This window comes from Sphingobacterium thalpophilum, from assembly GCF_901482695.1.
Lineage (GTDB): Bacteria > Bacteroidota > Bacteroidia > Sphingobacteriales > Sphingobacteriaceae > Sphingobacterium > Sphingobacterium thalpophilum.
The window spans coordinates 5,473,930-5,531,600 of record NZ_LR590484.1 but is presented as its reverse complement, the minus strand read 5'-3'; the positions used below and the strand labels follow the sequence as shown (position 1 = coordinate 5,531,600).

Sequence of the window (57,671 nt, the reverse complement as noted above, 5' to 3'; positions counted from 1 at the left end):
CGCACTGGGTGGTTGTCCTGTAACCAGGCATTCCGCATCATTGTGTACTTCTTGTCGTCAAAAGAATAAAAAAACTCGACGGCGTCCAGTCTGCGCACTGCTTTGATCCAAATATAAGGGATTTCTTTCTCGATCGGAATGATGCTCCAGTCGCTTGTCCGGTGGGTGACCACTGTGCTTAGATTGTACTTCCCATCAACATACTCAATTCCTGCTTTAATATAGTTCTCATGGTCGATGCGAAGCATGATGCCAGCTTGGTCGAATCGGTTTTGATATTTTGCTGTAATCTTAGCCTTTACTTCAAATTCGCCACCACGTTCGGTGTATAGAAATGGAGCGTCATCTACGGTGAAGCCATAGTGTGACAGGCGCCAGTAATCACTTTTGGGAGTGACCTGCATGGAGAGCGTGTTTGCAGTCACGTTCCATTCGGCAGGTTCATTATACCAGGTCATTTTATCAAGCTGTTGAGCCATTGCAGGAGCAGCCGTTACCTGGAGCAATACTGCGGCAAAAAAGATCTTTATGTTTTTCATGCGAATATTATGTAAGCAGAAGCGCTGTACTTCCGATACAAAGATATCCCGTAAGAAGCGAGATTTTCAATACTGATAAATAACCATTATCGTGAGCATCACAAACAATTGTAATTTATTTGCAATTTAATTGCATTTAATATTATTGCTACATAGTTGCAATAATAAAAAATGATATCTTCGTACTATTATTACGTCAGGGGTTGGCGTACGCTACGTTACGGAGCGGAAATAAAACGCCATTAAAAGGTATTTGTATGGAATTTTGGGAACGTCATTTTATAGAAAAAGGTGAGATGTGGGGGGGAAGCCCTGCCCGCTCTGCCATTATTGCGAAAGATTTCTTTTATAAAAAAAATATAAAGGACATTTTGATTCCCGGATTTGGTTATGGTAGAAATGCCGCTGTTTTTCTGGACAAAGGCATACAGGTGACTGGTATCGAAATATCGCCCACAGCAATTGCACTGGCTCGAAAGCATTTTGGAGATGAAACGACAATTTATCAAGGGTCGGTCACAGCGATGCCGTTTGACAATAAGCAATATGACGGAATCTTTTGCCATGCATTGATTCACTTGCTTGACAGGGATGAAAGGGCGAAGTTTATCCAAGATTGTTTTGGGCAACTGGCCGATGGGGGGTATATGATTTTCTCGGCAGTGTCAAAGGCAGCAGCTATTTACGGGCAGGGGGTACAGCTAAGTGTGGATCGATTCTCATTATTTGATGGCGTTAGCATGTTCTTCTATGATGAAAATTCCATCCGGACAGAGTTTGGTGCCTATGGATTGATGGACATCAGTGAAGTCGAGGAGAATTTTCCATTCCACCTGATCAGCTGCAAAAAATAAAAACGAATATACAAGTATAGTAAGATGAAAGACGATAAAGAATTCGACGTGATTATTATTGGTGGCAGTTATGCAGGTCTTTCTGCGGCCATGGCATTGGGACGTTCCTTGCGGCGCGTATTAGTATTGGACAGCGGCGCGCCCTGCAACCGACAGACGCCTCATTCCCATAATTTTATAACACAAGACGGTGAAAAGCCAGCAGTTATAGCGAACAAGGCGAAGGAACAGGTCAAGCGTTATGCTACTGTGACATTACAGAAGGGATTGGCCGTGGGTGGAAGAAAAACTCTGGCGGGTTTTGAGATACAGACAGAAAATGGCGAACTGTTTAGCGGCCGCAAACTTATTTTCGCTAGCGGTATCGAGGATATCATGCCCAGTATCCAAGGATTTGCGGCTTGCTGGGGCATTTCGGTGATTCACTGTCCTTACTGTCATGGCTACGAGTTCAGGGGCAGGAAAACCGCAATTATTGCCAATGGCGAGAGAGCCATGCACCTCGCCTCTCTCGTTCATAATCTAACGAAAGAGTTGACGATACTGACTACAGGAGAAACGAGTTTTAATGCAGAACAGCTCGAAAAGCTGCGAACAAAAGGCATCACCCTTCTGGAAAAAGAGATCAGCAAAATCCAGCACAAGAGTGGCTGGGTGCAACAGGTGGTTTTTAAAGATGGCGAGTCACAGGCTTTTGATGCGGTGTATGCTGCAGTCTCTTTCAGACAGCATTCAGCTATGCCAGCCACGTTGGGCTGCGAGATGACTGAAATGGGGCACATCGTCGTTGACAATTTTCAAAAGACAACCGTGAAGGGCATCTTTGCCTGTGGTGATAATTCCAGTATGATGCGGTCGGTGGCCAATGCGGTGGCAACAGGCAATGTTGCCGGAGCGATGGCCAATAAGGAGCTGGTAGACGAAATCTTCTAGATCAAATAGCCCATAAACCGATTTTTATGGGGACTGGATCTGGTGAGGGCAGCGGGTGGGCTACCATTATTTTACCTGTCGAACTGCCGCTGTCCGTGCAGCCGTGTCCCGTCCCCACGCCGCTAGGGACTGCAGTAGCGGGATCAATGTTTTCCCAAATTCTGTCAGCTCATAATCTACTTTCAAAGGAGCTTTATCTGTGTGAACCGTCCGTTTGACCAAACCATCGGCCTCCAGTTCCTTCAGCTGCAGACTTAATGTGCGTTCCGTGATTAAACGGCATTCCTTCCTCAATTCATTATAACGTTTTTTTTCGATTAAATGAATTAGAATTACTGCTTTCCATTTTCCGCCTATATATTTCATTGTCAGGCTCGTACTGCAGGGATATTGTTTGTTGTCTATCAAATACATCTGTTACTATCAAAATTGACCGTTATTGCAAATATAGTGCACTATATTTAAGTTTGCAACTATAAAAAATATAGTTAATTAACAAAGTAGGTTATGACATTTTTAGAAACAGCACAACAGCGTTACACAACAAAGAAGTATAATTCAGCAGAAAGGATCTCAGGACAACAGATTGCCGAACTGAAGGAGATACTGCGATTGAGTCCGTCTTCCATCAATAGTCAGCCATGGAAATTTTTCTTTATTTCGGAAGGTGAAACGAAACAGAAACTTGCAGCTGCATCGTATTGGAATGCGCAGAAAATTAATGAAGCCAGTCATCTCGTGGTATTTAGCGCTCTCGAAAATGTACAACGCTTTGAAGAACAGATCGCCAGTACACTGCCCGAAGGCTCTATACATTACTACCATCAGTTTCTAAAATCTCAGGGTGATGCACATGTAAAGTCCTGGATGAAACAGCAGGTGTATCTTTCTTTAGGTTTTTTTCTTGCCGCGTGTGCCGCGAATAAAATCGATGCAACGCCTATGGAGGGGATTGAGAATACTGTATATGACGAGATTTTGGGGCTTCAAGATTATAAAACGATGTTTGCTGTAGCCATAGGTTACCGGCATGCAGCGGACACAAACCAGCCTGCGATCACCGCCAAATCACGTTTGAAAATGGAAGAGGTCATCCAGACATTGTAACGCTTCAAAAAGCTGGGAGTGAAAATATCCCAGCTTTTGAGCAGATAAGGCGACACTTCAGCTACATATAAGCGATGAGGTAGAGCACACCCATCGTCGCGGGTAGAATTAAAAATAATGTGCCCTTTCGATGATAAAATAAGATAAAGTGAGCGACAACATAGTTATAATGAGTATGTTGGGATGATTTTTGTTGCTCATAATATCATGAGGCAGGAATTGGCAGAAAAGATAAAATTGTATAGTAAACGGTACGGATTGTTTATGCACCCCGAGTATATTAGTTTTGCCCGGGATACAACAAGACTGCTGCTTCGCAACGAGTGTCTTCGTGTAGGCGATATTAAAATCTATCAGGATTATATCGCTTCCCACTATCCTGAAGACTTGCCTTGGGAAATGAAACAATATCAGGAGGCGTCCAAGGCGCTGGAAAGGATGGATAGAATGAAGGCGATCTCTTGGGTGGCCACCCATCAAGTCAGTCTTTTTGAATCGGACATCTTTATCGACGATGAAGATGCCATCTTGCGGCCGATTCAGTCGAAGGATGGCGATTTGTTGCGTTACAATTTCAATACACTGGAAGAGCTGATTTACAATCATCAGTTGCCCGAAGAACTTTTTCGTAAAAATCGGTCGTATTTTTGGATTGATACCCGCGTGGAGTTCCGGTAGATAGGTTATCACACGCTGCTGTATCCAATTGGGGCCGAGTGAGGCATAACAGTGCCAGAACGACGGGAAAACCAAAGCCCTTAGCGTGGATCAAGGACTTTGAAAAAAAATATTTTTTTTATAATTTCTTGATTTTCAGATTTCTGAAGGAGACTCCGCGCGACCAGTCCTGAAGGGCCAGCTTACCATTTACATGCTGACCAAATTCCGGATAATCTTTAAAGGTGCTGTGTTTGACCAGATCTTTCCACTTTGCTGAAGTGAAATCCATTTCGGCGGTAACCTTTCCATTGAGATAAAAGGTGATTTTGCCGTTCTTTTGGATGATACTCGATTGGTTCCAGTCGTTTCCGGCCTTTGTATTGACAAAGTTTTGCTGCGGTAAAAACATGTACAGGCAGCCAGCGCGTTTTAGCGGTTTATCAAAGTCGGGGTGTGAATCAGCCAAGAGCTGGTACTCCGGCCCTGAATGATAAGTAGCATTGATATCCGGCCGCTCCTGAACATTGACGAAAACGCCACTATTACCTTCCTTTTCCAGCTTCCATTCAAATTTAAATTCATAATTTTTGTACTCCGCGTCAGAAACGAGGTCATATTTCTGGCTTTCACTACCGGGATCGCAATATATTGTACCATTTTTGACCACCCAGGCATTTGGTGCTTTTTTCTCATTATTGTATGTATGCCAATGATTAAGTGTGGAACCATCAAATAGTAGCTCCCATCCTTCATTCTTTTCTTCGTTTGTCAGGGTGTTGGGAGTACTCGTATCATTTTTGCAGGAGTAAAACAGACAGCCCAGACAAGCTGCAAGCAGAACTTTTTTGAACAGGTTTAAGTTTGTCATTGTATATAGTTGTTTTTTATCATTAACTCTTCTACAGATATTTACGAAAATAATGGTTAAAGTTTGTTTTTCCCAGATAATTGCGGTACATGGTATATTTGTTACATTCCTGATTTTACCCTTTAACTGTCATTTTCCTGACCATACTGCCAAAGGGGGTAAAAAGCCCGGCATTGATTTACTCTAATCCGTTTAGGGAATATCTTTTTGTTCCGTTATTTATCATTTTGATAAAGTCGCATATCATTTTGATAGGACTTTGTTTTCTTCGTTTTAATTGATATGTTTTTAAGTGGTTGATATTTATGGATTTGATGCGTTTGTCAAAATAATGGAATACTGTTTGGCATACAAGAATCAAACAGCGTAATAACATGAGCAGGGGGAAAAGAATATATTTCAGACGGCGGGGAATACTGTACAACAGGTTCCTCGTAATTGGTAAAGACAAATTACTTATAGAATGAAAAAGTTAAACCGTTACCGCGCTGGTATGTATCTGGTTTTCCATTACCGGGAGATTCGTTTAGAGCTTAATCAGCTGATCCGTCAACACAATTTTGCAGGGGCCCTACAGGCAATCATCAATTATCTCAGGTCGTTGACTGCCGACCATCGGGTAGATGAATTGTGCCGCCATATTTACTTCGTAGGTACCTTATATCGCAGAGGCAATCATTATGTCAGATATATCATAGAGAATCTGTTTGTTCGTTCTCTGGCCGGAATGAGACGAATCTGTTCCCCACACGAATGGACGCTGGTTGAAAACCGTCTCCCGCTATCTTTTTTGGAAATCCAGTGGAAACAGCAACACCTATTTATCTAAATTGATATATGACGCTTTATTTTAGTCGTGCTCTTTTTTGGGATCTGGCTGTTATGTCATCCTGAGAGCGAAACAGCGCTACAGCAAGCTCTGCGCTGTAGCGGTACTGTTGTGAGCCGGATCGTCCTAGTTGTTGACCAGGGCCATGGCACCTTCACTATAGCGTGCCCCGATGTTGGGATACTTTTGGAGGATAGCGTCGATGGCTGCCAGATCCGTATTTGATAGTTGTAGCTCTATAGCTCCGACATTCTCTTCCAGGTACTTTCGTTTCTTTGTCCCCGGAATCGGAATGATATCATCTCCCTGAGCCAATACCCAAGCCAGAGCGAGTTGTATAGGTGAGCACCGCTTGTCTTTAGCCAGTAGAGCAAACTCCGAAACTAGCTGTGCATTGTTGACCGCATGCTCTCCTTGATTGCGAGGCAATGTCCGTCTAAAATCGTCGGCCGCGAGGCTGTGCAGATCCAGTGCATTGGAAAATAGACCTCTGGCTAGCGGAGAGTAAGGGACCAGGCTAATACCTAAGTGACGTACTGTTTGTAATATTTCTTTTTCTACATCGCGGGTGAGCAGCGAATACTCGCTCTGGAGCGCTGCAATGGGATGTACGGCGTTTGCTTTGATGATGGACTCTGGCGATGCTTCGCTTAATCCCAGGTATCTCACTTTACCTTCTTTAACCAATTCAGCCATGGCGCCTACCGTATCTTCGACTGGGATATTGGGATCAATGCGGTGCGCATAATATAAATCAATAGTGTCCACACGAAGACGGCGTAGACTATTTTCCACAGCTATTTTTATCCAGGTGGGTGAGCCGTCAAAATAGGTGTTCGCGGTACCGCTAGGCCCGGCTTTTCCATCTTTAAAACGGAAACCAAATTTGGTCGCAATAAATACTTTATCCCGATTAGGAACCAGCACTTTTGCTATGAGCTCTTCATTGGCGCCGTTACCATACATATCTGCAGTATCCCAAAAATTCACACCCAGATCCAGCGCACGCTCCAATGTGGCAATACTTTCCTTTTCGTCGCTGGGACCATATGCAAAACTCATGCCCATACAGCCTAAGCCTATGGCCGATAACTTTTCGTTTGTTGTTCCAAGATTTCTATATTTCATGACTATTCTCTTTGTTCCATACAAAAGTAGTCACGGCTCTGCGGGATTGAATTAAGACAATCAAACAGATTCTTACACTTTTCAAACAGTATTGGTCCGTAGCTGGTTGGGCGATATTCCCGTATGCTTTTTAAAGAAACTAGTGAAATAGGATGGGTATTCAAAACCTAGGCTGTAAGCAATATCGGCGATGTTCCAGTGGGTGTGTAAGAGCAATGACTTGGCTTCTTGTGCGACACGGTGAGCGATATGCGCGCTGGTTGTTTTGCCTGTGGTCTCTTTAACCGCACGGTTGAGGTGATTGATATGTACCGAAAGAGCATGGGCATAGTCAGCCGGACTTTTCAGCTGTAGGCCGGGGGTGGTCGTGTTTACCGGAAATTGGCGTTCCAGCAATTCTAGAAAAAGACTGGATACACGAGAGGACGCATTGGTATAAGTACCATACTCCTGAGCAGGACTTGACTTCATCGCTTCGTGGATCAATAAATGGAGATAGCTGCGTAATACATCATCCTTATGCACGTAGGATGAGCTGACCTCCACCATCATTTTTTTGAAAATTGTCGAAATTTCTACCAGCTGTTCCCTATCTGGGAAATAAACTGGATTGCTCCCAATTTTAAAGAGAGGAGAGTCTTTTAGGCTTTCGATGCGCTCACTATGCTGGATGAACTCTTCGGTAAATACACAGTACCATCCCGATTGCTCTGAAGATTCAGGCTCCCAGGAGTAGGGTACCACCGGGTTGGCAAATAACATTGCCGGCCGGTCTATCTGTATCCATTTATCGGCATAGTACAGCTTTCCTTTCCCAATAATCAGTGAGGTCTTATAAAAATCACGGCGATTGTAGGGAGACGCCACTGTACAGGCGGCCCGGCTAAAGACGTTAAAGTGTCCAAAGCCCATATTGTTTAGAGCGGGGTCGACCTCTACCATTTCCGGATGCCTTTTATAAAAATCGATGACGCTTTCCGCTGATTTCATGATACTAAATTATTAAAAATCATCTACATTCTGGGCTTGTATCCGGATCAAATTACATTGAGAGAGCAAGAGTGTATTGATTTACTCGTATTTTTGCTTGACTTTACAGGTTGTACTTTTGGAAAGACGGCCACAATGACAGTAAATATGATTAAAATATTCCATTATCAACAATGTAGCAAGAGTTGTGCAGCGTTGGATTTTTTGCAAAAAAATGCGCAGGAGATGCAGGTACAGGAATATCTGCACGACACTCCCAGCAAAGCTGAACTAAAGGAAATTCTGGCTATGCTTGGTATGAAGCCCTTGGAATTGATCCGAAAAAACGAATCCCTATTCCGTGAACGATTCCAGCACCTTCAGCTGACCGACGATGAGTGGATCGAGGTGATGGTAAACAACCCCGTATTGATCGAAAGGCCCATTGTCATAAAAGATGACAAAGCCGTGATAGGACGCCCATTGGAAAAGGTAGTCGAGCTTCTACGAGATTGGTAATGGTACAATATTTGTTTGACCAAGAACATGAAACATGTGCTGAATACATTTGTGGCATTGTTTGATTTAATCAGACTGTTTTCTTAAACGTGAAGTGGCTTCATTATAGTGCAAAGGCCTGGACACTTAGCCTGCTTTTGGCTATTGTGGCAATAATCAGTTGAGTTTTCTTTTCAAATATAGAGCCGGATCCAGCAAATATGGGCGGCTATCACACCAATATATATCCGGTTGCCGGCAAGCAAACAATTATTTTCAGATTTACAGTATAAATGGGAACCATGGTGCCTACTGTACAAGGCATGGACCAGGATTGTGTAAACAAGAAATTAATCGTTAACATGATGTTTAAATTTTTTAGAGAACTATGGAGTAGTGCCAGAAAAGGGCTGGATGAAGCAAAAGAAGAGATGGCGCATAATGCTGTACTGGCAGCCCACGATAGTGCGAAAATAGTTGATCAGAAGCTATTAAAAACGGTTCCGTATGCTGAGCAGTTTGGTACAGCATTAGGGGCTCCATTCAGGACTATTGTCTTCGGTGACTGGTTTACGGTATTTGGGAGTAAAAATGACGATGGCACATATCCTGTGCATCTCTATCAGTTTGGAGACTATCCTAAACAGCCAGAATATCAAAGTGAATTTTTGAAGTTATTGAAAAGGGATTTTGGAATAGAGGATGCCGGAAGCTGCCTTGCGGTTTTAGCCTTTTATTTTAACTTGCTGGATATACCTGCGTCTGGCACCGCACTGAAAAGCGCAAGCGAGCAAATCAGTCCTGCCATGTGGGATATTCGTAAGCCCGGAGCGGATGCATTGGCCATTGCTGTTGCCAGCCATCTGATCACAGCTGCAACTGACGCTGGACTTCTTTCGAAATCAGCGGCATTAACGATGTTGGAGAAGCTGTCAGATTGTGCAGGATTGCGCTTTAATAGCTGGGAAACATACTCCCAGTGTTTTCTGGAAGGTGAAAATAATGTGGGCCTGAATAACAAAATCGGAAGGTCTTATCTTAAAAGATATATTGGTTATTTAAGGGGCAAAGTTGGCAGCCCATGGAATAACGTTCGGTGGATTGAGCGCCCCATGTCGGGGTATAGGTAGCGTCCACCAGCAGGATATCCCGCTGTGATGTCTTCGTGGAAAGCAGACGAAATTGTACTCTCTAAAGAGGGTAATAGGCAGGTACCTATATTTTCTCTCGAAGTGGGCAGTCAGGCATTCTGGGTCGGAAGCATCAATAGGAATCAGCCTGTGTACAGTAGTAAAAACTGCTTTTGATCCCGATTGTTCTAAAAAATAAACAGCTATGCATAAATTCCTGTCAATTATCGGGCTCATGACGCTATGCAGTGTTCAGAACGCCTGTCGGCCAACTGCGGATCGCAGAGGCACGCCTGAAGGTACTGGCTCACAAAACGGAGCAGAGAAAATTTATTTTGATAACGGGCAGCTTGTCAAACAGATGAAGTTTAGTTCGGGACATACAGATACCCTCTATATCAACGTGCATGCCGCAGATTCTGTCCGTATCACAATCAAGACAGCATCTGATACAGCCAATATCCGAATCAGTCAGCTCTTTTGTCCCGATGGGTCAGCAGACGGCCCATATGGACGGGAACTCAAGTATCGGTTCAGAGATAGCGGTAGGTATTATATGACCGTCAACGAAAATAAAATGATCGGAAATACATACACTGGATCGTACACAGCGGAAATTGCAGTGATCAATCCCTGAATAGCCAATCCTATGTATTAGCGTACGCGATATTCCCAATGTAAGCAGGTCTATTGGGGATAAAATGGGTGGCTAATTTGTAGGTGATCAGATAAATCCATAGCTACGTTCATGCCTCCGCATGAACGTAGCTATGGATTAGGCTGCAGAAATGCTATTCCACATTTCCTTTATATTTTACTTCGCCATTAACATACAGATCAGCCTTGTTGGCATCATATTTATAGCTGTCTTTTTGGTAGATATTGTTGTCCGTTTTATCCATAATAATGGTATTCTTTGTATTATCGGGCAAGAAAAGCTCCACTTTGGATTGGTCATCATTAGCAACAACAAATGCACTGATGACCGCTTCCCCTTCTTTCATGTCCACAGGATTCAGCCGGAGCCCTACATTAAAGACCTGAATACAGCCCTGTTTGATTTGACTCCATGTCTGACCTGCGCCGACAAGACATCCATGCTCGTCCTTATCGCCGCCTATGCTGTGGGCATCCTCATTGGCTACGCTGTCCGTGTGATCGGAGGAACCTGATTTTTCTGCATTGTTACAAGCTGAGGTAAGAATCATCAGACTCAATGCCACTAGTGCTAATTTTTTCATTCGAAACGGTTTTTTATATGTTTTCTCAACACGTGCAATAAATATACCATACTTATGCTCCCGTAAATACTCGGCTCTGCATGTCGATAGGCGCACGGCATAGATCCTGATTTACGAGACTCAAGCTATTGCTATACTTGCCGGACGAAAATATTGTCATAGGGCAAGTGTTTTCAGCCTGCAGTTTTTTAATATTGTCCGTGAGTTTTTACCATCGCTCGTCGAGATAACCGCATTGCTGAGGTAAATACCTACTGAATATCATGGGATTATGGAGGAGGTAAATCTAAGTACTAAAAAACTTGTTTCGGTCGTTTTGGTGGAGCGGCCTATCGAGGAGGTTTGGGGGCACTGGGGTAAGCCCGAGTCTATCAGGCAATGGAACATTCCCTTTGATGACTGGCATTGTCCGCTGGTCATCAACGACCTTACGGAAGGCGGACTCTTCGATTTCAGAATGGAGCAACGGAATAATCACGAGGGCTTTAATTATCGGGGAATATATCATCGTATTATACCATTGGAATGTATCGAAAGTACAGGCAATGGCAGAAATTGCATTGTTGAGTTTCAGGCCATTGACGACAATACAATCGTACGAGAGACATTTGAGCCGGATACGATGGTGCCTTTTGATTTGCAACAAGCCTTTACTGATGCCGTCCTCATGAATTTTAAAAAATTTGTCGAAAAAACACAGCTATCTTTGGGAGCTGATCAATATTAGAACAAAAGTTATGCATGCATTACAGCCGAAGATGGGCTACGCGCCCATAAATGGAATAAAACTTTACTATGAGATATATGGAAATGGCAGGCCATTGGTACTTATCCATGGAGGTGGCTCTTCTGGTTTTTCTGATTTTGAGGAAACTGTAAGACGCTTGCAGGATCGCTATCAGCTGATTTTACCGGACATGCAAAATCATGGGAGATCAGCCCATAGAACAGTACCAGAAACATTCGAGCAGGACGTCATGGATATAATAAGTCTATTGGACCATTTGTCTATCGGGAAAGCTTCAATTTTTGGTTTCAGCAACGGAGCGACCACGGCATTGAAATTAGCTGCTCTGTTTCCGGACAAAGTCGATAAGCTGATTGCGGCTTCAGGCAATACTAAACGGGACGGACTGATAGATGGCTTCTTTGAGAGCATGGAATCGTCTACCATAGATGCTGTGCCTCAATTTTTGAAGGATAACTTTTTAAAGCTTAATCCAGATCCTGATAAATTTAAAAACATGTATGAAAAGGACAGCCAACGCATGATCCACTTTCAGGATTTTGAACAGGGGGTGCTGGCGGGAATACAGTGCCCGGTCTTTTTGTTGGGCGGGGACCAGGATGTGGTCAGAACGCAGCATCTGGCGTCAATGCATCAAGAGATTCCCAATTGCCGGTTGATGATCCTACCTGCCAATCACGGGAATTATATGATGCGGGACTTCTTTGGTAATGTGGATGAAGTACTGATTGATTTTACCCTGGGACAAATTAAGGCCTTTTTAGATACTGAATGAGCGTACTGTTTGTCCAGCAGATCGTTGATCCGGAGCTGTTGTCCACGGCTAAATGAAAGATTCCGTTTTTAACGGCCCATTCTACGTTCGAGGCTCCTGATACGTTGCTTATTTTTGCCATCGACACGCGAAGCTACCGCCCAAATAGCAGCAGGTAACCATCCCAGAATAGTAAGCTGAAGAATCAGGCAGATTATTCCGCTCAAGATTTTACCACGTAAAAAGAACGATAACCATGGTAGCAGTACGGCGATTAAGATCATATGTATTGATTTATCATGTCTATTGGTGGATTTACACGTTAGCCTTTCGCTTAGGCTCTATGTCATCTCCAATACAAAAGTTAAAAATAATCCGAAATAAAACAAATGTAGAAAGGTCTCATGCAGGGACGTTTAAGTCGATATTGGATTTCCAGGAACCAAAACGTTAAGAAAACTTAAAATTTTTGGTTTCTGTCCATCTTTGAGATTTCTAAAATAGGAGTGGCATCAATGTTGATGTTTCCCTGTCGAATATTTTTTTAGATGCAGTTTACAATTAGCATAAATGACGGAACACATGGAAAACAACAAAAGCATTATTGAGATTTTGGATGACAGCTATAAGGGATATCTGGCAGAGGAAGGCAAATGGCTCAATGAAGGATTTAAAAACATTTTCGTGGATGGTGAACCCAGCAGGGAAAACCTAAAAACCCCCATTTATCTCATGTTGCCAGAGGATATTCGCGAACATGTTGATAAGTTATTGGGTGTTTAATATTGAAGTCTGCCAATAGAATCTTCCGAATGTACTGTCTGGCATAATATATTAGGTGGATCGTATTGGCAGGCTTATCTGTGAATCCCAAGACTCGAAGACAGTTATTTTCCAACTATTTATCTTTTCTTGATTATTTTATAATAATTTATTCGCTGGACTACTTCATATCTTTAATCTGGATGATTAAGGGGAATGACTTGGAACTTACTTTTGTCCGTATAATCAAAAAGTAAGACAATGAAATACGAAATTAAAAAAGCAAGTCTTGACGATTTGGACGCGACAGCCGAACTATTTGATCTTTACCGGATTTTTTACCGCCAGGAACCGGATTTTGAAAAGGGTAAAGCCTTTTTAAAAGAAAGGTTTTTAAGGGATGAATCGCACGTTTTTCTGCTGTTTGTGGATGGTAAAGCAGTAGGGTTTGTACAGCTTTATAAATTATTCCATTACACCAGACTCAAATTACAGTGGCTGTTGAGCGATTTATTTGTGCATGCTGATTATCGGGGGAGAGGCCTTTCAGTCGCGCTTATTGACCGTAGCAAACAATGGTGTGCTGAAACAGGAGCATGCGGTCTTATGCTTGAAACCGAGAAAACAAATGATATTGGGAACAACCTGTACCCGCGTTGTGGCTTTGAATACGACAACATACATAATTATTATCATTGGTGGAACTCGTAAGGCGGAGAATTTGGGGTTAAGATCCTTAATGTCCGGGAGGGTAATCTTTGATTCAGTCCTGGACATTTTTTATTCCAACACATAAGAAATCGTTAAAACGGCCCCATCACGTTTAATAAACACAAACTCCACGGATTGTAAATATTCCTATGGGTTTCTGGCAGCCAGCACAATATTGCATTTAATCTACAATTTGCCTAAGTTTGAAAAACTTTGGTCTTGCTACTAAGATCGAAAATGCAATGGCTATAAATACACATGAAATTAATTGACGCTACCTGTAAAAATATATTTGCCCTGTTATCAGGTTTTACCTTATTTATTTCTTGCCAATCTGAAGGACCAAAAATCATTGCATTGGAGCAGTTGGACAAGACGTTCAATGTTTCAGCATTTTATATCCCTAAGGTAAAAAAAACAGCGGAGATACTCGCCTTAGATGTCAAGAGCCTGGATAAAAGCGAGCTGAAAGAAGTATTTGAGACAGCGACATTCAAAAAGGATACACTGGCGTTTTTTGATACGCAAGGAAGTCTGCCCACCGCTTATTATTTAGAGTCGACGTCGAACTGGGAGACCAGAAATCGTAAACCGCACAAATATTTTGGTTACAGGTATACTACGGTATCATATCATGAAGATAAAGATACTTTAGCTGTACTTAATGGTGTTGCTTTTCCGGCAGTCAGCATGGCGGAGAGCGAGGATGGCCAAATTGCTTATTTACATGCTACAAAGTCTTCAAAGAATCAGACGGATTACGCAAAAATCCGTAGCTTTCTTCAAGAGCAATACAAGCCATTGCCGGTGACCGCAGATGTTAGTACCGGTATAAGTGGCTGGGAAAGCGAAGATTTTTATTATTTTCTGTCAAAAAAAGAGCGGAAAGAGGAGCAGATATTCTCTTTTGGTGAGGAAGCCGGGGAGGAGAATACCAGTGTAAATATTTCTGATATCCTTCTCGAGATTTACAGTAAAACATATATACAGCGCATGCGTGAAGAAAAAGCCTATCTGCGGGATTACATACCGGTGGTTCATTAGCAACTTATACAGCGTTCTGATGGTTTGTTTCATGCTTTGCTGAGCTCTGTTCTCTTGTTTGAATTTGTTATCTTAGCTGCTTGAGATATCAGGTTCGGTCAAACAAATTTTTATGACAAATTCGTCTGTTTCAACCCCTGTTTTTAAAGACAGCAAACCACACTATCCGGTATTGGATGGTCTCCGTGGAATCGCCGCAATCACCGTTGTGTGTTTTCATATCTTCGAAGCTTTTGCGAGCAGCCACTTGGATCAACGGATCAACCATGGCTACTTGGCGGTAGATTTTTTCTTTATACTTTCAGGCTTTGTTGTTGGTTATGCCTATGATGACCGATGGGACAGGATGACGACTAAGGATTTTATCCAGCGCAGACTTATACGTCTTCACCCTATGGTCATAGCGGGTGCGCTTATGGGTGCTGGGCTATTTTATTTCCAGGAATGTTCGGTATGGGACGTGACGCAGGTGACAGTTTCGTCACTTTTTATCGCTACGTTGTTGAATGCGCTGCTGCTTCCCGCACTTCCGGGTCAGGAAGTGCGGGGACTGGGGGAGATGTTTCCATTGAACGGCCCGAGCTGGTCCTTGCTTTTTGAATATATCGGCAATATCCTTTATGCTTTGGTTCTCCGGAGACTTTCCACAGGGCTACTCGGTGGTGTAGTCGCAATGGCCGCATGTGGATTGGCGATTTTCGCCGTATGGGGCCCATTAGGTGATATCTGTGCTGGCTTTTCACTGACATCAACTGAGTTTACCGCTGGATCGTTACGTTTTCTGTTTTCATTTTCTGCGGGCCTATTGTTGTCCCGAGTTTTTAAACCCTTCCGGTTTAAGGGCGCCTTCTGGACTTGTGGTCTTATTCTTGTCGCATTATTAGCCCTTCCGCGTATCGGTGGAGCCGAGAACCTTTGGATGAACGGGCTGTACGATACTTTCTGCTGTGTCATGGTATTTCCATTGCTCGTTGTGCTGGGTGCCAGCGGAACGGCCAGCGATAGGCTGACGAACTGGTTATGCAAATTTCTTGGTGATATTTCATACCCGCTGTATATGGTACATTATCCTTTTATTTATGTCTATTATGCGTGGGTAAAGAATGAACAGCTTACTTTTGAACAGTCTCTTCCGGGAGCTGCCGCTGTGGTATTTGGGAGTATTGTGCTGGCCTATGGCTGCTTGAGATATTATGATATTCCTGTACGAAAATATTTAACCCAGCGTTTCCTGACATACAAACGTAAATAACAATACTGGCTACTATCCATATGAAACTACCCTTTCAGCCTTACCAGCAGATCTGGAAAGATCAATTTGAAGGCATCAAAAAACAATTAAGCGATGTTCTACAACCACTGAAACCACGTATTGAACATATTGGCAGTACAGCTGTAGAAGGACTTTCCGCAAAACCGATCATTGATATACAGCTTGGTCTGCATAGTGAGGCTGATCTGAACCGTGTTCCCGAGCTGCTTCGCTTACCGCACGTGGTTTATTATCAGAAGTATAACAGAGATTGGCCGGGACGTCGCTTTTTTGTATTCCTGAAGCAGCCAGCCCTACAATTTGGTATTCCCAATGTGGTCGAGGTGGATGAGGAGATTCCGGAAATACTGCACGACCACGGTCTCCGGCTGGCACAGGTGCATGCATTTGTAAAAGGTACCGCAGATTGGGTTCGGCATATTGCCTTTCGTGATTATTTAAAAGCACATCCGGAAATACGGTCAGCTTATCAAAAGCTGAAAGAACAGCTAGTCCAGCAGGACTGGAAAGATGGAAATGATTATAATAAAGAAAAGGACCAGTTTCTAAAGACACAACAACAGCTTGCATTGGCCTGGTATGGCGATGAGCTGAACCGAAACGGGCGCATGGAGAAAGTGAAATGAATAAAAACCTTAAAGAAATCGCAAAAGAAATTGCAGGTACGAGAGTGCTGAACGATTTTATTGAATATGGAGGAGTCGCAGCGGCCATAGAAACCGTTGCGGGAAATATTTATACGGGTATCAGCATAGATACCGCCTGTTCTATGGGATTTTGTGCAGAGCATGCTGCAGTTGCCGAAATGCTAAAACATCATGAGTCTGTGATCAGGGCAATTGTAGCTGTCGACAGTGCTGGCAATCCTGTACCGCCATGTGGGCGTTGCAGGGAATTGATCAGCCAATTGTCCAGGCAAAACCTAGAGGCTGTGGTAGAAGTCAAAAAAGGGGTATTTAAGAAGCTTGAAGAATTGTTGCCTTTTGACTGGAAAGAAGATCAGGAGCGAAATTGGTAAAGTTATAATGCTGGAGAAGGAGAGGTATTGCACGAACCGTAGGGGCAGATTTGATCAGTATCGCCTATAGTGACAGGTCAGGAAACTGGCTCAACATAATTCTTCTTTAGTAAGGCAAAGATTTCGCCATCGACGAAACGTCCTTTTTCAAAGAAATAATCACGCAGAACTCCTTCGGAGGTCAGGTTCATTTTTTCCAGCAGCCTACGGGAGGCGAGATTATCAGGATCAATAAAGGCTTCGATGCGATTCAGTCTACAGTTATCAAATCCAAAAGAAATGATCGCACAAATTGCTTCGGTCATGATTCCTTGCTGCCAAAAATCAGGGTGAAGTTCATAGCCGATTTCTGCACGAAAATGCTCGGCGGAAAAGTTATGAAAGCCGCAGGTACCGACCAGTTGTTGTGGATCGGTCTTTAAGCAGATGGCCCATCGAATGGCTGTCCCCTTTTCGAAATTTTGCTGCCAGTTGCTGATCAGTGTATACGCTTCTTCAATAGACTCGAACGTAGGTAAGTCATAGTATACAGTCACCTCGTCTTTTGAAAAATAAGCAAATAACGACTCAGCGTCACTATCCAGAATCTGACGTAAATAGAGTCGGCTCGTTGTTAAAATAGGAAAAGTATCTGCGATCATGGTGTGAAATTAATCTTTTTTGCAATAAGTCGAAAAAATATATGAATTTTCGACATTTTTTGTATGTTTGTCGAGTAATGACAGTGCAGCAAGAAAATATCCGGGAAGAAATTATTCTTTCATCGATGAAAGTCTTCGAGACTTACGGTTATACGCGCGTTTCGATGCAAGATATTTCAAAAGCATGTGGTAAGGGACGTAGTACATTGTACTATTACTTTGACAGTAAGATGGCTGTTTTCGATGCAATAGCGATGTATTTATGCCGCGAGGTATTTACCGTGGCGAAAGCGAGTTATAATAGAAACGCCTCTTTGGAGCACAACCTGACGGGGTTCCTAAGAGCGAAACTGAGGCAGATCAATTTGATTACTAAACGTTTCCATCTGGCGTTTGAGGACCTCAAATCTGATCCCGCACTACTGCTTTCTAAGACACGGTATATGCTGGATGAAGAGATTGCTCTGATTCGTGAAATGATCGAAGTGGCGATAAGCAAAAAGGAGATTCAGTCTTTAGAGAAAAAAGATGTTTTGTTTCTTTCGGAAATGCTTGTCACAACGTCTCGTTGTTTTGAACAGGAAGTTATCCTTTTTGACCGGTTTCCAGATTTCGAAACAAGGCTCGCCTGGTTAACAAGTATCTGTGTGAAAGGCTTGTGCTGACCGAATGAACGGAGTTTCGGAGACGGAATTCTTTTCAATATAAACGAAAATCGCGTTTTTTTTTGCGTGAATATTCGACATAAATACAAAATTTGTCCAGATGATGAGTCGGCTATTCAGATTATTCAATTTCTTTCGATAAAAAATGATGCGTCTCATAAAAGCAAAAGAAATATCATGGGAAAAAATGTTAAAATTGGCTATATGAACGGAGAGAATGGTGCATCACGTGACTTGTTCGTGCTGATGGATACGGATGAAGTTATCGATTCATTATCTTCTGACTTGCTTGAAATAACCGTTGAACGATATATTCTAATTCATGACCAAGTGGAGAGATTGGATGAGTTGGCGCTTGCACTGGAAAATGCAGGCAAAGAGGTATTACTTGCTCGCAACATTAACGAGTTAAATGTCAGAGGTATTGGGGTAGATCAGTTGGAACAAATGGTGATTAAAATTTTGAAATAACCCTGTTGCTGGATGCACGTGAGTTTTTACCTTTTGTCAGGATCATAACCGTTTGGCGTTTTTCAATCCTGAATACCTACCAGCAATGAGGCCTTGCACTCCAATTGGTTCAAGTCGAAGTCGTATGAAGCTATCGGCTGTTAACCTTACCCGTGTAGGGCTGCCATTTGTCGTAATGTAGCCATTGGATGGCAACGAAACCGAAAAGTCGTCTAATATTTGAATTTTATAGGGTTGTAGCAAACTTTTTATGTCGTTAAAGGTTATTTTAACTTGTAATCGGATGGACAATAGCCATTTTGACAATAAAATAGTTTAACACAATTCATCTATCTTTTTTTGATATGAGGACATTTTCAATAAGCGCTTTGAGACAGTGGCTTCCACAGCAGGTCTAAAACAGACCAAAGCAGATACAGGATATCAGCCAGGCCTACGCGCGGTTGTTGAAGAGTGATATGAACTACCGTTTTGTCATTGACAGGCAGATTTGAAAAACTAAGTAACAGAAAAAGAGCTGGCCACAGAGCGAGCGTATAATTGATGGAAAAAGCTACGAGAGTTGTTGTGTTTTGGTTCCGGAGGGATCTTCGTATGGAAGACAATAAGGGGTTGTCGCGAGCCTTGGCCACGGGGCTGCCTGTGTTGCCTATTTTTATTTTTGACACCAATATTTTGGAGCGGCTTGCCAGTAAGACCGACCGGCGCGTAGATTATATCCATCAGGCACTGGAGGGCATCAACCGAAAGTTACAAAAATACGGTGCCAGGTTAAATGTCTTCAGGGGTGATCCGCTAACCGTGTTTGGCACCTTAGCGACGCAATATGATCTGCAGGAAGTCTATTGTAACCGCGACTATGAACCCGAGGCTATTCAAAGAGACCGGGAAATTTTCGAGTTCTTGAAAGCTTCCGGTGTTCCGTTTAGAGGCGTAAAAGATCAGGTCATCTTTGATAGAAACGAGCTTGTGAAAAATGACGGTACAGCCTATACGATCTATACGCCTTATGCCAAAAAATGGCGGGAAGAATTAGAACGGCATACTTATCAGCCGTCATCTGGCCTAGTGGGTCATTTTCTTCAGCAGGAGCATATCCCTTTGATACCCCTAGAGCAGCTGGGATTTAAAAAGACGGATTTGCTATTTCGTCTTCCGCGTTTAGATGCTGAAATTATAGCGAACTACGACAGATATAGAGACTTTCCGGCATTGTCGGCAACGACAAATTTGGGCATGGCACTCCGCTTCGGTACGATCAGTATCCGTCAATGTGTGGCCTTTGCGTTGGAAAAAAATGAAGTTTGGCTTTCAGAGCTTATCTGGCGTGAATTTTTTATGCAAATAATGTATCATTATCCACATGTCGTCAAGGAGTCGTTCAGAAAGAAATATGATGATATTCAATGGCGTAACCATGAGGAGGAATTTGACCGATGGTGCGAAGGACAGACCGGATACCCCTTGGTTGATGCAGGGATGCGACAGTTGAACAAGACGGGGTTTATGCATAACCGCGTTCGGATGATAGCGGCCAGCTTCCTCTGCAAACATCTGTTGATTGACTGGCGCTGGGGCGAAGCCTATTTTGCCGAAAAATTGAACGATTATGATTTGGCCGCCAATAACGGGAACTGGCAGTGGGCGGCAGGAAGCGGATGTGATGCGGCACCCTATTTTAGGGTTTTTAATCCAATACTTCAGGCAGAAAAATATGATAAAAATAGGGTGTATATCTCCCGCTGGATTCCCGAGCTCGTGTCGGGTCGATACCCGGGGGCCATGGTCGACCACGCATTTGCACGGGACCGTGCACTAAAAGCGTATGCTGCTGCTTTGGGAAAAACCAATACATAAGACACTGTCTCGTCCAGCCCCATAATGTTCGTTTATTCATCTGGGGCTGGAAGGCTTGGTTAATTCGTCAGAAAATCTGCTACAAAGGAATCGAAGGCCTGTGGATTTTCTGCTTGCACCCAATGACCAGCATTCGGTACCGTTTCGAATCTGACATTTGGAAACTGTCTTTTGATGTCGTCTTTATCCTCGGGGAGAATATAGCGGGACTTTTCTCCTGCGAGAAATAAAGTAGGCCCGGGGAATAGACCAGACTTTATGCCGACAGTAATAAAATCGGCGTATTTTTTTTGCAAAATATCCAAATTAAACCGCCAGCCTAATGTCCGGTCTTCTTTTATGTAGACGTTTTTGAGCAGGAACTGAATGACACCCGGATCCTGAAGGTACTGTTCCAGTTTGTCCTGGACATCTTTTCTATTGTTTACCTTGTTAAAATCCACGGCGCATAAGGCGTTGAAGATATCTCCGTGATGCGGCGGATATGCTTTAGGCGCAATATCGGCAATAATTAATCTTTCTACTTGGGCAGGATGGTCAAAAGCAAACTGCATGGCGATCTTACCACCCAGTGAATGCCCCAGCAAGACTACTTTTTGTGCACCTATGGACAGAATGTAATTTAGGAGATCCTTTGCCATAACCTCAATGGACATATCATCGCTATGGAAGCTGCGTCCATGGTTGCGAAGATCCAATAGATGTACCTGTCTTTTTTCGCCAAAACTGCGGCCAAAAGACCCCCAGTTATCTGCCATGCCAAAGAGACCATGCAGCACGAGAAGTGGGGTGCCGCCATTTTCCGCTCCATATATTTTACTATGAATAAGTTCTTCCAATGTCGTAAATGATTTAAGTCAGTAATAACCTTTACAGGCGATTGTGGCTACTAAGTTAGCTGTTATAAGGGACTTTTTTAATCTATTTGGTGTAAAACATGTGTGTGTGCCGTAAATTTTCCAATTTTTATGTCCATATGATTTTGGTAACTTTTTTGTTCGAGTATCGGTTGTATCTTTGTAGTATCATCGCAGCGGCTAATTTGCTGCTTGAAGATCAGGCGCAACAAGATATATTATTTGGGGGTTTTCTCGGAAGAGAGGCCCCCTAATATTTTGGTGGTCATTTGTAAAGTTTATTTGCCGTTGCTTTTGCTTCCGTTTGTTTAATGTCAAATTGTAAAGGAAGACGATTCTATGATTTTTAACCTGTTGGTATCCTTTATTTTTGACGATTTCATAATCATATTAAGCTAAATGTATACTGATGAAGAAAAGGGATTATGTCATTTCCCTCACTATGGAGGATATGATAGGCGATTCATTATTTCCGCTTCGTAGCAAAGAATATATGGTCCTTGACGTAAATGGGGAGACCATGCATATCCAACGTGGTTGTTACTACCGCGCATCCTTTTTTGGAATCATATTAATCGAAGAAGGTACTTCTTACTATCGGGTGGGTGACTATGAGTACCAGCTCCAGAAAGGGGATATTCTTTTCTGTGTCCCACAGGAGATCTTTAAAGTTATTTACTTTTCTGCGGATGTTAGACAAAAGCAGATTTTTTTCTCCATCGATATGTTGTCTGACGCTGGGTTCAATTATCGTTCAAATGAGATCTTAAAGAATTTTTCGAGCCATCCATCATATATCATCCGCGACGAGCCGGCGCTTTATCATCGTCTTGCTTTCTATATGAAGGAGCTAGGCAGTCTCAATGATTTAAAAAATATTGTCTACTATGGCAGCGAGATGATATGGCATTTCTTTTCGTTGCTCATGTATGATATTGAAAACTATTCCAAACAGCTTCGCCTGCAGACCAACTTTTCTCCACGTGAGGAAGAGATTACCAGTGCTTTCTTCGCGTTGGTACGTGAGCACTTTGCGGCACATCATGACGTACAGTTTTACGCGGACCGTTTGTACGTTAGTAGAAAATATTTAACGAAAGTGGTAAAAAAAGCAATGTCGCGTACTCCAAAGGAGATTATTAACCAAATTTTACTGATCGAAGCGAAAATCCTGCTGAAGCGTTCGACCAGCAATGTGAGTCAGGTCGCTTGTACCCTGAATTTTTCGGACCAGACGGTCTTCAGCAAGTTTTTTAAAAAACACACCAATCGGAAGCCAAGCGACTATAAAATGGACGATTTTTTCTAAACGATTTGGTCATGCGGACTATGCAGAATCCAATAGCGTTTATACGGCTGGAGTTTTTCCAGCTGGAGCTGCGCGATTTTCTTTTTAGCGTCTTTTGGACAACTTTTAGCGTCTTTGTACCGAGTTCTCACATCGGTTTTTTTGGACTTTTGCTACACATAAAAACAATAAGCAAAAATCCATATGAAGCAAAATGCCATAAAAAAGAAAGCTACAAACCTGTTTATCGCCTTGGCACTGCTCTCCGGCTGTCGGGGGAAGCAACAAGAAGGTTATCAGCAGGGACCTGCGGAAGTGCTTTTTGGTACCGTGACCACAGGAAATGCGGCTGTACAGCATGAGTACGCCAGTGCGATCGAAGGCGTTTCTACGATCGAAATACGACCACAGGTGACAGGTTATCTGCAAAGAATATTTGTTGACGAAGGGGATTACGTACAGGCTGGACAAGCGTTATTCCAAATTGAAGACCGTATTTTTCAGGAACAGTTGACCAATGCCAAAGCGCTGCTGGCAACAGCCGAATCCAATTTATTGACTGCGAAAATAGAATTGGACAGGAAAACAGCATTGGTCAGCAACAAAATTGTTTCAGATATACAGTTACAGGAAGCACAAGCCCGCTACGCGGCGGCCAAGGCTTCGGTGGCGCAGGCTAGGTCAGCAATTGCATCGGCCAAAATCAATCTGGATTTTTCGATAATCAAGTCGCCCGTTAACGGCTATGTTGGTCGGTTCAGATACCGATTGGGAAGTTTACTGTCTCCAGCCAATCAAGAAGCAATGACCGTTATCTCCGATATTCATCAGGTATACGCCTATTTTAGTTTAAGCGAGGCTGATTTTGTGCGGTTTCAGCGGCAACATGCCGGGAACACTGTTGCGGAAAAGCTAAGGAATGCAGCACCGGTGAGCCTATTGCTTGCGGATGGCGAAGAATATCCTATTAAAGGATATATCGACGCGGTCGAGGGGCAGTTCAATAAAAGTACAGGTTCCATTACCTTCCGCGCACGATTTGACAATCCCAAGTCGGAGCTTCGCAGTGGAAATACAGGCAAAATTGTCATGCATCAGCAGCTTAAAGACATTCCTTTGTTGCCCATTGCGTCTACTGTTTCACATCAGGACAAGGTGTTTGCTTATTGCGTGGACAAGGATAATAAAGTGGTACAGATACCTGTTTCTGTTTCGGGAAAGTCTGGGGATCATTTTATTGTGCGGGACGGTCTAAAGCAGGGCGACCGTTATATCGCCCAAGGCTTTGAACGCCTGCAACCGGGGATGGAAGTAACCGCACAGAAGCAAATTAACAACCAAAAATAAGTATTGATTTCATGTTAAAAACGATCATAAAACGACCAGTGTTGGCCACTGTTATCTCTGTTCTGCTGGTCATTCTTGGATTGGTGGGCATGGTCAGCCTGCCCATCACCAAATTTCCCGATATTGCGCCTCCAACCGTGATGGTGACCGCGATTTATCCCGGAGCTAATGCCGAGACCATCGCAAGATCTGTTGCGCCACCATTGGAAAATGCGATAAATGGGGTCGAAAATATGGACTATATCTCATCAACGGCGAGCAATGATGGAACCTTAAATATTACAGTGATCTTTAAGCTGGGAACCGACCCTGACCAGGCTGCGATCAATGTTCAGAACCGCGTTGCCCAGGTGACCAATCAGCTTCCTGCTGAAGTTATCCAGAGCGGTATCACAACGCTGAAACGACAGAACAGCATGATCGCAATGGTCACGTTGACCAGTAAGAACGGTGAACTAGACGATCTATTTTTAGAGAACTACAGTAAAATCAACGTGGTTCCCGAGCTCAAACGAATCAAAGGAGTAGGAGATGCCATGGTATATGGTAACAAAGATTACGCAATGCGCGTGTGGTTGGATCCGAATAAGTTAACGGTTTACAACCTGACACCCCACGATGTATCACGTGCTATCCAGTCCCAGAACCTCGAAGTCGCTCCGGGCCGGTTCGGAGAACAGAGCGCAGAAGTAAAAGAATACGTGATGCGCTACAAGGGAAAGTTTACAGAGCCACAGCAATATGAAAATATTGTCATCAAGGCGCAGAATGATGGTTCGCTACTTCGGCTGAAGGATGTCGCCAAAGTGGAATTTGCAGCATACAGCTATACCGTAGTCTCAAGTTACAACAAGAAGCCAGCAGTTACCATGGCAATATTCCAAATGAGCGGTTCCAATGCCAATGAGGTACAGATCGCGCTGCAGCAGCGGATGGAAGAACTTGCCAGGTCTTTTCCCGGCACAATGGAATATAAAATTCCCTATGCTACCAAGGAATCGCTGGACCAGTCCATTGATCAGGTCATCAAGACACTGATCGAGGCTTTTATTTTGGTGTTTATCGTGGTATTTATCTTTTTGCAGGATTTCCGTTCGACACTGATTCCCGCTATTGCCGTACCCGTATCTATTGTGGGAACGTTTTTCTTCATGAAGGTATTTGGTTTCTCGATTAATATCCTAACACTTTTTGCCCTCGTACTGGCGATCGGTATCGTCGTGGACGATGCTATAGTTGTGGTGGAGGCCGTACATGCTAAGATGGAACGCCGAAGGTTAAATGCCAGAGCGGCGACGATGTCGGCGATGGGCGAAATTTCCGGAGCTATCGTTTCAATTACGCTGGTCATGTCGGCGGTCTTTGTTCCTGTTGCTTTTATGGAGGGTTCTACTGGACTATTCTATCAGCAATTTGCGCTGACACTAGCTATCGCCATTGTGATCTCAGCCGTGAATGCTCTTACCTTAAGTCCGGCTTTATGCGCATTATTGTTAAAACCACATCAGGATCACCAGCATAGCCCTTATAAATCGAATCTCAAAGAGCGTTTTTTCGCTGGCTTCAATGCTGCTTTTGATAAGCTGACCTTTCGGTACGGCAAGGCGACATTGTTGTTGATCAAGCGCAAGTGGATTGCATTTTCATTATTGGCCCTTTTTGGTGGTTTGTTTGCCTGGTATGGTATGCATACCCCCAAGGGATTTATCCCCGATGAGGATCAGTCATTTATAATTATCACGGCAAATCTCGCCGCCGGTACCTCTAAAGACCGGACCACCTCACTGATGTCGGATACAGAAAACAAGCTGATGGCACATCCAGCAGTACGCGAAGTAATGGCGGTAAATGGCTTAAGCCTTTTTACGGGTGCGATGTCTTCTGCTGCAGGAACCTTTTTTATCCGTCTGAAAGCCGGAAAAGACCGGGGTGAGGTCCGTGAGCTTCCCATCATTATGGGGCAATTGCAAGCTATGCTTGCCAGTGATAAACGGGCTAATTTTTTGGTTTTAAACACGCCAACTGTTGATGGATTTGGAAATTCGAGTGGTATGGAGCTGGTGTTGCAGGATAGAACAAATGCTGAGCTGCAAAAATTGGGCAACATTTCCTATGGTATGATGGGAGCATTGATGCAGAGACCAGAAATTGCAGTGGCCTTCACCACATTCGATGTCACCTATCCGCAGTATGAAGTTAAAGTAGACGAGGCGAAAGCAGCGCAGTTTGGCGTAGCTGTGAGTGAGGTTCTCGGTGTTATGCAGGGCTATTATGGCAGCATTCAGGCATCGGACTTTAACCGGTTCGGCAAGTATTACAGGGTTCTGGTACAAGCCAGTCCTGAGAACCGGACCAACGAACAGTCGCTGCAGGGCGTCTTTGTGAAGAATGGTCGCCAGGAGATGATACCGATCAGCAGCCTCGTCAGCATACAGCCGGTTACAGGACCTGAGGTGGTTGAGCGTTTTAATCTGTTTAACGCTTCCAATCTCACTGTTATGCCTGCTCCGGGGTACAGCACAGGGCAGGCGATGTCTGCGATTCAGGAGGTTGCCGGACAGGTTCTTCCTCCTGGCTATACCTTTGATTATAAAGGAATGAGCCGGGAAGAAAGTATGGCAACATCGCAGACAACTCTCATTTTTGTGCTCTGTATTGTTTTTGTGTATTTTTTGCTTTCTGCTCAATACGAAAGCTACATTTTACCTTTTGCTGTTCTGCTTTCGATTCCGATGGGTCTTTCGGGGGTGTTTATGGGGATCGGCATGGCCGGAATAGCCAATAATATCTATGTACAGATTGCGATGGTCATGCTCATTGGTCTATTGGCTAAAAATGGTATCCTTATCGTCGAATTTGCCAGCCAGCGGCGGAAAGCAGGCAAAAGCTTGATTGCCGCTGCCGTAGAAGGAGCAAAGGCCAGGTTGCGGCCTATTTTAATGACTTCGCTGGCATTTATTACCGGCATTGTTCCACTTGTTTTTGTCGTCGGTCCTTCGGCGATGGGCAACCATTCCATTGGCTATGCGGCTATATTCGGCATGCTCGTAGGAACGATATTAGGGGTATTTTTGACACCGGTACTCTTTGTCGTATTCCAATATTTTCATGAAAAGCTAAATGGACAAAAATGCGATGAAACCGAGTGGGAGTATGAACTATAAAGAATATTGGACAATGAGACAAATAAGAAAAAATAGCAGGTGTTATCTAGGTGTACTTGCCATCCTGTTTTCCCTGCAGGCATGCCGTGTACCACAATATGCAGAAACAGAGCTTAAACCGCTGGAACACTACCGCAATCAGGTTGGCGTGGCCGATGTGGACAGTAGTATTGCAAAGGTCTCGTATCGTGATTTTTTTAAAGATGAGTTGCTTGTCGCCTTACTGGACAGCGCGCTGGCCAAGAATAATGATCTCAGGATTGCATTGAAGCAGATTGAGTTTGCTGCGCAGGGTTATCAGCAGGCGAAATGGCTTCAAGTGCCGGTCATTCATGCGAACCTCGCTAATGCAAGCATCAATCGGCCATCAGACAATAGTATGAATGGAATGATGGCAAGTCAGTTTATGGGGCAGAAATATACTACGGATTACACCTCCTCCATCCAGCTTTCATGGGAGGCAGATATCTGGGGTAAACTGCGGGCGCAAAAACAGGAGGCACTTGCAGACTTTCTTAAAACACAAGAGGCTGCCCGCGCAATAAAAACACGGTTGGTAGCGGAAGTAGTTCGTGGTTATTATAACCTGCTGTTATTAGATAGGCAATTGGAAATTACGCGCAGCAACCTACGGCTGGCCGATAGTACATTTTTTATTTTGAACAAGCAGGTGGAACTGGGCTTGGGGAACATCCTGTCGGCACAGCAACAGGAAGTCGCGCGTGATCAGATCAACAAACAGATACCGGTCATCGAAGCGAATATTCAGGTACAGGAAAATGCGCTTAGCATCTTGGTTGGGGAAGTGCCGGGGCCTATCCGGCGGACTACAAGGTTGGAAAAGGTGCAGTTTCCGATCGGACTATCTGCTGGTATCCCAGCGAACTTATTAAGTTACCGGCCCGATCTCCGCAGCTGTGAGCTGGATATCCGGCGGAGCGTGGCTAGTATACATGTGGCCCGTTCGAGCATGTATCCCAGTTTAAATATTACGGCTCAAGGAGGCTTAAATGCATTCAAGGCGAGCAACTGGTTTAATTTCCCAGGAGCTTTATTTGCTGCAGCAACAGGCACTTTGGTGCAACCGATTTTGAACGGAAGGCGGTTAAAAACGCAGCTTGAACAGTCTAGAATCATAAAAGATCAGGCAGAGCTAAATTTCAAGCAGACAATGTTAAAAGCAGTTGGTGAAGTTTCAGATGCGCTGGTTCAGCTGGATAAGCTGGACGAGCAGCTGGAAACTTCCGATCTACAGGTCGAACGTTCGATCAAAGTAGTCCAACATGCGCTTCTGCTCTATAAATTCAATGAGGCAAGCTATCTGGAAGTACTTGTGGCGCAGGCCAACAAACTACAAGCGGAGCTCGACCAAGCAGCGATAAAGTCTCAGAAAATACATGCTATAACATCACTCTATCGTGCCCTTGGTGGAGGATGGCTCTAATCGTTTTATTTTTTAAGGGCGAATAACCCCCGTTCCCACAGTGGAACGGGCATTTTTTCAAAAACAGGCATTGGGGCGGATGGTTTGTCGTAGATGTGACACGCTGCCTCCACCCAGAGTGTCCCAAATTACGGTCGACATGAAAGTAGTAAATACAATGATTATGATCAACCCGAGTTTCAATCGCAAAGAGACCGAGGAGATGGTGTCCGAAGGCAGGGCGGACCAATTTATCCTTATTGATGCAGATCTGGATTTTGCCGACCATCTGGCTCAGATACTTGAAAGCCGGAGACGAAAGGTGAAGATATTACGACGGCTGGAAGGGTTGGAGGGACTGTTTCTCAGCTATAAGCAATTTCAGTACAAGGTTGTTGTCAAATGCTATGGAGCAAGTGAACAATCAGGTTTATAGTCTATATTTTTTGTCAGTTATGATTCGTTATGTACAACTATTTGCGGTAGGCAAAGCCGTTCTTTCGCGAAGAAAGGAACTTGAAACCTATATTTTTTTACTGGTACCGGGAGTGATATCAATCTCATTCGACCTGAATGACAAATTATTCACAATGGCGGTACAGTCGAGCAAAAGGATTGATGAACTGGTGCTGCGGCTTGTCGAACAAAAGCAGTTAAAAATAAAGCTTATCGATTTGATGGAAAACAAGGTTGGCGAATGAAAAGCTACTTCTTAATCGAAGATGCCATTCTCCGCTGTTAAGATAAGGGGGGCTCCATCGGTAATCATGATCGTATGTTCATGCTGTGCCATGTAGCCACCTTTGTCACCCACCATCGTCCACCCATCATTTAGTTCTGTCGCATAAGTGGAGGCAGTTGAAATAAAAGTTTCAATAGCTACTATTGTATTTTTTCGAAATCGCCTTTGGTCAAATCTATTTTTATAATTGAGCAGCTCATCCGGATCTTCGTGAAGGCTTCTTCCGATGCCGTGGCCGCCAAGGTTTTTTATGACTTTATACCCTCTTTTTTTGGCCTCGCTTTCCATCAGCTGTCCAATATCTGCGATTTTGACACCACCGCGAATGTTTTTGATGGCTTTTTGTAATATTTCTTTTGATGCATGTACTAATTTTTCGTGCTGGTGGATATCGCGTCCTAAGACAAAAGAAGCCCCATTATCAGCCCAAAATCCGTTAAGTTCGGCCGATACATCGATATTAATGAGATCGCCTTCTGCCAACAGGCGTTCTTGCTTCGGTATGCCATGACAGAATTCGTTGTCCACGCTGATACAGGTCCATCCCGGAAAATTGTATGTGAGGGCAGGAGCAGATCTTGCACCAAACTCCGCCAATATCGAGGCGCCATATTCATCCAGTTCTTTGGTTGACATACCCACCTTAGCATAATCACACATAGCTTTTAACGTTGTTGCAACAGCTTGACTTGCCTTTTGCATTCCAGTCAGTTCGTTTTCGTTGGTAATGGACATCGTTTTTTACTCATTAATATTAAACAAAGATCTAAAAAAAATAGATAATCTGCACAAAAATGGAAAAGACGATCGATATTGATGTTTAGACATTGATATTTTGTTATATTTAACTGCCCTAAGCTCACTGCAGAGAGGGGAACAAACTACTATGTCCTAGCGGCGGACATTAAGCACGGAGGATATAGCAAACGCATGTAAATTATAGATATGGCACTACTTGAAACATTAGAATGGCGCTATGCGACCAAAAAGTACGATCCGACCAAAAAGGTAGACCAAAAGGACGTAGATAAGATTATTGAAGCAGCGCGTATGGCTCCGAGTTCTTCGGGATTACAGCCTTTTCGTGTGATACTGATCACCGATCAGCAGTTAAAGGAACAGATTGTACCGATCGCCTGGGGGCAGCAGAATATTGCTGAAAGCTCGCATCTTTTGGTATTTGCTGCATGGGATAAATATACCGATGAGCGGATAGATACGACGTTTGATCAGATGAATGCCTACAGGGGACTTCCGCTGGACACGACCGATGACTATAAGAATAGGCTAAAGGCGATGTTTGCGGCGCTTACGGAAGAGCAGCAGGCTGCACATGCGGCTAAGCAAGCTTATATTTCCTTTGGAATGGCCATTGCTCAGGCAGCTGAACTGAAAATAGACGCTACGCCCATGGAAGGGTTTTCGAATGCTGAATTAGACCATTTTTTGGGGTTGGACACGATAGGCTTAAAAAGTGTTGTTCTTTTACCTTTGGGGTATCGTCAGGCCGAGGAAGACTGGCTGTTGAAACTGAAAAAATTCAGATTGCCGAAACATGAGTTCCTGATTGAATTGCCTTAATGGTCTCAATAACAATGTAAATATGCTGGGCTGATACCATCTTCTTGTTGATAGATGAGAATCAACGAATTCCAGCTGCAGAATGTATTTCAGAAACGGGATTGTAACAGAAGCTCTGTGCAAAATGAAAAGAAAATAGGGACAGCTCCATTTGTCTGAGCTGCCCCTATAAATTCTGCATGTGTTATTAGAACTGATAGGCGATACTGCCAAGAATATTTCTGGGCATCTGCGGGTTGACGGTCGTCCAGCCTTTAAAGTAAGTCTGGTTCGTCAGGTTATTGCCTTTTATGGCGAACTCTACCTGTTTATAACGATAAGAGAGACTTGTATTTACGAGTAAGTAAGCAGGTAGCGTAAATACACCCGTAGGTACGCTGTTTGTAATCAGGTTTTTACTAGCGTAGTTTAGGCCAGCACCTATTCCAAATCCTTTCAGCGCCCCTCTTTGAACTGTATAATTGGCCCACACGTTTGAAAGGTGTTTCGGCCCCGCTTCCGTAGGCCGTAAGTTATTGACGCTTTCTGCAGCCTTTGTGGTCTTGCTGTTGTTGAAACTATAACTAAAAATCAGATTCATTCCTTCTATGGGAGCGGCGGTCAGGTCGAAATCTATTCCGCGGCTCAGTCTGGTCCCATCTTGTACAGTGATATTGTAAGATTCGCCATCAATGATCTGGGTTTCCGTACGAAGCATATTATCAACTGTAATATCGTAATAGCTCGCTGTCAGGCCAAGCTTGTCGTTGAGGAGGCTTAATTTCACCCCTGCTTCCCATTGTGATGCCTGTTGAGGCTTGAAATCTCCGGAAATGTCCGGATGTGGCTGAACTACAGGCGCTACATTTTTGAAACCATTCTGATAATTGGCAAAGAAAGAAACTTTGTCCTTGAGCAATTCGTATACTACACCTGCACGGGGGGAAAATGCGGTCTGATGATAAGCTCCAGTTGTGGTGTTCTGATCAAAATTATAAGTTCCTCGATTGTCGAAATAGTCCATTCGCAAGGCCAGGTTCAGATGCAATTGCGGCATCAGGTCCAATACATCGGACACATAAGCTCCTACAACTTGGTTACGGCTTCTGTTGTTTGTTTTGGCACCTGTGGAAGCGGCGATGGCAGCGTCGATGTTTGCGGCATTGAATCTCGAATATCTCGGATCATCGAAGGATGTGTTGAGCTGATCAAACAGAATGTATGGTGAGTTGTGACTCTCTGCCTGCTGGAAAAGATAATCAACACCCACGAGCAATCTGTTTCGGAGATCTCCGATATGAAAATCACCAACAAAATTCTGTTGCGCATTGAAATTACTGGCTGTATAATTCTGGTCTGCCACATATCGGTTAATCAAAGTATCATTGCTTGGCTGCAGGTACATGACATATTGGAAATAACCATCGGCCTTACGTCGATTGTAGTTAACTGTTGTCGTCGATGTCCACTGCTCGTTGAATCGATACGTTGCATTGCCCCGAATGTTTGTAGTCGGGTTTTTGAAGGTCACGTCATTATTGGTATAAGACTTGTTGAAATCGAACGACAATTCATCAGGCGTTCGGGCAAATAATTGTCTCGAGCGGTTTAAAAATACCATTAACGGATTGGTGGCTTTATTCTGAAACAGTTCGGCATCTAATTGGATATCAAGCCTTTCGTTGGCTCTGAAAAGGATGGATGGTGCTACGAAAATAGATCTGTTGAATCCTGCATCCTGGTAGTTTCCTACATTGGAGAATGCAGTATTGATGCGTCCCAAGAGTTTTTTGTCGGTCGTCAGCGGGCCGTATATATCCGCGGTAAAGCGCTGCTGCGCGTAGCTGCCGAACAAGTAATTGAGCCGGCCTCCGAAGGTGTCAAGCGGTTTTTTCGTGATGTTGTTGATTAAGCCTCCAAAACCTACTGCAGCGCCACCATATAGCGTTCCCGAGGGGCCTTTGATTACCTCAATGGTTTCGAGGTTGGCAGGATCGGGGCTTGTGCTGGCGATGCCGACAACGCCATTGACCATTGCAGCCTGCGTACTAAATCCTCGTAAAGTATAATAAGAGACGCCATCTCCAGGCCTTCCAGTTGAGGCCCACAGTTTGTCAACCCCTGAAACATTAGCGAGCGCATCGTCGTAGTTCGTATTAAGCTGACTTTTTAACAGCTCTTTAGTAATAACCGTGTAAGATTGTGAATTTTCGAGGTTATTGAGCGGCATTTTTGAAACATAAAGACTCTGTTTGCGTGTATACTTGTTGACGCCGTTGCCGTTGATAACGATTTCTTCTAATGTAGTCTGATCTTCATTGAGGTAGATATCCGCAATTCTATTTTTGCTGGCTTCGATTTGGATATCCCTTACCACAGGCTGTAACCCGACAGCTGATATTTCAAGTCGCGCCGCACCGGCCTGCAATGATTTGAACTGAAATGAGCCATTGGATTTGGTGATCACTGTGATATCCTGCGGGAGCAATTTAACGGTTATTCCTGTAATGGGTTTGCCGTCTGAAGAGAAAATTTTACCGTAAACTTCCGCTGAGTGCTGCACTTGGGCGAGGAGAGAGGCCGGAATGAACAAGAAAAGGTAGATGATAAATTTATTCATTTGACAGTAGTCTTAATTAGATTAATTATAAACAACGCAAAGGTATTGTTCCCTGGATATTTTTCAAAGTAATATTTGGATTATTTTATAATCGAGGAAGGGGACGTAGCATCCGGAGGAGCTATATTGGAGACAAAGAGAGATGCCAACGGAAGTTTTGCGTTGGTTATCGTCTATATACAAGCCGCCGCCAAAAGTAAAGTAGACGGCTTGTTGATTGGACCTGGCAGTAGGTTGTTATTCGGTGGTATTTTCCAATAAGATGATGGCATCATAAAGTACGCCGGCCTCGCCCCGAAATGTTCCTGAGCCTTCAGGCTGGTTATCTTTGGTATACCATTCGTAAAAACCTTTGTTTTTTATCACGCGTGCCAACATTGGTTTGATCTGTTCATACGCTTCTCGCTGAAAACCATTTTTGACCAGTTGTTGGATCATTCGCCCTCCAAACCAGGTCCAGTCGCCCCCGTTTTGATAGCCATAGGGATACATGCCTTTGTTTTTAAAGAAACCGGCAGGATAGGTGGGGTATATCGTCAAACCAATTGTAGCGGCGCCTGCATCCTTTACATTTTTGATCATTTTGTCCAAGGACGTTTTGATCTGTGCTTTGCTCAACAGGTTGGCTTCAATGGCCACAGCTGTGCCGCCGTGATAATAGATTTTATTTTCGTCAAAGTCTTTGGGGAATGGAGAGCCAGCGATATAAATGTGCGGAATAAACTTTTGGTTTTTGTCATCCCAAAGATGTTTCATGGTATTGCTGGCAATCGTCTCCCTCATGCTGGCCCATTTTTCTTTTTTCTCAGGGACAAGTTCCATATAGTTGTCGAGTGCTATCAGAAACATGGCATTGTCATAGATATCCAAAGCAATGTGTGAATTTTCGTCGAGGTGGACGCCCCAGTCGTGTTCGGGCTGTACATCCCCCCAATCGACTGTTGTTGCGCCCCACAGCAGCCCATAGGTGCTATTATAGCGTTTGTCCATCAGAAATTGCAATGCTTTTTCCATTCGGTCCTTAACAGTTGTCCTGCCTATCTTGTGTGTGAGAAACGAACTGTCTTTGGTCGCTGTCACATATTTGTGTACTGCTTGAATCAGCGAAGTCTCCTGATCGGTTTCAACGGTGTTTTTGTGGCCGGCATATTCTGGAGCCAAGGTACTGGTAATCGTATAGTAATCCGATGTGCCGTTTTTCAAAGTCGATTTTTTGACGAATCCGTCGGCGATATTGCCATCTTCGCCCTGAAGTTTGAAGAATATGGCCAATTGCTCTTTTAGCTGTTCATGCGGATGTACCTGTACTGCGAGGTTGATAAACGTGTTGTAGTCTCTGATCCAAACTTCGCCATAGCCGTCTCCGGCATTGAATCCAGACTTGATCACATTGCTCGCCATATCTTTTACGAGCTGAAAGCTGTTGTCTTGACGAATGCTCTCTGTAACAGTATTGCCTGCGGTCTTACTGCCACCATTATTGCAGGACAGAAATATACAGGATGAGGCCAAGGCGAAAAATAAATTTCTCATAGTGCTATTTAATTAGGTCTATATATTGGATTTAACATTTGCTGTCTTTGACAAAAGCCTGTATTACTTTGGCAGTGCCTTTTCCCAGGTTACGCAGGGAATAGAAGCCGGCTGCTGCGGGCACAGCAAATGTCTCCGCATAGTGAAAGATCTTTTTCATTCCACCAGCGGTGATCAGCTCTATAGCTTCACCTTCAACGAGCATCATAATATGGCATTGGTCTTGTGTTTCGATGCGGACGCCTTGTGTAAATTCATATCTGAGTACATCATAAAAATGATCCTCGTGTGTCGGAAGATGGATTTTTTTTGACTGTTCATCCAGGTCATAAGGTTGTGGCCGGGAAAGCAGACTGTCTCTGACAACCCGGCCTTTGCGGCTAAAGTTGAGGTTGGCAAAAGCGCGATCAATATTCAATGGCCGAGGCTTGCCGTCCAAATCGGGGCGAAGCCAATCATACATCTTGAACGTATAATTATAGGGTGTGGCACTGATTTCCAGAACCAGATTGTCTTTACCCGATGAGTGTACAGTGCCATGCGGAATCAAATACAGTTGGTGTTTTTGAGCTTTAAACTTTTGAACGTATTTATCAATTGCTATGGGTTTGCCTGAATGGAAGCTTTGCTCGAGAGCGTCGCGAAAATCGTCGGCATCTATGTCTGCCTGAAATCCCAGATATACCTGAGCATTGTCTTTTGTATCGACGATATAATAAGATTCATCTTGAGTGAAGTTTTCCCCAAATTCAGTTTTTGCATAATCAGGGCTTGGATGGCACTGAATAGATAAATTGCCTCCGTCAAATGTATCTAAAAAATTGAACCGGATCGGGAATTCAACATCAAAGCGCGCTTGGGCTTTACCCAATACATTGAAGTATTCCTGAAACATCAATTGATCAAAGGAGATCTCCAGTACCAATCCGTTATTTTCAAGCAAGATACCGTTTTCGGGTACAATCATTTCGAAAGACCAGGCATAATTTTTTGCACTCTGGTCAATGCCGGTCAGATGTTGTTTCATCCATTGCCCACCCCAGACGCCGGGTTCAAAGGTCGGTCGTACGCGAAAGTAGTTTTCGGACATCAGGTTTAACGTTGCCCTTAAATCGGGGCCCGTAATCCAAGGCAGATCATCCGGCGACTGTTGATCTGCCATGATGGCGACGCGTGGCATTATAGCCCTTTTATGGCGATTGAGTATTTCCCAGTCGACAAAATAGTAGCGTTTATAAATTTCCTTTTGGTTAGCATTCGGCGAGCAGGCCAGATTCCATGCGCGCCCTGATCGCATGTGTTGGATCAGTACATTTTTGGGTAGATCGATATACATCACTTTGTCAGCACCATTGAGCAGGGCTGCGCCTACACCATAAAAAAAGATATATTCATCTTCCATCGCTTCCCTAAAGGTTTTCTGTAAAACTTCCATCTTCGCTATATCGAAATATTCGGAAAGTGTTAAGGTGGCTTTTTTGCCAAATAAAGGATCGTTACCACCAAGATAAGGGCTCACTTTTTGTTGAATGACGGATTCAGGCAGGAAGGCGCTTTCCATAGCTATAAATTGGACAGGTAGTCCACGGTTTGCGAATTCCTGCTGGATGCGTTGTATGAGGATTGTCCAGTTTACGCCGATAAAACCGTCAATGTGACGTATATCATGTTCAAGAAGGTGATCAACAAGTTCAGCATAAGAGTTCGATAATCTGCCCTGAACAGGGAATGTTGGCTGGATGTCGTATTGAAAAGATGTCGTTTTGATATTGGAAAACATAACATGTTATTTGTTGCGTATAAAAATTGATTACTTGCTTGTATAGGTTTACGCTTTAGCGTTTGTTTCTGATTTTTCGATCCAATATTTTTCAATTTCCTCTAAAGGTTTGCCTTTTGTCTCGGGCAGATAAGTCAGTACAACGACAAAGGCAATAGCACAGCATGAAGCAAAAAGCCAGAACGTATACTGGGCTCCCCAGGTGGCCAGCAATATGGGGGTCAGCTGCCCCACGATTGCATCGGAAACCCACATGACCATGATGCTGATTCCCATTGCCCGTGCACGGATAGCATTGGGAAATATTTCTGCTGCGACGACAAATTTTAGTGGGCCGATGGAGAAGGCAAAGAAAAATAAGAACAGTAGGATAGAAGAAACCAGGGCAATGGAGCTTGCCTGCTGTTGCTGACCGAAGAGGTATCCTGTCAAAAGCAAACTCAAGGCCGCACCTGATGTTCCCACTATATACAATAATCTTCTGCCCCAGTTGTCGACTTTCCAAAGCGCGAAACAGGTAAAGAGCACGTTTGCGGCGCCAAAAAACAACTGTGCATGGTAAGAGCTATCCAGCGAAATACCCGATTCGAGTAGGATGCTTGGCCCGTAGTACACGATGGCGTTAATGCCGCTAAACTGAGAAAATAGGGGTAGAAACAACCCGAGCAGAAAAGCGCGACGGTATATAGGTGAAAAAAGATCTTTGATGCTGCCTTTGGCAGGACTAGTCGCTTCCTGAAAATCGGATAGTCCAAGCTTGGCGCTAATCAGAGCGGCTTCGGCTATCCGTCCATTTTTAGCGAGCCAGCGCGGGCTTTCCGGAATAAAATAGACGCCAAGACACAGCAGAATCGCTGGTACTGCTCCAACTAAGAACATGGTACGCCAGAGCTCTGGTTGCGGCAGCCCATACTTTTGAAGAATAAGATAATTGCTAATATAGGCAAGCAGAATCCCGAATGTAATGGCCAGTTGATAACAGGTGACTGATCTGCCCCGGAATTTACTGGGAGAAATCTCGGCTAGGTAAAGCGGTACAACGATAGAGGCAATTCCGACGCCCAGACCGCCAATGGCTCTGCACAGAATAAGTATCGTATAATTTGGGCTGAATCCGCAACCGATAGCGGAAAGCAAGAAGAGGAGCGATGCCATAATAAAGGGCTGCTTCCGTCCGTATTTGTCTGTAAAAGGACCAGTAAAGAGCACGCCCAGAATACAACCTATCAGAGCAGAGCTCACAAAGATACCTTCCTGTGCCGGAGATAATGCGAAAAATGGCTTAACCAAAGGCAGGGCTCCGGCGATCACGGCCATATCGAAGCCAAAAAGAAGCCCTCCAAGAGAGACGATGCATAAAATGGTGAGTAAGTTTTTCGACATAACCAGTTTATAATTGTATGTATATACATACAAACATATGTCTATTTTTTTAATTATGCAAAAAATCTTAATTTAGCCTGAGCAAGATGATATCATGAATTTAAAAATAGACCATAAAAGTCCCGTTCCATTGCATGTTCAAGCAGAGAATTTATTGCGGGAGTTGATAAAACAGCCGGAATATATTGAAGGAAAGTTGTTGCCCAATGAAATAGAGCTGGCCAAACGTTTAGCAATTTCCCGTTCGACGCTGCGGTTGGCGATTAACAAGTTGGTTTATGAAGAACTTCTGATCCGGAAAAAAGGCATCGGCACGAAGGTTGCCAACTCTAAATTTAGCTCGAAGTCGAAAAATTGGCTGAGTTTTTCCCAAGAAATGAAGAATCGAGGTTTAGAAGTCAAAAATTTTGAACTTCATGTAAGCTGGGTCGTACCTGATAAAATCATCAGTAAATTTTTTAATGTTGATGAAAATCAGAAATTACTGAAACTAGAGCGGTTAAGAGGCAAGAAAGATGATCCATTTGTATATTTTATCTCTTATTTTCATCCCCGGATTGGCCTGACCGGAGACGAAGACTTTAAGCGCCCATTATATGAAATACTAGAATCCGATTACCACGTTGTAGCAGATCTCTCTCAGGAAGAAATCGATGCTATTGCCGCAAATAAATTCATAGCCGATAAACTAGAGGTGAATATGGGGGATCCGATCCTATCCCGTAAACGATTTGTTTATGATCAGTCAGGTAAACCAATAGAATATAATCTGGGCTTTTACCGAGCCGAAAGCTTTACCTATACGGTGGAAAGTCGAAGAGATTACTGAAAGGCAGGATCGCCCATCTTAGAGCATGAGCACCATTAAGGAGCAGCGAGTTGAATTTGTTCATGCTATTGAAACCGCGAAGTGCTTAATAATGGGGCAGTCGTCTACTCCCGATTTATTATTGTCAATATGTTCATACATTCTTTGTTTTTTTTGTAAGTTTGTTTGTAAACCTAATTGACAACGATGGCAAAACATCTTATTACTTATTTATTTTTATTATTTGCTGCAGCCCATGTCAGCGGACAACAGCAGTGTGACCTGGTTTCCTGGGTGAAACCCAATCTTGGATCTGTCCATAGCCGTTATTTTTTTTATACTCCCGGAGCACTACCATTTGGTATGGCTAAGGTAGCTCCCAGTACCAACGGCAGCTACGGCAATAAGTCTGGATGGGAAGCCGTTGGGTACGACGACCGTCACAGGTCCATAGAGGGTTTTGCTAATTTTCATGAATTTCAGATTGGCGGCATTGTTTTCGCACCTACTGTTGGCCCAATCAGGACTGTGCCGGGGAAACTGGATATTCCTCATAGTGGTTATCGCTCATCATTTGATAAGGCCGACGAATTTGCCACAGCAGGTTATTATCGCGTCAAACTAAAAGATTATGCTGTCCTGGCCGAGCTGACGGCAACCAAGCGCGTTGGATTCCACCGATATACTTTTCCTCAAACCGATGCGGCCAATATTATTTTTGATATCGGGCATATTATGGGGGAAAGCGGCCCCGTTGTGGACGCAGCTGTACATTACGACAAACAACGTATCTGGGGTTATGTCGAAACAAATCCGGTCTATGTACAAAAATATCAGCCTGGTGCCAGCATCAAGATGTACTTCTTTGCGGAATTGAATAAAGCGCCCAAATCTTTTGGTGCCTTTAGGGATAGCTTGACTTTTTCGCAGCGGAAAGATATACAGGGGGCGGGAAGCGGCATGTATCTGCAATTTAATACCAAAGCAGGTGAACCCATTGAGATTAAAACGGGGCTATCTTATACTTCTGTCGATCATGCGCGATTAAATCTTCAGCAGGAAGCTGGTAAGCTCAGTTTTGATCTGGCCAAATCTCAGGCGCTCGATACTTGGAACAAGGCGTTGGGGCGTATCATCGTAGAAGGGGGAAAACCTGAAGATCGCGTCAAGTTTTACACGGGGTTGTACCATGCTCTGCTCGGGCGCGGACTGGCGAGTGATGTAAACGGCTCATATCCAAAAAATGATGGTTCGGTAGGAAAGATCGCCTTAAATGCGCAGGGACAGCCTGTCCACCATCACTACAATACGGATGCCATCTGGGGTGCGTTCTGGAATTTAACCCAGCTTTGGTCCATTGCTTATCCAGATTACTACAATGATTGGATACAGAGTCAACTACTGGTATACCGCGATGCAGGCTGGCTTGGTGATGGAATTGCCAACAGTAAATATGTATCTGGTGTGGGGACCAACTTTACGGGACTGGCGATAGCTGCTGCTTATAATGTGGGGATCCGAAACTACGATGTCAACCTCGCCTATGAAGCTGTCCGAAAAAATGAGCTCGAATCCAATGGGCGTATCCCGGGTGCGGGAAAGCTGGATGTGGGGGTATTTGTGGAGAAGGGATATTCACCTTATATAGCGGATGAAACTGGAAGTCCTGAACTATTAACTGCTGGATCTCCGTTTGGCGCATCGCACACGTTAGAATATGCCTTTTCGGCCGCAGCAGCTGCGCAATTTGCCAAGTCATTGGGACGTGATGCAGATTACACCCAATTCCGCAAATTGTCCGAAGCATGGAAGGTTCTTTATGATCCATCAACCAAATTTATACGTCCGAGGGACAACAAAGGAAGTTTTATAGCAAATTTTAATCCGTATGAGCCTTGGCGTGGTTTTCAGGAAGGGAACGCCTGGCAGTATACCTTTTATGTGCCCCATGTGCCCGGGGAATTAGTTCAGCAGATCGGCAAAGACCTATTCAACCATCGTCTCGACAGTATATTTATGGTGTCGCAAAAGCATGTCTTTGGTGGCGGCACGCATATTGATGCCTTTGCGGGAATCCAGAGTCTATATAATCATGGTAATCAGCCGAATTTGCATATTCCCTGGCTGTTTTATTTTTCGAACAGACCGGATTTGAGCCAGAAATGGGTTCGCGCCATATGTAATGAATTCTATGGTGTTGAAGCCACGCATGGTTATGGCTATGGACAAGATGAAGACCAGGGGCAATTAGGTGCGTGGTATGTTTTGTCGAGCATGGGATTGTTCGACGTCCGGAGTTTGACCACCGAAAATCCAGCCTTCCAGATCGGAGCACCCTTATTTGACCGCATTACCATACAGTTGCCAGGGAAGCAGTCCGGACAGCCGTTTATTATCGAGGTCAAAAAAGATGGGCCAGACAGCTTCTATGTCGACCGAATCCGGCTGAACAACAGGAGCTGGGCCAGCTGGGAGCTTCCTTTTCAAGAACTACGAAAGGGAGGTGTGCTGCAGGTGCAGCTCAAGAACAATGCAGCGGGTAAGTAGAATATAAACAAGAATAGCCCCTTGGGGCTATTCTTAAGGTAGGTTGGTTTGTTGATTGCCTACGCGATCTCCGCAATGAAATTGCCTTCTTTGTTCAGATCAGCCTTATGGGCTGCAATTTGCTGAAGGTTGATATAGCCAATAACATATTTGAAGTCTGCCGCGTAATATCTTTCCGTAATCTCGCTGAAATTTAATTTCTCAATGAGCAGGTCATCTTCATATCTTAAATAGACTTTAAGCAGATAGTCCTGGCTATACTGTAGCGTATTGGATGTTAAATGCTTCTTATATTCATAACGATAGCCATAACGTAGTGCCGCGATATCTGATAGCACCGCGGATCCGGTAGGATGGCCGCCGGCACCTTTACCATAGAAAAATTGTTCGTCTGCAAATGCAGCTTTAACCAAAACGCCGTTGTTCTCATTTTCCACGTTATACAGCATGCTCTCTTTGCTTACCAACCTTGGCAGTACGTAGAGCACGACTTTGTCCGCATCGATTTCTCTGGCCGTAGGAATTAGCTTAATTTTGAAGTTCTTTTCTTTGGCGAATCGAATATCTTGCTGTCCTAGTTTGTCTATCCCGATGTTGAAGACGTCGTCAGGTCTGACATAGATGCCATAGGCATGGGATGCGACGATACAGACTTTGAATTTGGGATCATACCCGCCGACATCAAGAGTCGGATCTGTTTCGGCAAAGCCCAACTCCTGTGCTTTTTTCAACGCATCTGCGTATTGCTGATTTTCATTGAAAACTTTCGAAAGGATATAATTCGAAGACCCGTTGAAGATACCGCTGACGGAATGTAGAAGCTCGTTGTCATAGTATTCTTCAAGATTACGGATAATTGGAATACTGCCGCATACGGCGCCCTCATAAAGTAAGCTGGTACCGTATTCCTGCTGGATGTCTACCAGTTCCTCTAAGTGGCTGGCAATCATTTTTTTGTTTGCTGAGACCACATTTTTACCTGATTTTAAGGCGCGCACAGTTAACTTATAGGCCGCATCCGCGTCGTCGATCAGTTCCACAACAGTGTTGATTACTGGATCGGCCAAAATCGTTTCGGGATCTGTTGAAAATAGATCTGCTGGTAGTGAGCGCTTTTTGTCGGCATTTTTAATAACGAATTTTTTGATTTCCAGGTTCAGATTTTTGGTTTTGATGATATCGTAAAGACCTTGGCCCACGACACCAAATCCAAACATCCCTATCGTTAATTTATTACTCATATCTCTTCTTAAGTTCTCTTATATTTTTTATTGCTCTTATACTAATTCGCTGATTTGCGTTTCTTTGTGCTTTAAAAATTCGGCAATTGCTGTCGTCAGTTTTGCCGTTTCAATTAAAAATCCGTCATGGCCAAATGTGGATTCGATTTCCTGATAATGGGCATTTGGGATGTGTCTGGCGATAAACTTCTGTTCTTCAAGCGGGAACAGAAGGTCACTGTTGACTGCTAATACCAGGGTTGGGCATTCTATGTTTGCCAAGGCAGCTTCCACCGATGTTCTGCCACGGCCGAGATGGTGACTGTCCATGGCTTTTGTGAGGTAAAAATAGCTGTAGGCATTATACCGTCTGACCAGCTTTTCACCTTGGTAATTCTGATAGGAGGATGCCTTGTATGCTCCCAGTTTGCTGTCGTCGGTATCGCGTTGTGTATGATTATAAGTATGGTAGTTGCGATAGGATAGCAAGGCGATCGAGCGAGCTACTTTAAGCCCTTTTATGCCACCATCAGGCTGGTTGGCATAAAAGGTGCGGTCTGCGGTAATGGCAAGACGCTGGCTCTCGTTGAAGGCGATCCCCCATGGAGAGTGCACCGCATTGGTTCCCACGACAATAAGTTGCTTAATGCTGATCGTCCTGGATGCTGCCCATTCCAACGCCTGTTGGCCACCAAGAGAGCCCCCGATCAAAATCTCAATCTGGCTAATTCCCAGATGTGCTGCAAGCAGCTGATGGGCCTTCACCAAGTCTTTTACGGTGAACTCGGGAAAGGAGAGGTAATAGGGCTGACCCGTATCCGGATTGACCGACAAGGGGTTGCTGCTGCCGTATGGCGAGCCAATGACGTTGGCGCAGATGATATAATAGTCATTGGGATTAAACAGATCATGCGTCCCAAAGAGTCCGGGCCACCAGTCGAAAACATTAGCATTTGCTGTCAGGGCATGGCAGACCCAGATGACATTGCTGTGTTCGGCATTGGGTTGGCCAAATGCTTCATAACTAATCTGTAAATCGGCAATTTCCCTTCCATTTTCAAAAACGAAAGGTTCAGAATGCTGATAAATATGCCTGCTCATGTATACTTCTATTTTGTCTGGTATCTGTTATTTAATCTTATCGAATGCCTGTTGCAGATCTGCTTTAATGTCATCGATATGCTCAATGCCTACTGATAACCGTAGCAGGCCAGAAAATACACCTGCATTTGCCTGTTCGGCTTCGCTAAGCTGCTGGTGTGTCGTTGCTGCAGGGTGGATGATCAGTGATTTGGTATCTCCGACGTTGGCTAGATGGCTGATCAGTTCGAGGCTATCAATAAAATCATTTGCCTTTTGAGCGGCATCACCTTTCAATTGAAAGGACAGGACCGCGCCGTAACCATTTTTCAGATATTTTTGCGCATTGGCAAAATTTGGGGAACTTTTCAGGCCCGGATAATTTACCTTTTCCACCTGTGGGTGAGCCTCAAGCCATTTGGCTACTTCCAGTGTATTGTCCACATGGCGTTGTACGCGTAGAGATAACGTTTCAAGTCCTTGTAAAAGAAGGAAGGAGTTGAACGGCGAAAGTGCTGGACCGAAATCACGTAATCCTTCAACCCGCGCGCGGATAGCGAACTGAATATTGCCAAAAGGGCCTTTTTCACCAAATACTTCCGAAAATACCAGACCGTGGTAACCTTCGGATGGTTCAGAAAACTGAGGGTACTTGCCATTTCCCCAATTATAATTACCTCCGTCGATGATGACACCTCCAATACTTGTTCCATGGCCTCCGATCCATTTGGTCGCTGATTCAACAACGACATGAGCACCGTGCTCGAGCGGTTTAAATAAATAGCCGCCTGCCCCAAAGGTATTGTCAACGATGAGTGGCAGATCGTATTTCTTGGCCACAGCGGCGATCTTTTCAAAATCTGGGATATTAAAACTGGGATTACCAATCGTTTCCACATAGATCGCTTTAGTTTTGTCATCGATCAATGCTTCGATCTTATCTGCTTCTGCGTCTGCGGCGAAGCGCGCTTCAATCCCTAGCCGTTTAAACGATACTTTGAATTGGTTGAAGGTGCCGCCATAGAGGTTGGAACCAGCAACAAAGTTTTCACCACTTTCCAGAATATTGGTGAGCGCGATAAATTGGGCAGCCTGTCCGGAAGCGACAGCTACAGCTGCGACGCCCCCCTCCAGCGCAGCAATGCGTTGCTCGAAGACATCGGTTGTCGGGTTCATGATCCGTGTATAGATATTACCAAACTGTTTCAGCGCAAACAGATTAGCGCCATGTTCGGCATTTTCAAATACAAATGAGGTTGTTTGATATATAGGTACAGCTCTTGATCCGGTGGTTGGATCAGCCACTTGGCCAGCGTGAACTTGTAGTGTTTCAAATTTTAAATTCTTTTTTGTAGACATAATATTTCGGATTTAAGGTTTCAAAAAAATTATTAATAAGGTAAATAGAAGCATACACACCCGTCAGGCAGGTCTGTTAACATCGTTATCCAGAAAAGAGGAAATGATTCTTAACAAGCTGAAAGGTGCATATGCATACGCATTCGCATAGCCATAGAAATGCGATGTTGTACTTCTTTCGTTGTTAATAGGCTCGTCTCATAGGAACCTAAAGTGTGGATAGTTTGCTGTAATGTAATAATCATTGTCTTATTTCATTTATATGCTCCAAAACGATATTGTTTTGGACAGGATTTGGCACCTTTTCAACCAAATTGAAGGTTGCCAGTGGGTCATAGAGCCAGTCTCTCGCCACTTCTTTATAAATCAAGACCTGCTGATTAAGGGAGGTGTTGATTAGAAATCTTCTTCAGAAGACAATACAAATATAAACTTCTTTTCTATTAATGCAAAGGAAAAACAATTTTTAATTAATTCAGGAATCATTTCCGTGTTAAGTTTTGCTTGCTTGGAGCTGTGTGGCCGTTTGTTCCAGATCCTTTAATAAAGGTTTTAATTCATTGATTCTGGCCTCTATGTCGTCGTGCAAGTTGTCATTGTTGGTCTTACCCAGTGAAATGGATAGGCCGACCAAATGCGAATTGACACGATATGAGAGCGCCTGAAAATGGTGAATATGCGTCCAATTCATCCATTTTTTCTCCGGTTCCTTTTTGAGTTGAGAGATGGTTTCTGAAAACTGAGCCATGGCGGTCTGTGCTTTTTTGCGGGCTAAGCGGATATCGAACGTGCTCTGTAGATTGTGCGACAATCTTTTATTGATGATCTGAAAATACTGCTGGTTGAAATCTGCCACATCTTTGGCCAGCTGAATCATGCCGGAGCTTTGGCGTACCGGAATTAAAAAGTAGCCAGCGATAGCAAGTAGCGCGCCCATCAGCGTAAATATCATACGGCTGCCCAGTATCACATCGATATTGCCTTCAAATAAATTGAGCGCGATAACAATACCCCATGTAATAAAAATGACGCTCACCATATAGTTGGAACGGTTGAACAGGAAAAAGCCAAAAAGCCCCATTGCTGAAAGAACAAGCAATATGGAAAGGTTTTTACAATAGGTCAGGCTGAGTATCCCGATTAAAATACCTGAAGCTGTCCCCAATATTCGCTCAATATTACGGGTCTTGGTCATTGCGAAAGCGGGCCTTGCGACAATTGCAACAGTCAACAGGATCCAATAAGTATACTTAAAATCCAGCAAAAGTGTTCCAATTAACGCGCCGGCACCAAAAAGCAAAGCCATCCGCAGAGCGAAGCGAAACAAGGGATTTTTGAGGTGGAGCTGACTTTTTATACCGCTTGGGCTATTCAGGGGACGGTTGATAAATTGCTGATATTCTGTGCTGTCTATGCTGTCTCGGATTTGCTGATTTTGGTAGAAAGCCACTTGAATGCGGCCGAGCACTTCGATAATGGCTTGCATGTTATTGATAATCGATCGAAGAATGACACGAGCAGTTCCGCTTTGCTGCTGCTGTATTCCGGTGAGTTCGGCAAGGATTTCTCCAAGTTTAACATTATTATAGTAAAGCTGCTGTGCATATCGAAACCGCTTTTTGGGCTGGGAAAAGCTATCTATTTCTACTGCCAGAACCTGAATGGCACGCCGGATCAAAGGCAGGCTGCCAGTATTCAAAAGGTTTTTCCGTATGGAATCATAGTCGTGGTCCAGTGCGGTAATCAATTCATGCAGATCGATCAAGCCATAAACCTGACTGAGCCAATAATTGCTTTTGTGCCACTGCTGCCCGATGATTTTTTGTTCGCGGAACAGCAGAGAACGGATCAACTCCTGCTGTTCACTGATCTGGCTGTGGACTTTTCCAACGCGACTATAAGTCGTTTCGAGCGGGATAGCCGGATCATAGGATTGGGTGCGCACAAGCAAAAATTGAGATAAACCTCTAAAGCCATTGGACATGGCGTATTTTAATGACCGATAGGGATGTACATAAGCTTGTAGGAGACTAAAAAAATAATAAATCGTTGCACCGCTGGTAATTTGTAGACTCACGGTTAGCGGATCCTTTGGTGCTAGACCAATAACAAAGCTCATTAAAATGAGTGTCATATTGCCTATTGCAGCATAGCGTGGACCAAATAAACCATATAAGGTAAAGACGAATCCAGCTATTGCAAGCAGAATGACTAATGGCAAATGGTGAGGAAATAGATAAGCCGTTAGCAGCGAAGCAACAAAAAAGGTCGGGATACAGATGGCTGCGGAAGCAAGCTTGTCTTTTCGGTTGCCGGGCGGATCGGTCAATGTGGTTAACAAAGATCCCACGCCAATGCCGATAGCAGTACTGGCCGAAGCTCCCATTACGAAAATTGCCAAGCTCGGCAAAATACTGATCGATACATTGCGTAGCGCGTCACCACTATGCTCGCCTTGAACGAACCGCATAACTTGGCTACAAATCGGATAGCATCTCTCTTTCAATAATACAAAGTTCATCAATCAGTTTATTACTAACGCGACAAAAATACAAATAAAATACTTTATATTTTTCACAAACATTTTATTTGTTTGGGTTTAGCTAGTTTTTTTAAATTTTTATTTTGATGTGTATGCGTGTAGCGAACGAGTATAAACTGTGTCCGTCACCGCAAATGGCGACGGAATAAGGCGGGGGAGCAGCTGAAAGCGGTCTCTTAAAACACGAAGAGCATCCAAGGGATGCTCTTCGTGTTTTAAATTATGATGAAGATTAGCTTAAGAATAAGATCTCTCTTAATTTAGGCAGAGGCCATTTTTTGTCATCCACGATTTTTTCGAGTTTATTGACGTGGTAGCGAATCACATCAAAATAAGGTTTGACCAGCTCATCGTAAGCGATTGATTTTTCACGTACATCCTCAATCTGATTTGCTTTTTTACGCTCTTGACGCATCGCCTCAGTTTGCTCAAGGATCGTATTTACATGCGTGGAAATGCGTTCTATGAAATTCAGCTGGGAGCTATATGCTGATTTTGCCAAGCCAAGTTCTTTTAGGCCTTTCACATTTTCGATAAGTTCGTTTTGATAGTTAAAACATGCCGGTGCGATCTGGTTATTGACCATCTCTTCGATGACACGTGCCTCAATCTGAAGTTTCTTGTAGAAGTTTTCCAGCAAAATTTCGTGACGGGCTTCTGACTCGCGTTTTGAATAAATGCCCAGTGATTCGAACAACGCCAATGATTCCTCTTTCACATAGACGTCTAAGGCTTTAGGAGTAGATTTGATGTTAGAAAGACCACGTGCAGCGGCTTCTTTTTCCCATTCTTCGCTGTAACCATTTCCTTCAAAACGGATCGCTTTTGAATCCTTAATGTATTTACGAACAACATTGAGAATAGCCAGATCCTTCTTCGTGCCTTTTTTGATCTGTTTGTCCACTTCAGCCTTAAATTCGATAAGCTGCGCTGCGACGATCGCATTCAATACCGTCATTGGCAACGCTGAATTCGCAGAAGAACCTACGGCGCGGAACTCAAATTTATTACCGGTAAAGGCAAAGGGTGAAGTACGGTTACGATCTGTATTATCTAATTTTAGTTCCGGAACTTTCGGAATACCGTGCCATAAATTCGCTTCAGCTTTTACTTTTTTGGCTACACGTGCAGATTCCACTTCCTCCAATAGCTCATCCAGTTGGGAACCCAAGAAGATCGAAATGATGGCTGGCGGAGCCTCATTCGCGCCTAGACGGTGGTCGTTGCTCGCGCTGGCAATGGAAGCACGCAGCAGATCTGCATGCTCGTATACTGCTTTGATGGTGTTGACAAAGAAGGTCAAAAACATCAGATTATTTTTTGGCGTTTTGCCAGGAGATAACAAGTTAACACCTGTGTTGGTGATTAACGACCAGTTGTTGTGTTTGCCGGAGCCATTTACACCTGAATATGGTTTTTCATGTAACAAGACTTTAAAGTTATGTCTTAAAGCGACCTGTTCCATGACGTTCATCAATAATTGGTTGTGGTCAATCGCCAAGTTGATTTCTTCGTACATTGGCGCACATTCGAATTGAGACGGCGCAACCTCATTGTGACGTGTTTTTAGAGGGATACCTAGTTTTAACGCTTCGTTTTCGAGATCCACCATATATGCCAGTACACGCTCAGGGATAGCTCCAAAATAGTGGTCTTCCAATTGCTGGCCTTTGGCTGACATATGGCCAAATAATGTGCGGCCAGTTAACTGAAGGTCCGGACGGGCATTGTATAAGGAAAGATCTACTAAGAAGTATTCTTGTTCAATACCAAGTGAAGCGTTTACTTTAGTGACGGATTTGTCAAAGTATTGCGCAACATCCGTCGCTGCTCTATCGACCGCGTTGATGGCTTTTAATAAAGGTGCTTTGTAATCCAGAGACTCGCCTGTATAGGACACGAAAACAGTAGGAATACAAAGAGTCTTGCCTGCGCCTGTCTCATAAATGAACGCTGGGGAAGAAGGATCCCAAGCAGTATATCCTCTAGCTTCAAAAGTATTGCGGATACCACCGTTAGGGAATGAAGAAGCATCGGGCTCTTGCTGTACCAGAGCATCGGCCGTGAATTTTTCGATCGCTTCTCCGTCATCATCAGGTTCAAAAAATGCATCGTGCTTTTCAGCTGTCGAACCAGTCAAAGGTTGAAACCAGTGTGTGTAATGAGACACGCCGTGATTAAGTGCCCATGTCTTCATGGCCTGAGAAATGTGCTCAGCAAGATCACGAGAAATAATCTGTCCCTCTTCAATAGATGCAACTAACTCCTTATATGAGTTTTTAGGAAGGTAGTCTTTCATTTTGTTTACGGAAAATACGTTTTTTCCGTAGATGTCAGTTGCTTTTTTAGTTTCAACTTTTTCAAATGGAGCAATCAGGCGTGATCCTGCTGCTTCTACTGCTTTGAATCTTAGGTTCGACATTTGTATTTTATAATTAAATTACAGTTTTGTTGATTTTGTGTTTCAAAAATATTGTGTTTTTATGGAAAACTGAAATTTTTTTATGTTTTTTTTGAAAAAATATGACTTTCTGGGCTTGTTGTGTTGAAAAAAAGAGGCCGATTTGTTAAAATTGACCTCTTTCTATCGTTTTTACTTGTAATCCAGACCCCAGTCTATTCCTTTTAGTGTTGCTGGTATACCTTTCTTCAGCCAGTTGGGGGCGGGAGCCCCTTTTAAATAATGGTCGAAGAACTGCTGTTCGCGAATCTGGATGTCTTTTCTGTTTTGGCGTTGCATCAAGTTGTGCTCATCGCCATTATAATTTAACATCCAAACGGGCTTATTTAAGCGGCGTAATGCGGTGAACATTTCTATTCCTTGATACCAAGGCACGGCACCGTCGTTATCGTTAGCCATAATGACAACCGGTGTATTGACCTTGTTCAGATGGAACAACGGTGAGTTTTCGATGTAGAGTTCAGGCGCCTCCCATAACGTCTTGCCGATACGGCTTTGCGTATGCTCATACTGGAATTGCCGTGACATACCCGACTGCCAGCGGATGCCGCCATATGCTGAAGTCATATTCACTACAGGAGCACCTGCCCATGCGGCAGCATACATATTTGTCCGGGTGATGAGGTGTGCAACCTGATAGCCGCCCCAGCTTTGCCCCTGAATACCCATTTTGGTACTGTCGACCCAAGGATTTTGGGCAAGATGCCGCATACCCGAATTAACATATTCTTCAGCCGATTTTCCAGGATACCCAGTTTCGTAGCTAATATTGGGAGCGAATACCAAATATTCGTTGCTGACAAAGTATGGGATGTTTAGCCGTGAAGGAGTAGGGGCGGGCGGCTGATACGTATAAAGCCCGTCTGACAGTTTCTCATAAAAATAGGCGATGACCGGATATTTCTTCGCCGGATTAAAGTTTTCCGGCTTATAAAGAATACCTTCAGCCTGATGGCCGGCGGGCGTCGTCCAGTGCACAAGTTCTGCTGTTCCCCAATTGTAACTGGCCTGTTGTCTATTGATATCCGATAATTGTAGTTCGTTGTTTAATTTGATCGTATTCGTATACAGATTGGGTGAATTTGCATAATCCTCCTTGCTGTAAAGAATCGTCTGCAGATCAGCGGAGGCACTTATATTTCTGAACGTCTTGGCTTCGACAAGCAAATTTTTGGGATCGTTATGCTGTCCTTTGAACTGGTAAAAGCCAGCTTCTTTTGTCTTGTTGTCAAAGGCAGTGAGCAAACCGCCTTTTTTATAATCGAGAATCAGCGGCTGGTCCCGTTCTTCTTCCCTTTGTAGGGGTAGATAGCGGAGCGTTGTGCGTGAAGCCGCTCCATAGCCATTGGTGAGTATGGATTTTTTTGAGCCATCCAGTTCAAAGAACCAGATATCATAGTGTGAATTGAGGTAAACACCTTTGTAATCTGGAGTCCAGGCGGCCATACCGTAGCTTTCTGCCTGGGTGGGCATATCATTCTCCTCATCAGCGAAGGCTGCTGGAATCCCCTCTGTCAATACAAATTTTCTTTTAGAGCTTATCTGGTAAGAATTCCATGTGCCTTTGTCGCGGTCAAAATACACGATGTATTTAGCGTCAGGGCTCAATGTGGCGTATCCTGAGAAGTTGGAGAGGATCAGCTCCCGCTGGCCGGTCTTTGTTGAAACAAGATAGATATCATCTCTTGTGCCACCTTTCCATTGACTTTCGATGCGCTTACCGAAATCAGTTCGTGCCAGCATGTACTCTGCGTTGCCATCGTGCGTTAAGGAGGTAGAGTTAAAGGTCTCGTCTGTGAGCGGTATGACGGAACGGCTGTTTTTGGGATAGATAACCGCCAGAAAGTTCCTGGACAGATCTTTCTTTAAATTGACTAGCTGCATGGGCTGCAGATAGTCATCCTGCCAACTCCAGACATCGACTTTAGCGTGTTCAAATTCGACGAGCGTGGTATCTTTGACGCGAGGAACTGGTGCAATGCCGAAAAACAGCTTTTCACCATTTTTGCTGAATCGTATATCCCCATCGCCACTGACCGCCCAATTTGCAGGCATACCACTGCTGTTTTTGGTCACTAGATACTGAGCGGTGTCTACACCAGCACTAGCACTGTAATAATAGAGATTATAATTTTTTACCAATGCTTTTTCTTTGGAAAGATCCCCAAGATAAGCCAGCTGGTTGCCTGCCTCGTCGAAGCTAAAGTTTTTGTACTCGCCCCTTCCGTTTGATATTTTCTTTAAATTTTTACTTGCAACGTCGTATAAATAAACGCCTGATTCCTTGGATAGGCTGTCTTTAACATCGGTTTTTTTCGAGAAGACGAGCTTAGTCCCATCTTTATTCCATGCATATTGGTCTACCGAAGAGAATTGTAGAGAGTCTCCCGAAACAAGGTTATAGACAGTCAGCGTTGCAACTGTTTTTTTCTTCTTGTCGTTGTTTTGTTTTTTGGTTTGGTCTGAATCTACAGTATTTTTAGCTGAAAATGTTTTGTCTCCTGTCTCTTTATCAAAAAGGAAACTAACGAAATTGTTGTTCTTTTCGGCAATTTTATACGATTTGACTGCAGCAAACTTGATCAACGAAGCATTTGTCAGATCATAGATTGCGAGAGAGTCTTTTGGAAACTCATCCGCTTTTTTCTTTTTGATTTTTGCTTCCCGTATTGCTGCGAATGGCGGCTTTATCAAACTGATCAGGTGATTCTCCGTGTCATTGAGCTTGGCATTATAGCCGCGCGGGATCTGAATCAGTTCTTTATTATCTTTTGTTTTCAGAAATAGTTGATTATCGCCCTCCTGAGGCATCACTTGAAAGAGAACAAATTTACCGGATTTACTGATGTAAGGAGATGATATGCTCTGCCAGCTATCATATACCGTATGATCCAAAGGTTTCTTTTGCGCTTGCACCGTGAGGGCAGCGAGAAAACAGAAGGAGATACAGATATTTCTTTTATTCATATCGTAATACTTTTTGCTGCAATTTATCCATAAAAAATAAAACATCGTTGTTTTTTTGGTATATTCATTGTTACGAATACATAAAAAACTGGTTATGAAATCATCATCTATTATTGTTTCGGTCATAGCAGGCGCTGTGATTTTGTTGGCGGCATGGATTTTTGGCAGTGCATATCGGTATAAATTTAAATCGACGCAGACAATTACGGTCAATGGCAATGCAAAAAAGGATTTTGAATCAGACCTGGTCAAGTGGAATGCTACTTTCAGCAGAAAGAATTATGAATTAAGTGCTGCGTCTGCGCAGTTGGCAACAGATCGTAACCTGGTACGTGACTTTCTGGTTCAACAGGGAATAAAACCTGAGGAAATTCGCTTTGAAGCGGTCAATATTGCTAAAGATTTTGAATACCACACGGATGGTAAGGGGAATGGTTATAACACCTTTTCGGGGTATACACTGTCGCAGACCGTAAGTGTAGAATCAAGAGATCTGAATAAAGTTGACAATGCTTCACGGGAGATTTCCACGTTGATTTCGAAAGGAATAGAGCTCAGTTCAAGCACGCCAAATTATTATTATTCTAAATTGGAAGACCTAAAATTGGAACTGATTTCGCAAGCATCGAAAAATGCGCATCAGCGTGCGGAAAATATTGCCAAAGAATCCAGTGCTTCATTGGGCGATCTGGTGAAAGCAGATCTCGGAATATTTCAGATCACCGGTCAAAATGACAATGAAGAATATTCTTCGGGTGGGGCCTTTAATACGACTTCGCGTAAGAAAACCGCGAATATAACCGTAAAGGCGAGTTTTATCAGTGATTAGCCTAAAATTATTTGGCTGTATGTCAGAGCACTATTGTTAAGGGTGTTAAATTTGTTCAAAAAGTTTTCTCCTTATCAATAAAAAACCTACTTTTGCATCATCCCAAACGGATATGCCCGGATGGCGGAATTGGTAGACGCGCTGGTCTCAAACACCAGTGGGAAACCGTGCCGGTTCGACTCCGGCTCCGGGTACGAAAGCTCGAAACATGGTTTCGGGCTTTTTTTATCTAAACCTTTTTATTTTCAGATATTCTTGTTTAAATTGGAAATACCAAATATAAACTCGAATGAAAGCACTTTTTTTGTCGGTTGCGCTATGCTGCTATGCATTGGTCTGGGGACAGGACAGTTTTGTTCTGAAGGAAAAAAAGAGTGCCAAATTTCCGTTTCTTTTTGTCCATAATTTAGTGATCATACCGGTTGTGGTCAATGGATTTGCTATGAACTTTCTGCTAGATACGGGGGTCAAAGAGACCATGATATTCGGTGAGACCCTCAAATCCATTGATAGCGCTGTTTTCGTCAACAAATTTCAGGGGTTAGGTAAAGACGAAGGACTGGATGGCTACTTGTCCGTAAATAATCAGGTTACGATAGCAGGTGTATATGAAGACCTAGATCAACCCATTTATATTTTAAATAATGCACATATTGACATTTCTACGCGCATCGGAGTGGAGGTCAACGGCATCATGGGCAGCCGCTTTTTTAATGATCACCTTATTGAAATGGACTTTTTAAAGCATAGGATTACCGTCTTTCAAAAGGAGGTTTATCCAAAAGGACTGAACAAGATGCAACGTGTGCCGATCGATATTCTGAATAGTAGACCTTATGCAGCTATTGCTTTTGATCAGGACGATGTTGCTGTCGAAGGGCGTGTACTAATTGATATGGGCAACAGTGATGCACTTATGCTAATTCCCTCAAAAGTGGAAAAATTCGTAATTAAAACTCCATTTATACACGACTATATCGGGCAGGGATTTAATGGGGAGATTTACGGGAAAAGAAATCGGATTAAATCCCTAAAGCTGGGGTCTTTCACAATGCACTATCCTTTGGTTGCTTATCCGGAATTGAGTTCGACCCAACATGCTACCTTTGTTAACGAACGCATAGGGTCTGTAGGCAACGAATTGCTGCGTCGTTTTAAAGTAGTTTTTGATTATCCTAATCATGTAATTTATCTTCAAAAAAACCGAAATTTTGATAAGTTCTATTATTTGAATATGAGTGGTCTGGAAATTGTTCACGATGGTATTAAATATGAGAAGGAGGAAGTTCCTGTTTATTTAAAGAAAGATGGGGGCACTGAGGTGCGTATGGGCAATAGCGTTCAATATCGCTTTGTGTTGAAAAATCTGTATAAGGTTGCGACAGTACGCGCTGGTTCGCCTGCGGCGATTGCTGGCTTAATGCCGGACGACAAACTACTGAAAATTAACGGGCGGCCGGCCTCTTCGTATTCACTGGAATCCATACACACGCTTTTTAAATCGGAGGAGGGCAGGGAGATGCGTTTTAAAGTAGAAAGGGACGGACAACAACTGGAATATAGATTTTATTTAAAAGATCCGTTGCCTTTTCACCCGAATTGAATTTGCAGCCTTATTGCTAGCTTAGTGTCCGAGAGAAGTTGGCTCCCCTTATAGCCGTATTTTCTTCTGTAAAAAGAAGATAGTTTAGAAAATAATTTTTTTTGTATCCCATTATAATTGGTATCTTTAAGATGGCGTATTTGTTGCTGCCATGGCTAAACGTAAACTTAAATATCCGTCTGTAAATGCTCCGGCGTTTTTCTTTGGAGATTTATAGCTGGTGAAATTTCAAATTTTCTATGATATGATACACTCTCCTGGCTTCCGTTTTAGGGAAGCAATCACTGAAGAAAAACCGCTGCAAGTTGTGGGCGCTATCAATGCAAATCACGCACTTTTGGCTGAGCAGGCGGGTTTCAAAGCCATTTATCTCTCTGGGGGTGGTGTTGCCGCCGGATCATTGGGTGTTCCGGATCTGGGTATTACTTCTTTGCAGGACGTGTTGATTGATGTAGATCGCATAACAAATGTTTGCAAGCTTCCATTGATGGTAGATATAGACACCGGATTTGGTCCCTCTGCCTTTAATGTTGCACGCACGATAAGAAGCTTGGTTAAAGCTGGTGCCGCGGCGGTACATATGGAAGATCAGGTAGGAGCCAAACGTTGTGGACATCGTCCTGGAAAAGAACTGGTCTCTAAGCAGGAAATGGAAGACCGTCTCAAGGCTGCGGTCGATGCGAGAACTGACGAACATTTCGTCATTGGGGCACGTACGGACGCTTTGGCATCCGAGGGGCTGGAACTCGCTCTCGACCGGGCTGTGGCTTATAAAGAGGCGGGGGCTGACTTTATTTTCGCTGAGGCGGTACATAATCTGGATCAGTATATGCAGTTTAGCAGGGCGACAGGACTGCCTATTCTAGCCAACATTACGGAGTTTGGACAGACGCCGCTTTTTACCCTCGATGAGCTCCGTCATGCGGATGTGTCGATCGTATTATATCCATTGTCGGCTTTTCGTGCAGCAAATAAAGCTGCGAGTGATGTTTATGACCATATCCGTAAAGATGGCGGCCAGGCAGCAGTCTTGGACCAGATGCAGACAAGGGAGCAGCTTTATCGAAGTATCGATTACTATGCTTATGAAAGCAGATTGGATCAGCTATTCAATAAAAAGACATAATCATGCCAGTATGACCATTGAGGAATGCATAAAGGAATGAGATCGCCTTACCTGACAATACATGCAGTAGGATAAGGCGTAGTTGCAATAGGATAGACACGCTTACAAATACTTATTCTAATGAAAGAGACAACAGAGACTGGATTTAAACCAAAGAAAAGTGTAGCACTTTCTGGCGTAGCAGCAGGGAATACTGCCTTAAGTACCGTTGGAAAAAGTGGTAATGATCTACATTACCGTGGGTATGATATTTTGGATCTTGCACATCAAGCAACTTTTGAGGAAGTAGCCTACTTGTTGATTTTTGGAAGCTTACCTACGCGAGCCCAGCTGACAAGCTATCAGAGTCAGTTGATAAGCCAGCGTGGACTACCGATCACGGTACAGCAAGTATTAAAACAATTGCCATCTACCGCACACGCGATGGATGTGCTGCGCACATATGTTTCATTTTTCGGCAGTGTAAATCCCGAAAAAGAGACCCATCCGCTGGCTGGAGCCAGAGATATCGCCAACCGGCTGATGGCGTCCATGGCATCTGCTTTATTATATTGGTATCATTTCAGTCAACATGGCCGCGAGATTCAGGTAGAGACTTCTGATACAACTGTCGGAGGGCATTTTTTGCATCTGCTTCATGGTAAGGAACCTTCCGAGTCCTGGGTTAGGGCAATGCAGATTTCGCTTAACTTATATGCCGAACATGAGTTTAATGCATCCACTTTCACCGCC

52 protein-coding genes, 1 tRNA gene and 1 riboswitch (2 of these 54 only partly in view) are annotated in these 57,671 nt (G+C 43.7%); of the genes, 33 read left to right on the top strand and 20 right to left on the bottom strand.

Translation table 11 applies throughout. The features are described from left to right. A protein-coding gene (locus tag FGL37_RS23475) for a DUF1349 domain-containing protein (protein ID WP_037532102.1) crosses the window boundary here: on the bottom strand, window positions 1–539 show its 5' portion. Its footprint begins 124 nt before the window's first position; only the first 539 of its 663 coding nucleotides appear in the window; the start codon lies at window positions 537–539; its stop codon lies beyond the left edge, outside the window. A 257-nt stretch (window positions 540–796) separates the two neighbouring features. Between FGL37_RS23475 and FGL37_RS23470 the strand changes: the two genes are divergently transcribed. Continuing rightward, the gene (locus FGL37_RS23470; protein WP_028068376.1) at window positions 797–1,393 is read left to right on the top strand and encodes a class I SAM-dependent methyltransferase; all 597 of its coding nucleotides are present in this window, start codon (window positions 797–799) and stop codon (window positions 1,391–1,393) included. Between the two features lie 24 nt (window positions 1,394–1,417). After that, a complete protein-coding gene (locus FGL37_RS23465; protein ID WP_028068375.1) occupies window positions 1,418–2,326 on the top strand; it encodes an NAD(P)/FAD-dependent oxidoreductase in 909 nt (302 codons plus the stop codon). Between the two features lie 66 nt (window positions 2,327–2,392). On the opposite strand, the gene FGL37_RS23460 is transcribed toward FGL37_RS23465, so the two are convergent. Further along, window positions 2,393–2,740: a winged helix-turn-helix transcriptional regulator gene (locus FGL37_RS23460; protein ID WP_051606452.1), complete on the bottom strand. Its 348-nt coding sequence runs from the start codon at window positions 2,738–2,740 to the stop codon at window positions 2,393–2,395. Window positions 2,741–2,833: 93 nt separating this feature from the next. Between FGL37_RS23460 and FGL37_RS23455 the strand changes: the two genes are divergently transcribed. Together FGL37_RS23455 and FGL37_RS23450 are read left to right on the top strand one after the other, a co-directional pair. Beyond that, complete coding sequence (locus tag FGL37_RS23455; protein WP_028068374.1) at window positions 2,834–3,433, top strand: nitroreductase family protein; 600 nt, start codon at window positions 2,834–2,836, stop codon at window positions 3,431–3,433. A gap of 207 nt (window positions 3,434–3,640) precedes the next feature. Beyond that, entirely contained in the window at window positions 3,641–4,111 is a 471-nt protein-coding gene (locus FGL37_RS23450) for a hypothetical protein (RefSeq protein ID WP_028068373.1), read from the top strand. Between the two features lie 118 nt (window positions 4,112–4,229). Here the strand turns inward: FGL37_RS23450 and FGL37_RS23445 are convergent, their stop codons facing one another. Then, window positions 4,230–4,961 (bottom strand): 3-keto-disaccharide hydrolase, encoded by a 732-nt coding sequence (locus tag FGL37_RS23445; protein WP_028068372.1) that lies wholly within the window; start codon window positions 4,959–4,961, stop codon window positions 4,230–4,232. A gap of 463 nt (window positions 4,962–5,424) precedes the next feature. On the opposite strand from FGL37_RS23445, the gene FGL37_RS23440 reads away from it, so the two are divergent. After that, complete coding sequence (locus FGL37_RS23440; RefSeq protein ID WP_037532098.1) at window positions 5,425–5,790, top strand: DUF7674 family protein; 366 nt, start codon at window positions 5,425–5,427, stop codon at window positions 5,788–5,790. A 126-nt stretch (window positions 5,791–5,916) separates the two neighbouring features. Here the strand turns inward: FGL37_RS23440 and FGL37_RS23435 are convergent, their stop codons facing one another. Both FGL37_RS23435 and FGL37_RS23430 read right to left on the bottom strand, forming a co-directional pair. After that, on the bottom strand, window positions 5,917–6,918 hold the full coding sequence (locus tag FGL37_RS23435; RefSeq protein ID WP_028068370.1) for an aldo/keto reductase: 1,002 nt from the start codon (window positions 6,916–6,918) through the stop codon (window positions 5,917–5,919). An 81-nt stretch (window positions 6,919–6,999) separates the two neighbouring features. Continuing rightward, window positions 7,000–7,908 (bottom strand): helix-turn-helix domain-containing protein, encoded by a 909-nt coding sequence (locus FGL37_RS23430; RefSeq protein WP_028068369.1) that lies wholly within the window; start codon window positions 7,906–7,908, stop codon window positions 7,000–7,002. Between the two features lie 147 nt (window positions 7,909–8,055). On the opposite strand from FGL37_RS23430, the gene arsC reads away from it, so the two are divergent. From arsC to FGL37_RS23415, 3 genes are all read left to right on the top strand, one after another. Beyond that, window positions 8,056–8,406: an arsenate reductase (glutaredoxin) gene (gene arsC / locus FGL37_RS23425; protein ID WP_028068368.1), complete on the top strand. Its 351-nt coding sequence runs from the start codon at window positions 8,056–8,058 to the stop codon at window positions 8,404–8,406. 341 nt (window positions 8,407–8,747) lie between these two features. Further along, entirely contained in the window at window positions 8,748–9,515 is a 768-nt protein-coding gene (locus FGL37_RS23420; RefSeq protein WP_160169452.1) for a DUF1266 domain-containing protein, read from the top strand. A gap of 205 nt (window positions 9,516–9,720) precedes the next feature. Next, window positions 9,721–10,152 carry a hypothetical protein gene (locus tag FGL37_RS23415; protein ID WP_028068366.1) on the top strand — a complete coding sequence of 144 codons (432 nt, stop codon included), beginning with the start codon at window positions 9,721–9,723 and terminating at the stop codon, window positions 10,150–10,152. Window positions 10,153–10,306: 154 nt separating this feature from the next. On the opposite strand, the gene FGL37_RS23410 is transcribed toward FGL37_RS23415, so the two are convergent. After that, on the bottom strand, window positions 10,307–10,756 hold the full coding sequence (locus FGL37_RS23410) for a hypothetical protein (protein WP_028068365.1): 450 nt from the start codon (window positions 10,754–10,756) through the stop codon (window positions 10,307–10,309). A 271-nt stretch (window positions 10,757–11,027) separates the two neighbouring features. On the opposite strand from FGL37_RS23410, the gene FGL37_RS23405 reads away from it, so the two are divergent. Then, window positions 11,028–11,483: an SRPBCC domain-containing protein gene (locus FGL37_RS23405; RefSeq protein ID WP_051606450.1), complete on the top strand. Its 456-nt coding sequence runs from the start codon at window positions 11,028–11,030 to the stop codon at window positions 11,481–11,483. A 10-nt stretch (window positions 11,484–11,493) separates the two neighbouring features. Then, a complete protein-coding gene (locus FGL37_RS23400; RefSeq protein ID WP_028068363.1) occupies window positions 11,494–12,279 on the top strand; it encodes an alpha/beta fold hydrolase in 786 nt (261 codons plus the stop codon). A gap of 68 nt (window positions 12,280–12,347) precedes the next feature. On the opposite strand, the gene FGL37_RS23395 is transcribed toward FGL37_RS23400, so the two are convergent. Further along, window positions 12,348–12,542: a YqaE/Pmp3 family membrane protein gene (locus FGL37_RS23395; protein WP_028068362.1), complete on the bottom strand. Its 195-nt coding sequence runs from the start codon at window positions 12,540–12,542 to the stop codon at window positions 12,348–12,350. A gap of 298 nt (window positions 12,543–12,840) precedes the next feature. On the opposite strand from FGL37_RS23395, the gene FGL37_RS23390 reads away from it, so the two are divergent. The 6 genes from FGL37_RS23390 to FGL37_RS23365 all read left to right on the top strand — a co-directional run bounded on the left by FGL37_RS23390 (window position 12,841) and on the right by FGL37_RS23365 (window position 17,066). Continuing rightward, window positions 12,841–13,041, top strand: coding sequence for a hypothetical protein (locus tag FGL37_RS23390; RefSeq protein WP_138097054.1), 201 nt, complete (start codon window positions 12,841–12,843; stop codon window positions 13,039–13,041). Between the two features lie 240 nt (window positions 13,042–13,281). Then, window positions 13,282–13,731, top strand: a complete 450-nt coding sequence (locus FGL37_RS23385) for a GNAT family N-acetyltransferase (protein WP_028068360.1) — start codon at window positions 13,282–13,284, stop codon at window positions 13,729–13,731. A 258-nt stretch (window positions 13,732–13,989) separates the two neighbouring features. Next, window positions 13,990–14,775 (top strand): hypothetical protein, encoded by a 786-nt coding sequence (locus tag FGL37_RS23380; protein ID WP_028068359.1) that lies wholly within the window; start codon window positions 13,990–13,992, stop codon window positions 14,773–14,775. 112 nt (window positions 14,776–14,887) lie between these two features. After that, entirely contained in the window at window positions 14,888–16,027 is a 1,140-nt protein-coding gene (locus FGL37_RS23375; RefSeq protein ID WP_028068358.1) for an acyltransferase family protein, read from the top strand. 20 nt (window positions 16,028–16,047) lie between these two features. Further along, complete coding sequence (locus FGL37_RS23370) at window positions 16,048–16,674, top strand: GrpB family protein (protein WP_028068357.1); 627 nt, start codon at window positions 16,048–16,050, stop codon at window positions 16,672–16,674. After that, on the top strand, window positions 16,671–17,066 hold the full coding sequence (locus FGL37_RS23365) for a cytidine deaminase family protein (RefSeq protein WP_028068356.1): 396 nt from the start codon (window positions 16,671–16,673) through the stop codon (window positions 17,064–17,066). Before FGL37_RS23370 ends, FGL37_RS23365 begins: the two co-directional genes overlap by 4 nt. Before the next feature lie 77 nt (window positions 17,067–17,143). Here the strand turns inward: FGL37_RS23365 and FGL37_RS23360 are convergent, their stop codons facing one another. Next, entirely contained in the window at window positions 17,144–17,707 is a 564-nt protein-coding gene (locus tag FGL37_RS23360) for a GNAT family N-acetyltransferase (RefSeq protein ID WP_028068355.1), read from the bottom strand. A gap of 77 nt (window positions 17,708–17,784) precedes the next feature. On the opposite strand from FGL37_RS23360, the gene FGL37_RS23355 reads away from it, so the two are divergent. The 3 genes from FGL37_RS23355 to FGL37_RS23345 all read left to right on the top strand — a co-directional run bounded on the left by FGL37_RS23355 (window position 17,785) and on the right by FGL37_RS23345 (window position 20,700). Further along, on the top strand, window positions 17,785–18,372 hold the full coding sequence (locus FGL37_RS23355; RefSeq protein WP_028068354.1) for a TetR/AcrR family transcriptional regulator: 588 nt from the start codon (window positions 17,785–17,787) through the stop codon (window positions 18,370–18,372). Window positions 18,373–18,549: 177 nt separating this feature from the next. Continuing rightward, on the top strand, window positions 18,550–18,843 hold the full coding sequence (locus FGL37_RS23350) for a hypothetical protein (RefSeq protein ID WP_138097052.1): 294 nt from the start codon (window positions 18,550–18,552) through the stop codon (window positions 18,841–18,843). 543 nt (window positions 18,844–19,386) lie between these two features. Further along, complete coding sequence (locus tag FGL37_RS23345) at window positions 19,387–20,700, top strand: cryptochrome/photolyase family protein (protein WP_028068352.1); 1,314 nt, start codon at window positions 19,387–19,389, stop codon at window positions 20,698–20,700. Window positions 20,701–20,759: 59 nt separating this feature from the next. On the opposite strand, the gene FGL37_RS23340 is transcribed toward FGL37_RS23345, so the two are convergent. Then, window positions 20,760–21,539: an alpha/beta fold hydrolase gene (locus tag FGL37_RS23340; RefSeq protein WP_028068351.1), complete on the bottom strand. Its 780-nt coding sequence runs from the start codon at window positions 21,537–21,539 to the stop codon at window positions 20,760–20,762. A gap of 427 nt (window positions 21,540–21,966) precedes the next feature. On the opposite strand from FGL37_RS23340, the gene FGL37_RS23335 reads away from it, so the two are divergent. From FGL37_RS23335 to FGL37_RS23310, 6 genes are all read left to right on the top strand, one after another. Continuing rightward, window positions 21,967–22,866 (top strand): AraC family transcriptional regulator, encoded by a 900-nt coding sequence (locus tag FGL37_RS23335; RefSeq protein ID WP_037532094.1) that lies wholly within the window; start codon window positions 21,967–21,969, stop codon window positions 22,864–22,866. A 183-nt stretch (window positions 22,867–23,049) separates the two neighbouring features. Further along, a complete protein-coding gene (locus tag FGL37_RS23330) occupies window positions 23,050–24,192 on the top strand; it encodes an efflux RND transporter periplasmic adaptor subunit (RefSeq protein WP_028068349.1) in 1,143 nt (380 codons plus the stop codon). 11 nt (window positions 24,193–24,203) lie between these two features. Beyond that, window positions 24,204–27,356, top strand: coding sequence for an efflux RND transporter permease subunit (locus FGL37_RS23325; RefSeq protein ID WP_028068348.1), 3,153 nt, complete (start codon window positions 24,204–24,206; stop codon window positions 27,354–27,356). 13 nt (window positions 27,357–27,369) lie between these two features. Then, window positions 27,370–28,800, top strand: coding sequence for a TolC family protein (locus FGL37_RS23320; RefSeq protein WP_037532263.1), 1,431 nt, complete (start codon window positions 27,370–27,372; stop codon window positions 28,798–28,800). Between the two features lie 139 nt (window positions 28,801–28,939). Continuing rightward, window positions 28,940–29,215 (top strand): hypothetical protein, encoded by a 276-nt coding sequence (locus tag FGL37_RS23315; protein WP_028068346.1) that lies wholly within the window; start codon window positions 28,940–28,942, stop codon window positions 29,213–29,215. A 19-nt stretch (window positions 29,216–29,234) separates the two neighbouring features. Further along, window positions 29,235–29,480 (top strand): hypothetical protein, encoded by a 246-nt coding sequence (locus FGL37_RS23310; protein ID WP_028068345.1) that lies wholly within the window; start codon window positions 29,235–29,237, stop codon window positions 29,478–29,480. An 11-nt stretch (window positions 29,481–29,491) separates the two neighbouring features. On the opposite strand, the gene map is transcribed toward FGL37_RS23310, so the two are convergent. Continuing rightward, entirely contained in the window at window positions 29,492–30,256 is a 765-nt protein-coding gene (map, locus tag FGL37_RS23305; RefSeq protein ID WP_028068344.1) for a type I methionyl aminopeptidase, read from the bottom strand. A 210-nt stretch (window positions 30,257–30,466) separates the two neighbouring features. On the opposite strand from map, the gene FGL37_RS23300 reads away from it, so the two are divergent. After that, a complete protein-coding gene (locus tag FGL37_RS23300) occupies window positions 30,467–31,102 on the top strand; it encodes an NAD(P)H-dependent oxidoreductase (RefSeq protein ID WP_028068343.1) in 636 nt (211 codons plus the stop codon). 187 nt (window positions 31,103–31,289) lie between these two features. Here FGL37_RS23300 and FGL37_RS23295 read toward each other — a convergent pair whose 3' ends face one another. From FGL37_RS23295 to FGL37_RS23280, 4 genes are all read right to left on the bottom strand, one after another. Continuing rightward, window positions 31,290–33,701, bottom strand: a complete 2,412-nt coding sequence (locus FGL37_RS23295) for a TonB-dependent receptor (protein WP_028068342.1) — start codon at window positions 33,699–33,701, stop codon at window positions 31,290–31,292. 237 nt (window positions 33,702–33,938) lie between these two features. Further along, on the bottom strand, window positions 33,939–35,234 hold the full coding sequence (locus FGL37_RS23290; protein WP_028068340.1) for an amylo-alpha-1,6-glucosidase: 1,296 nt from the start codon (window positions 35,232–35,234) through the stop codon (window positions 33,939–33,941). Window positions 35,235–35,265: 31 nt separating this feature from the next. After that, on the bottom strand, window positions 35,266–37,014 hold the full coding sequence (locus FGL37_RS23285; protein WP_028068339.1) for a class I mannose-6-phosphate isomerase: 1,749 nt from the start codon (window positions 37,012–37,014) through the stop codon (window positions 35,266–35,268). Between the two features lie 48 nt (window positions 37,015–37,062). After that, window positions 37,063–38,397, bottom strand: a complete 1,335-nt coding sequence (locus FGL37_RS23280) for a sugar porter family MFS transporter (protein ID WP_028068338.1) — start codon at window positions 38,395–38,397, stop codon at window positions 37,063–37,065. 94 nt (window positions 38,398–38,491) lie between these two features. Between FGL37_RS23280 and FGL37_RS23275 the strand changes: the two genes are divergently transcribed. Continuing rightward, the gene (locus FGL37_RS23275; RefSeq protein WP_028068337.1) at window positions 38,492–39,226 is read left to right on the top strand and encodes a GntR family transcriptional regulator; all 735 of its coding nucleotides are present in this window, start codon (window positions 38,492–38,494) and stop codon (window positions 39,224–39,226) included. A 186-nt stretch (window positions 39,227–39,412) separates the two neighbouring features. Continuing rightward, the gene (locus FGL37_RS23270; RefSeq protein ID WP_028068336.1) at window positions 39,413–41,752 is read left to right on the top strand and encodes a GH92 family glycosyl hydrolase; all 2,340 of its coding nucleotides are present in this window, start codon (window positions 39,413–39,415) and stop codon (window positions 41,750–41,752) included. Window positions 41,753–41,811: 59 nt separating this feature from the next. Here FGL37_RS23270 and FGL37_RS23265 read toward each other — a convergent pair whose 3' ends face one another. From FGL37_RS23265 to FGL37_RS23240, 6 genes are all read right to left on the bottom strand, one after another. Then, window positions 41,812–42,993 carry a homoserine dehydrogenase gene (locus FGL37_RS23265; protein ID WP_028068335.1) on the bottom strand — a complete coding sequence of 394 codons (1,182 nt, stop codon included), beginning with the start codon at window positions 42,991–42,993 and terminating at the stop codon, window positions 41,812–41,814. Window positions 42,994–43,029: 36 nt separating this feature from the next. Next, window positions 43,030–44,073: a homoserine O-acetyltransferase family protein gene (locus FGL37_RS23260; protein ID WP_028068334.1), complete on the bottom strand. Its 1,044-nt coding sequence runs from the start codon at window positions 44,071–44,073 to the stop codon at window positions 43,030–43,032. A 27-nt stretch (window positions 44,074–44,100) separates the two neighbouring features. After that, entirely contained in the window at window positions 44,101–45,411 is a 1,311-nt protein-coding gene (locus tag FGL37_RS23255; protein WP_028068333.1) for an O-acetylhomoserine aminocarboxypropyltransferase/cysteine synthase family protein, read from the bottom strand. A 255-nt stretch (window positions 45,412–45,666) separates the two neighbouring features. After that, window positions 45,667–45,779: riboswitch (SAM riboswitch) on the bottom strand. 125 nt (window positions 45,780–45,904) lie between these two features. Further along, the gene (locus FGL37_RS23250) at window positions 45,905–47,932 is read right to left on the bottom strand and encodes an FUSC family protein (protein ID WP_081817766.1); all 2,028 of its coding nucleotides are present in this window, start codon (window positions 47,930–47,932) and stop codon (window positions 45,905–45,907) included. A gap of 253 nt (window positions 47,933–48,185) precedes the next feature. Then, the gene (locus FGL37_RS23245; protein WP_028068331.1) at window positions 48,186–50,375 is read right to left on the bottom strand and encodes a glutamine synthetase III family protein; all 2,190 of its coding nucleotides are present in this window, start codon (window positions 50,373–50,375) and stop codon (window positions 48,186–48,188) included. 171 nt (window positions 50,376–50,546) lie between these two features. Beyond that, window positions 50,547–53,381, bottom strand: coding sequence for a S9 family peptidase (locus FGL37_RS23240; RefSeq protein ID WP_028068330.1), 2,835 nt, complete (start codon window positions 53,379–53,381; stop codon window positions 50,547–50,549). A gap of 94 nt (window positions 53,382–53,475) precedes the next feature. Between FGL37_RS23240 and FGL37_RS23235 the strand changes: the two genes are divergently transcribed. From FGL37_RS23235 to prpC, 5 genes are all read left to right on the top strand, one after another. Then, entirely contained in the window at window positions 53,476–54,210 is a 735-nt protein-coding gene (locus FGL37_RS23235) for an SIMPL domain-containing protein (RefSeq protein WP_028068329.1), read from the top strand. Between the two features lie 114 nt (window positions 54,211–54,324). Next, window positions 54,325–54,404 (top strand) — tRNA-Leu (locus tag FGL37_RS23230). A 95-nt stretch (window positions 54,405–54,499) separates the two neighbouring features. Then, window positions 54,500–55,813, top strand: a complete 1,314-nt coding sequence (locus FGL37_RS23225) for a PDZ domain-containing protein (protein WP_051606445.1) — start codon at window positions 54,500–54,502, stop codon at window positions 55,811–55,813. Between the two features lie 244 nt (window positions 55,814–56,057). Then, window positions 56,058–56,939, top strand: coding sequence for a methylisocitrate lyase (gene prpB / locus FGL37_RS23220; RefSeq protein ID WP_028068328.1), 882 nt, complete (start codon window positions 56,058–56,060; stop codon window positions 56,937–56,939). A 120-nt stretch (window positions 56,940–57,059) separates the two neighbouring features. Then, window positions 57,060–57,671: the 5' portion of a bifunctional 2-methylcitrate synthase/citrate synthase gene (gene prpC, locus FGL37_RS23215; protein WP_028068327.1), read on the top strand. The gene runs 540 nt beyond the window's last position; only the first 612 of its 1,152 coding nucleotides appear in the window; its start codon is at window positions 57,060–57,062; the stop codon falls past the right edge of the window.

Excerpts from the sequence above, each read along its gene's own strand:
- FGL37_RS23470 (WP_028068376.1), top strand. The coding sequence starts at position 797 with ATGGAATTTTGGGAACGTCATTTTATAGAAAAAGGTGAGATGTGGGGG.
- FGL37_RS23465 (WP_028068375.1), top strand. The coding sequence starts at position 1,418 with ATGAAAGACGATAAAGAATTCGACGTGATTATTATTGGTGGCAGTTAT.
- FGL37_RS23460 (WP_051606452.1), bottom strand. The coding sequence starts at position 2,740 with ATGTATTTGATAGACAACAAACAATATCCCTGCAGTACGAGCCTGACA.
- FGL37_RS23455 (WP_028068374.1), top strand. The coding sequence starts at position 2,834 with ATGACATTTTTAGAAACAGCACAACAGCGTTACACAACAAAGAAGTAT.
- FGL37_RS23450 (WP_028068373.1), top strand. The coding sequence starts at position 3,641 with ATGAGGCAGGAATTGGCAGAAAAGATAAAATTGTATAGTAAACGGTAC.
- FGL37_RS23445 (WP_028068372.1), bottom strand. The coding sequence starts at position 4,961 with ATGACAAACTTAAACCTGTTCAAAAAAGTTCTGCTTGCAGCTTGTCTG.
- FGL37_RS23440 (WP_037532098.1), top strand. The coding sequence starts at position 5,425 with ATGAAAAAGTTAAACCGTTACCGCGCTGGTATGTATCTGGTTTTCCAT.
- FGL37_RS23435 (WP_028068370.1), bottom strand. The coding sequence starts at position 6,918 with ATGAAATATAGAAATCTTGGAACAACAAACGAAAAGTTATCGGCCATA.
- FGL37_RS23430 (WP_028068369.1), bottom strand. The coding sequence starts at position 7,908 with ATGAAATCAGCGGAAAGCGTCATCGATTTTTATAAAAGGCATCCGGAA.
- arsC (WP_028068368.1), top strand. The coding sequence starts at position 8,056 with ATGATTAAAATATTCCATTATCAACAATGTAGCAAGAGTTGTGCAGCG.
- FGL37_RS23420 (WP_160169452.1), top strand. The coding sequence starts at position 8,748 with ATGATGTTTAAATTTTTTAGAGAACTATGGAGTAGTGCCAGAAAAGGG.
- FGL37_RS23415 (WP_028068366.1), top strand. The coding sequence starts at position 9,721 with ATGCATAAATTCCTGTCAATTATCGGGCTCATGACGCTATGCAGTGTT.
- FGL37_RS23410 (WP_028068365.1), bottom strand. The coding sequence starts at position 10,756 with ATGAAAAAATTAGCACTAGTGGCATTGAGTCTGATGATTCTTACCTCA.
- FGL37_RS23405 (WP_051606450.1), top strand. The coding sequence starts at position 11,028 with ATGGAGGAGGTAAATCTAAGTACTAAAAAACTTGTTTCGGTCGTTTTG.
- FGL37_RS23400 (WP_028068363.1), top strand. The coding sequence starts at position 11,494 with ATGCATGCATTACAGCCGAAGATGGGCTACGCGCCCATAAATGGAATA.
- FGL37_RS23395 (WP_028068362.1), bottom strand. The coding sequence starts at position 12,542 with ATGATCTTAATCGCCGTACTGCTACCATGGTTATCGTTCTTTTTACGT.
- FGL37_RS23390 (WP_138097054.1), top strand. The coding sequence starts at position 12,841 with ATGGAAAACAACAAAAGCATTATTGAGATTTTGGATGACAGCTATAAG.
- FGL37_RS23385 (WP_028068360.1), top strand. The coding sequence starts at position 13,282 with ATGAAATACGAAATTAAAAAAGCAAGTCTTGACGATTTGGACGCGACA.
- FGL37_RS23380 (WP_028068359.1), top strand. The coding sequence starts at position 13,990 with ATGAAATTAATTGACGCTACCTGTAAAAATATATTTGCCCTGTTATCA.
- FGL37_RS23375 (WP_028068358.1), top strand. The coding sequence starts at position 14,888 with ATGACAAATTCGTCTGTTTCAACCCCTGTTTTTAAAGACAGCAAACCA.
- FGL37_RS23370 (WP_028068357.1), top strand. The coding sequence starts at position 16,048 with ATGAAACTACCCTTTCAGCCTTACCAGCAGATCTGGAAAGATCAATTT.
- FGL37_RS23365 (WP_028068356.1), top strand. The coding sequence starts at position 16,671 with ATGAATAAAAACCTTAAAGAAATCGCAAAAGAAATTGCAGGTACGAGA.
- FGL37_RS23360 (WP_028068355.1), bottom strand. The coding sequence starts at position 17,707 with ATGATCGCAGATACTTTTCCTATTTTAACAACGAGCCGACTCTATTTA.
- FGL37_RS23355 (WP_028068354.1), top strand. The coding sequence starts at position 17,785 with ATGACAGTGCAGCAAGAAAATATCCGGGAAGAAATTATTCTTTCATCG.
- FGL37_RS23350 (WP_138097052.1), top strand. The coding sequence starts at position 18,550 with ATGGGAAAAAATGTTAAAATTGGCTATATGAACGGAGAGAATGGTGCA.
- FGL37_RS23345 (WP_028068352.1), top strand. The coding sequence starts at position 19,387 with ATGGAAAAAGCTACGAGAGTTGTTGTGTTTTGGTTCCGGAGGGATCTT.
- FGL37_RS23335 (WP_037532094.1), top strand. The coding sequence starts at position 21,967 with ATGAAGAAAAGGGATTATGTCATTTCCCTCACTATGGAGGATATGATA.
- FGL37_RS23330 (WP_028068349.1), top strand. The coding sequence starts at position 23,050 with ATGAAGCAAAATGCCATAAAAAAGAAAGCTACAAACCTGTTTATCGCC.
- FGL37_RS23325 (WP_028068348.1), top strand. The coding sequence starts at position 24,204 with ATGTTAAAAACGATCATAAAACGACCAGTGTTGGCCACTGTTATCTCT.
- FGL37_RS23320 (WP_037532263.1), top strand. The coding sequence starts at position 27,370 with ATGAGACAAATAAGAAAAAATAGCAGGTGTTATCTAGGTGTACTTGCC.
- FGL37_RS23315 (WP_028068346.1), top strand. The coding sequence starts at position 28,940 with ATGAAAGTAGTAAATACAATGATTATGATCAACCCGAGTTTCAATCGC.
- FGL37_RS23310 (WP_028068345.1), top strand. The coding sequence starts at position 29,235 with ATGATTCGTTATGTACAACTATTTGCGGTAGGCAAAGCCGTTCTTTCG.
- map (WP_028068344.1), bottom strand. The coding sequence starts at position 30,256 with ATGTCCATTACCAACGAAAACGAACTGACTGGAATGCAAAAGGCAAGT.
- FGL37_RS23300 (WP_028068343.1), top strand. The coding sequence starts at position 30,467 with ATGGCACTACTTGAAACATTAGAATGGCGCTATGCGACCAAAAAGTAC.
- FGL37_RS23295 (WP_028068342.1), bottom strand. The coding sequence starts at position 33,701 with ATGAATAAATTTATCATCTACCTTTTCTTGTTCATTCCGGCCTCTCTC.
- FGL37_RS23290 (WP_028068340.1), bottom strand. The coding sequence starts at position 35,234 with ATGAGAAATTTATTTTTCGCCTTGGCCTCATCCTGTATATTTCTGTCC.
- FGL37_RS23285 (WP_028068339.1), bottom strand. The coding sequence starts at position 37,014 with ATGTTTTCCAATATCAAAACGACATCTTTTCAATACGACATCCAGCCA.
- FGL37_RS23280 (WP_028068338.1), bottom strand. The coding sequence starts at position 38,397 with ATGTCGAAAAACTTACTCACCATTTTATGCATCGTCTCTCTTGGAGGG.
- FGL37_RS23275 (WP_028068337.1), top strand. The coding sequence starts at position 38,492 with ATGAATTTAAAAATAGACCATAAAAGTCCCGTTCCATTGCATGTTCAA.
- FGL37_RS23270 (WP_028068336.1), top strand. The coding sequence starts at position 39,413 with ATGGCAAAACATCTTATTACTTATTTATTTTTATTATTTGCTGCAGCC.
- FGL37_RS23265 (WP_028068335.1), bottom strand. The coding sequence starts at position 42,993 with ATGAGTAATAAATTAACGATAGGGATGTTTGGATTTGGTGTCGTGGGC.
- FGL37_RS23260 (WP_028068334.1), bottom strand. The coding sequence starts at position 44,073 with ATGAGCAGGCATATTTATCAGCATTCTGAACCTTTCGTTTTTGAAAAT.
- FGL37_RS23255 (WP_028068333.1), bottom strand. The coding sequence starts at position 45,411 with ATGTCTACAAAAAAGAATTTAAAATTTGAAACACTACAAGTTCACGCT.
- FGL37_RS23250 (WP_081817766.1), bottom strand. The coding sequence starts at position 47,932 with ATGAACTTTGTATTATTGAAAGAGAGATGCTATCCGATTTGTAGCCAA.
- FGL37_RS23245 (WP_028068331.1), bottom strand. The coding sequence starts at position 50,375 with ATGTCGAACCTAAGATTCAAAGCAGTAGAAGCAGCAGGATCACGCCTG.
- FGL37_RS23240 (WP_028068330.1), bottom strand. The coding sequence starts at position 53,381 with ATGAATAAAAGAAATATCTGTATCTCCTTCTGTTTTCTCGCTGCCCTC.
- FGL37_RS23235 (WP_028068329.1), top strand. The coding sequence starts at position 53,476 with ATGAAATCATCATCTATTATTGTTTCGGTCATAGCAGGCGCTGTGATT.
- FGL37_RS23225 (WP_051606445.1), top strand. The coding sequence starts at position 54,500 with ATGAAAGCACTTTTTTTGTCGGTTGCGCTATGCTGCTATGCATTGGTC.
- prpB (WP_028068328.1), top strand. The coding sequence starts at position 56,058 with ATGATACACTCTCCTGGCTTCCGTTTTAGGGAAGCAATCACTGAAGAA.